General features: G+C 34.4%; 53 protein-coding genes, 3 tRNA genes and 1 riboswitch (1 of these 57 only partly in view). Of the genes, 16 read left to right on the plus strand and 40 right to left on the minus strand.

The features are described from left to right. Positions 1–125 precede the first annotated feature (125 nt). Positions 126–830 (plus strand): Crp/Fnr family transcriptional regulator, encoded by a 705-nt coding sequence (locus ABD859_RS18465; protein WP_345146098.1) that lies wholly within the window; start codon positions 126–128, stop codon positions 828–830. Between the two features lie 17 nt (positions 831–847). On the opposite strand, the gene ABD859_RS18470 is transcribed toward ABD859_RS18465, so the two are convergent. The 12 genes from ABD859_RS18470 to nirB all read right to left on the minus strand — a co-directional run bounded on the left by ABD859_RS18470 (position 848) and on the right by nirB (position 13,359). Beyond that, positions 848–1,165 (minus strand): type II toxin-antitoxin system RelE/ParE family toxin, encoded by a 318-nt coding sequence (locus tag ABD859_RS18470; protein ID WP_345146099.1) that lies wholly within the window; start codon positions 1,163–1,165, stop codon positions 848–850. Further along, positions 1,165–1,401 (minus strand): hypothetical protein, encoded by a 237-nt coding sequence (locus ABD859_RS18475; protein ID WP_345146100.1) that lies wholly within the window; start codon positions 1,399–1,401, stop codon positions 1,165–1,167. Before ABD859_RS18475 ends, ABD859_RS18470 begins: the two co-directional genes overlap by 1 nt. 48 nt (positions 1,402–1,449) lie before the next feature. Further along, positions 1,450–2,073, minus strand: a complete 624-nt coding sequence (locus ABD859_RS18480; RefSeq protein ID WP_345146101.1) for a class I SAM-dependent methyltransferase — start codon at positions 2,071–2,073, stop codon at positions 1,450–1,452. A gap of 6 nt (positions 2,074–2,079) precedes the next feature. After that, positions 2,080–2,847, minus strand: coding sequence for a DUF6896 domain-containing protein (locus ABD859_RS18485; protein ID WP_345146102.1), 768 nt, complete (start codon positions 2,845–2,847; stop codon positions 2,080–2,082). A 124-nt stretch (positions 2,848–2,971) separates the two neighbouring features. Further along, positions 2,972–3,337: a hypothetical protein gene (locus ABD859_RS18490; protein WP_345146103.1), complete on the minus strand. Its 366-nt coding sequence runs from the start codon at positions 3,335–3,337 to the stop codon at positions 2,972–2,974. A gap of 138 nt (positions 3,338–3,475) precedes the next feature. Then, positions 3,476–4,744 carry an alginate export family protein gene (locus ABD859_RS18495; protein WP_345146104.1) on the minus strand — a complete coding sequence of 423 codons (1,269 nt, stop codon included), beginning with the start codon at positions 4,742–4,744 and terminating at the stop codon, positions 3,476–3,478. A gap of 95 nt (positions 4,745–4,839) precedes the next feature. After that, positions 4,840–6,324, minus strand: coding sequence for an MFS transporter (locus ABD859_RS18500; protein ID WP_345146105.1), 1,485 nt, complete (start codon positions 6,322–6,324; stop codon positions 4,840–4,842). A gap of 99 nt (positions 6,325–6,423) precedes the next feature. After that, complete coding sequence (locus tag ABD859_RS18505; protein WP_345146106.1) at positions 6,424–7,083, minus strand: response regulator; 660 nt, start codon at positions 7,081–7,083, stop codon at positions 6,424–6,426. A 443-nt stretch (positions 7,084–7,526) separates the two neighbouring features. Next, a complete protein-coding gene (locus ABD859_RS18510) occupies positions 7,527–9,335 on the minus strand; it encodes a PAS domain-containing sensor histidine kinase (protein ID WP_345146107.1) in 1,809 nt (602 codons plus the stop codon). A 6-nt stretch (positions 9,336–9,341) separates the two neighbouring features. Continuing rightward, positions 9,342–9,926, minus strand: coding sequence for a DUF4202 domain-containing protein (locus tag ABD859_RS18515; RefSeq protein WP_345146108.1), 585 nt, complete (start codon positions 9,924–9,926; stop codon positions 9,342–9,344). A 248-nt stretch (positions 9,927–10,174) separates the two neighbouring features. After that, positions 10,175–10,552 (minus strand): nitrite reductase small subunit NirD, encoded by a 378-nt coding sequence (gene nirD / locus ABD859_RS18520; RefSeq protein WP_345146109.1) that lies wholly within the window; start codon positions 10,550–10,552, stop codon positions 10,175–10,177. A gap of 293 nt (positions 10,553–10,845) precedes the next feature. After that, positions 10,846–13,359: a nitrite reductase large subunit NirB gene (gene nirB / locus ABD859_RS18525; protein ID WP_345146110.1), complete on the minus strand. Its 2,514-nt coding sequence runs from the start codon at positions 13,357–13,359 to the stop codon at positions 10,846–10,848. Positions 13,360–13,627: 268 nt separating this feature from the next. Between nirB and ABD859_RS18530 the strand changes: the two genes are divergently transcribed. Then, a complete protein-coding gene (locus tag ABD859_RS18530; RefSeq protein WP_345146111.1) occupies positions 13,628–14,401 on the plus strand; it encodes an META domain-containing protein in 774 nt (257 codons plus the stop codon). Positions 14,402–14,508: 107 nt separating this feature from the next. On the opposite strand, the gene ABD859_RS18535 is transcribed toward ABD859_RS18530, so the two are convergent. Further along, positions 14,509–15,798: a DUF2130 domain-containing protein gene (locus ABD859_RS18535; RefSeq protein WP_345146112.1), complete on the minus strand. Its 1,290-nt coding sequence runs from the start codon at positions 15,796–15,798 to the stop codon at positions 14,509–14,511. Positions 15,799–16,082: 284 nt separating this feature from the next. Then, positions 16,083–16,964 carry a LysR family transcriptional regulator gene (locus ABD859_RS18540; RefSeq protein ID WP_345146113.1) on the minus strand — a complete coding sequence of 294 codons (882 nt, stop codon included), beginning with the start codon at positions 16,962–16,964 and terminating at the stop codon, positions 16,083–16,085. Between the two features lie 207 nt (positions 16,965–17,171). Here ABD859_RS18540 and ABD859_RS18545 point away from each other — a divergent pair, with 207 nt between their 5' ends. Then, the gene (locus tag ABD859_RS18545) at positions 17,172–17,879 is read left to right on the plus strand and encodes a class I SAM-dependent methyltransferase (RefSeq protein ID WP_345146114.1); all 708 of its coding nucleotides are present in this window, start codon (positions 17,172–17,174) and stop codon (positions 17,877–17,879) included. 99 nt (positions 17,880–17,978) lie between these two features. Here the strand turns inward: ABD859_RS18545 and ABD859_RS18550 are convergent, their stop codons facing one another. The 4 genes from ABD859_RS18550 to ABD859_RS18565 all read right to left on the minus strand — a co-directional run bounded on the left by ABD859_RS18550 (position 17,979) and on the right by ABD859_RS18565 (position 20,890). Further along, the gene (locus tag ABD859_RS18550) at positions 17,979–18,449 is read right to left on the minus strand and encodes a DUF3291 domain-containing protein (protein ID WP_345146115.1); all 471 of its coding nucleotides are present in this window, start codon (positions 18,447–18,449) and stop codon (positions 17,979–17,981) included. Positions 18,450–18,632: 183 nt separating this feature from the next. After that, positions 18,633–18,911 carry a putative quinol monooxygenase gene (locus ABD859_RS18555; RefSeq protein WP_345146116.1) on the minus strand — a complete coding sequence of 93 codons (279 nt, stop codon included), beginning with the start codon at positions 18,909–18,911 and terminating at the stop codon, positions 18,633–18,635. A gap of 2 nt (positions 18,912–18,913) precedes the next feature. Then, positions 18,914–19,519 carry an NAD(P)H-dependent oxidoreductase gene (locus tag ABD859_RS18560; RefSeq protein ID WP_345146117.1) on the minus strand — a complete coding sequence of 202 codons (606 nt, stop codon included), beginning with the start codon at positions 19,517–19,519 and terminating at the stop codon, positions 18,914–18,916. 384 nt (positions 19,520–19,903) lie between these two features. Further along, on the minus strand, positions 19,904–20,890 hold the full coding sequence (locus ABD859_RS18565; protein ID WP_345146118.1) for an aldo/keto reductase: 987 nt from the start codon (positions 20,888–20,890) through the stop codon (positions 19,904–19,906). 115 nt (positions 20,891–21,005) lie between these two features. Between ABD859_RS18565 and ABD859_RS18570 the strand changes: the two genes are divergently transcribed. Next, positions 21,006–21,851, plus strand: a complete 846-nt coding sequence (locus ABD859_RS18570; RefSeq protein WP_345146119.1) for an AraC family transcriptional regulator — start codon at positions 21,006–21,008, stop codon at positions 21,849–21,851. 176 nt (positions 21,852–22,027) lie between these two features. Here ABD859_RS18570 and ABD859_RS18575 read toward each other — a convergent pair whose 3' ends face one another. The 3 genes from ABD859_RS18575 to ABD859_RS18585 all read right to left on the minus strand — a co-directional run bounded on the left by ABD859_RS18575 (position 22,028) and on the right by ABD859_RS18585 (position 25,114). Beyond that, positions 22,028–23,080, minus strand: a complete 1,053-nt coding sequence (locus tag ABD859_RS18575; RefSeq protein ID WP_345146120.1) for an SMI1/KNR4 family protein — start codon at positions 23,078–23,080, stop codon at positions 22,028–22,030. A 25-nt stretch (positions 23,081–23,105) separates the two neighbouring features. Further along, positions 23,106–23,867: a C40 family peptidase gene (locus tag ABD859_RS18580; RefSeq protein WP_345146121.1), complete on the minus strand. Its 762-nt coding sequence runs from the start codon at positions 23,865–23,867 to the stop codon at positions 23,106–23,108. 68 nt (positions 23,868–23,935) lie between these two features. Beyond that, on the minus strand, positions 23,936–25,114 hold the full coding sequence (locus ABD859_RS18585; RefSeq protein WP_345146122.1) for an acetyl-CoA C-acyltransferase: 1,179 nt from the start codon (positions 25,112–25,114) through the stop codon (positions 23,936–23,938). 239 nt (positions 25,115–25,353) lie between these two features. Between ABD859_RS18585 and ABD859_RS18590 the strand changes: the two genes are divergently transcribed. The 6 genes from ABD859_RS18590 (at position 25,354) to ABD859_RS18615 (ending at position 28,956) form a co-directional block, all read left to right on the plus strand. Beyond that, positions 25,354–25,437 (plus strand) — tRNA-Ser (locus tag ABD859_RS18590). A 14-nt stretch (positions 25,438–25,451) separates the two neighbouring features. Beyond that, positions 25,452–25,526, plus strand: a tRNA-Pro gene (locus ABD859_RS18595). A gap of 34 nt (positions 25,527–25,560) precedes the next feature. Further along, a tRNA-Arg gene (locus ABD859_RS18600) sits at positions 25,561–25,634 on the plus strand. A 137-nt stretch (positions 25,635–25,771) separates the two neighbouring features. Then, positions 25,772–26,563 (plus strand): Fic family protein, encoded by a 792-nt coding sequence (locus tag ABD859_RS18605; protein ID WP_345146123.1) that lies wholly within the window; start codon positions 25,772–25,774, stop codon positions 26,561–26,563. Positions 26,564–26,684: 121 nt separating this feature from the next. Then, positions 26,685–27,668 (plus strand): YheT family hydrolase, encoded by a 984-nt coding sequence (locus ABD859_RS18610; RefSeq protein WP_345146125.1) that lies wholly within the window; start codon positions 26,685–26,687, stop codon positions 27,666–27,668. Positions 27,669–27,768: 100 nt separating this feature from the next. Then, the gene (locus tag ABD859_RS18615) at positions 27,769–28,956 is read left to right on the plus strand and encodes an MFS transporter (protein ID WP_345146126.1); all 1,188 of its coding nucleotides are present in this window, start codon (positions 27,769–27,771) and stop codon (positions 28,954–28,956) included. A 9-nt stretch (positions 28,957–28,965) separates the two neighbouring features. On the opposite strand, the gene ABD859_RS18620 is transcribed toward ABD859_RS18615, so the two are convergent. Both ABD859_RS18620 and ABD859_RS18625 read right to left on the minus strand, forming a co-directional pair. Then, complete coding sequence (locus ABD859_RS18620; RefSeq protein ID WP_345146127.1) at positions 28,966–29,391, minus strand: GNAT family N-acetyltransferase; 426 nt, start codon at positions 29,389–29,391, stop codon at positions 28,966–28,968. A gap of 52 nt (positions 29,392–29,443) precedes the next feature. Continuing rightward, the gene (locus ABD859_RS18625; protein ID WP_345146128.1) at positions 29,444–30,223 is read right to left on the minus strand and encodes a ThuA domain-containing protein; all 780 of its coding nucleotides are present in this window, start codon (positions 30,221–30,223) and stop codon (positions 29,444–29,446) included. 147 nt (positions 30,224–30,370) lie between these two features. On the opposite strand from ABD859_RS18625, the gene ABD859_RS18630 reads away from it, so the two are divergent. Further along, positions 30,371–31,192: a phospholipase A gene (locus tag ABD859_RS18630; RefSeq protein WP_345146129.1), complete on the plus strand. Its 822-nt coding sequence runs from the start codon at positions 30,371–30,373 to the stop codon at positions 31,190–31,192. On the opposite strand, the gene ABD859_RS18635 is transcribed toward ABD859_RS18630, so the two are convergent. Both ABD859_RS18635 and ABD859_RS18640 read right to left on the minus strand, forming a co-directional pair. Then, positions 31,189–32,139 (minus strand): alpha/beta fold hydrolase, encoded by a 951-nt coding sequence (locus ABD859_RS18635; protein ID WP_345146130.1) that lies wholly within the window; start codon positions 32,137–32,139, stop codon positions 31,189–31,191. The two genes, ABD859_RS18630 and ABD859_RS18635, sit on opposite strands and share 4 nt — an antisense overlap. 58 nt (positions 32,140–32,197) lie before the next feature. Further along, positions 32,198–32,950 carry a hypothetical protein gene (locus ABD859_RS18640; protein ID WP_345146131.1) on the minus strand — a complete coding sequence of 251 codons (753 nt, stop codon included), beginning with the start codon at positions 32,948–32,950 and terminating at the stop codon, positions 32,198–32,200. A gap of 190 nt (positions 32,951–33,140) precedes the next feature. Here ABD859_RS18640 and ABD859_RS18645 point away from each other — a divergent pair, with 190 nt between their 5' ends. From ABD859_RS18645 to ABD859_RS18660, 4 genes are all read left to right on the plus strand, one after another. Continuing rightward, the gene (locus ABD859_RS18645) at positions 33,141–34,244 is read left to right on the plus strand and encodes a fatty acid desaturase family protein (protein WP_345146133.1); all 1,104 of its coding nucleotides are present in this window, start codon (positions 33,141–33,143) and stop codon (positions 34,242–34,244) included. Positions 34,245–34,624: 380 nt separating this feature from the next. Then, a complete protein-coding gene (locus ABD859_RS18650; protein WP_345146135.1) occupies positions 34,625–36,991 on the plus strand; it encodes a TonB-dependent receptor in 2,367 nt (788 codons plus the stop codon). A gap of 24 nt (positions 36,992–37,015) precedes the next feature. Then, positions 37,016–38,245: a DUF4374 domain-containing protein gene (locus tag ABD859_RS18655; RefSeq protein WP_345146136.1), complete on the plus strand. Its 1,230-nt coding sequence runs from the start codon at positions 37,016–37,018 to the stop codon at positions 38,243–38,245. Between the two features lie 95 nt (positions 38,246–38,340). Next, the gene (locus ABD859_RS18660) at positions 38,341–39,498 is read left to right on the plus strand and encodes a PepSY-associated TM helix domain-containing protein (RefSeq protein ID WP_345146137.1); all 1,158 of its coding nucleotides are present in this window, start codon (positions 38,341–38,343) and stop codon (positions 39,496–39,498) included. A gap of 65 nt (positions 39,499–39,563) precedes the next feature. On the opposite strand, the gene ABD859_RS18665 is transcribed toward ABD859_RS18660, so the two are convergent. The 7 genes from ABD859_RS18665 to ABD859_RS18695 all read right to left on the minus strand — a co-directional run bounded on the left by ABD859_RS18665 (position 39,564) and on the right by ABD859_RS18695 (position 49,723). After that, positions 39,564–40,514, minus strand: a complete 951-nt coding sequence (locus tag ABD859_RS18665; protein ID WP_345146138.1) for a DUF4465 domain-containing protein — start codon at positions 40,512–40,514, stop codon at positions 39,564–39,566. A 68-nt stretch (positions 40,515–40,582) separates the two neighbouring features. Beyond that, positions 40,583–41,797 (minus strand): hypothetical protein, encoded by a 1,215-nt coding sequence (locus ABD859_RS18670; RefSeq protein ID WP_345146139.1) that lies wholly within the window; start codon positions 41,795–41,797, stop codon positions 40,583–40,585. Between the two features lie 4 nt (positions 41,798–41,801). After that, the gene (locus ABD859_RS18675) at positions 41,802–43,043 is read right to left on the minus strand and encodes a PKD domain-containing protein (protein WP_345146141.1); all 1,242 of its coding nucleotides are present in this window, start codon (positions 43,041–43,043) and stop codon (positions 41,802–41,804) included. A gap of 41 nt (positions 43,044–43,084) precedes the next feature. Further along, positions 43,085–44,368, minus strand: a complete 1,284-nt coding sequence (locus ABD859_RS18680; protein ID WP_345146143.1) for a cell surface protein — start codon at positions 44,366–44,368, stop codon at positions 43,085–43,087. Positions 44,369–44,373: 5 nt separating this feature from the next. Continuing rightward, a complete protein-coding gene (locus ABD859_RS18685; protein ID WP_345146144.1) occupies positions 44,374–45,519 on the minus strand; it encodes a DUF5074 domain-containing protein in 1,146 nt (381 codons plus the stop codon). Continuing rightward, positions 45,516–47,561 (minus strand): TonB-dependent receptor, encoded by a 2,046-nt coding sequence (locus ABD859_RS18690; RefSeq protein WP_345146145.1) that lies wholly within the window; start codon positions 47,559–47,561, stop codon positions 45,516–45,518. Before ABD859_RS18690 ends, ABD859_RS18685 begins: the two co-directional genes overlap by 4 nt. 112 nt (positions 47,562–47,673) lie before the next feature. Continuing rightward, positions 47,674–47,875, minus strand: a riboswitch (cobalamin riboswitch). Positions 47,876–47,974: 99 nt separating this feature from the next. Next, positions 47,975–49,723: a CocE/NonD family hydrolase gene (locus ABD859_RS18695; protein ID WP_345146146.1), complete on the minus strand. Its 1,749-nt coding sequence runs from the start codon at positions 49,721–49,723 to the stop codon at positions 47,975–47,977. 126 nt (positions 49,724–49,849) lie between these two features. Here ABD859_RS18695 and ABD859_RS18700 point away from each other — a divergent pair, with 126 nt between their 5' ends. Then, a complete protein-coding gene (locus ABD859_RS18700) occupies positions 49,850–50,455 on the plus strand; it encodes a M15 family metallopeptidase (RefSeq protein WP_345146272.1) in 606 nt (201 codons plus the stop codon). A gap of 1 nt (position 50,456) precedes the next feature. Here ABD859_RS18700 and ABD859_RS18705 read toward each other — a convergent pair whose 3' ends face one another. From ABD859_RS18705 to tsaD, 8 genes are all read right to left on the minus strand, one after another. Further along, positions 50,457–51,023, minus strand: coding sequence for a hypothetical protein (locus ABD859_RS18705; RefSeq protein ID WP_345146147.1), 567 nt, complete (start codon positions 51,021–51,023; stop codon positions 50,457–50,459). Positions 51,024–51,025: 2 nt separating this feature from the next. Continuing rightward, positions 51,026–52,207 carry a THUMP-like domain-containing protein gene (locus tag ABD859_RS18710; protein WP_345146148.1) on the minus strand — a complete coding sequence of 394 codons (1,182 nt, stop codon included), beginning with the start codon at positions 52,205–52,207 and terminating at the stop codon, positions 51,026–51,028. A 2-nt stretch (positions 52,208–52,209) separates the two neighbouring features. Then, a complete protein-coding gene (locus ABD859_RS18715) occupies positions 52,210–53,301 on the minus strand; it encodes an AI-2E family transporter (RefSeq protein WP_345146149.1) in 1,092 nt (363 codons plus the stop codon). A gap of 126 nt (positions 53,302–53,427) precedes the next feature. Beyond that, positions 53,428–54,384 (minus strand): zinc metalloprotease, encoded by a 957-nt coding sequence (locus ABD859_RS18720; protein WP_345146150.1) that lies wholly within the window; start codon positions 54,382–54,384, stop codon positions 53,428–53,430. Between the two features lie 326 nt (positions 54,385–54,710). Next, entirely contained in the window at positions 54,711–55,205 is a 495-nt protein-coding gene (locus ABD859_RS18725) for a TrmH family RNA methyltransferase (RefSeq protein WP_345146151.1), read from the minus strand. 11 nt (positions 55,206–55,216) lie between these two features. Then, the gene (locus ABD859_RS18730) at positions 55,217–55,855 is read right to left on the minus strand and encodes a DUF4159 domain-containing protein (RefSeq protein WP_345146152.1); all 639 of its coding nucleotides are present in this window, start codon (positions 55,853–55,855) and stop codon (positions 55,217–55,219) included. Between the two features lie 177 nt (positions 55,856–56,032). Further along, positions 56,033–56,737: a 16S rRNA (uracil(1498)-N(3))-methyltransferase gene (locus ABD859_RS18735; RefSeq protein ID WP_345146154.1), complete on the minus strand. Its 705-nt coding sequence runs from the start codon at positions 56,735–56,737 to the stop codon at positions 56,033–56,035. A gap of 2 nt (positions 56,738–56,739) precedes the next feature. Beyond that, a protein-coding gene (gene tsaD, locus ABD859_RS18740; RefSeq protein WP_345146156.1) for a tRNA (adenosine(37)-N6)-threonylcarbamoyltransferase complex transferase subunit TsaD crosses the window boundary here: on the minus strand, positions 56,740–57,671 show its 3' portion. Its footprint extends 91 nt past the window's final position; only the last 932 of its 1,023 coding nucleotides appear in the window; its start codon lies off the right edge, out of view; it ends in the stop codon at positions 56,740–56,742.

The following is a 57,671-nucleotide window of genomic DNA, read 5'->3' on the forward strand; positions in this document are numbered from 1 at the left end:
GTACTTACGCAAAAATAAGTATTTTTACGTATTAATACGTATTTTTTAGATTTATTTTTTTATTTTTGATGAAAATAAATGAGGAACAACAACTTAGTTTTTAATCTGCTAAAAATTTAGAACTCATGAAAGAAGAGCAAACCGTTTGTTATTCCTGTATTAATGAAAATTGTTTCATCAAGAAACACTTACATTTAGAACAGATGTCGGCTTATATTTCTAAGAAACAGAATGTAAGCTGTAAAAAATCGGATCAGTTTATTACGGAAGGTGCGCCGTTGCAGGGACTTTATTTTATTTGTAAAGGAAAAGCAAAAACGGTAAAAACCGGAATTAATGGTCGTGAACAAATCGTTCGCTTAACCACAAATGGTGACATTATAGGTTTCCGCGGATTCGGAACCAGTAAACGTTATTTAATTGGAGCGTATGCGTTGGAAGATACTGTTTTGTGTAATTTCAGCAACGAAACCATGATTGAAATTCTACAGCACATTCCTGAATTTACGTATGCTTTGATGCTTTTTTACGCAGAAGAATTAAACAAAAGCGAAAACAACATTCGCAAAATTGCTCATATGAATGTTCGCGAACGTGTGATTGATTTACTGCTTTACATTCATCGTAAATTCGGACAAATAAATGGTTTGATTGATATTGAGCTTTCGCGAAAGGAAATCGCAGACTTCGCCGGAACTACAGAAGAGCAGGCAATCCGAATTTTATCCAGTCTTAAAAAAGAAGCTTTGATTAAAACGGAAGGAAAACGTGTTGGGATTATTTATGCAGAAAAACTTCGTTCAGAAATTATGGAGCATAAGTATTTTTGAAAAGAGGTTCAAAGGTTTTATTTTGTTCGCTTGATTTTTGACGGATCTTGTCGCGTGTCAAAAACATCTGAAATCTTGATTAGTTTATTTTCTTCGTCGATGCAATAAATAATTTTGTAATTATTGCACACAAGGTATCGATATTGGTTTTCTCGATCAATTAAAAGATCTTCAATCTGCGATAAAAAAGTGTCACTTAGGAGTTTGTTAGGTTCAGAGATAATTTCTTTGATAATTTTTTTAGCAGTCCTTATTCCAGTTTTATCAAGATAATATTCGTAAATTTTTTCAATTTCATTTTCTGCAAATTCAGACCATATAATTTTAAACTTCATTACTTATATTTTTCTAAAAGTTGTGAAGTTGTTTTGTATCGTCCATTTTTAAAGTCATCCTCAGATTTATCTATTCTTTTATTAAAATCTTCAATAGAAATCGGAGAGAAAAATTCATTTTCGTCCAAATCTTTTTTGTTTCTTTTTAATAAGTTTTCAAGTTGAGAAATGACTTCTTCACTTTGAATTTTAAGAAATTCTTGCACAAATTCTATTTTTCTTGTTTGTAAATCCATCTCATTAATTTTTTTTTCAAATTTACGAATTTCTTTGAATATAATAACTTATACTTTCCTTCCCACAAATCTAATTACAGAACCTGTCCCATTATGGAATAAACCTTCGTTAAGTTCGATTTCTTTTTCTTCTAATTCGATGATTTCGTAATCCGGAAAATCGGCTTTGATTTCTTCTATGGAAAATAAAGATTCAATGTCTTTTGGTCCGCCTACTTTTTCATTTTTGGTTACATATTCTAAGTGATTTTTGCTGAAAGCTTCAAAAATAATAATACCGTCTTTCTTTAAAAGTTTATCAAGTTGTTTGTGAATTTTAGATTTTATCATTGCTGGAAAATGAGCGTAGATTAAAGCAATCGCATCAAATTGGTTTTCCTCGAAATCTAAAGTTTCTAATTCTCCAACTTGATAATCAATAGAAACATTGTTGTTTTTTGCTAAAAGAAGTGCTTTATTTCTGCCTTCTTCGCTAATATCAAAAGCAGAAACTTGCCAGCCTAATTTTGACGCAAAAATGGCATTTCTTCCTTCGCCTTCTGCAGGGAAAAGAATAGCGCCAGTTTTTAGTTTTTCGATTTGTTCTTTTAGGTAATTGTTGGGTTTTTCACCGTATGCAAATTCTTCGCTTTTGTAACGGTCATCCCATCTTTTTGTCCAAGTGTTGTTCATTATATATTATTTTATGCCGATAAATTTCCAAAAATTAAATTTTGGTTTTATATAATCCTGTTCTGGATCATACACTTTAATTTGTACTTTGTTTCTGTCAGTAACCGCAATTCCAAAGTGATCTTTGATATTAGAATTTATTATTTCAAATTTTCCTAAAGCGAGCATTTTATCATTTATTCTGCACCCATCATGATATTCATCAAAAAAATTAACGGGTAAAGGATTGTATTGAGGATTTGTTTTAATATAATTGATAAAAAAATAAGGATCCAAATCACCGAATTCAAGACCAAAAACTAATGGAACCTCGATTTCTAGTTTTGTTCTAGTATTCTTGAAAAGACAGTGATACCCATGAACAAAATATTTCCATTCATCCACTTTTCGCCATCCAGTTTTGTATTTGTTGAAAGTAGATAGTGGAAACTCGAGATTAATTTCTGTTTTAAGTTTTTTTGCCAGATAAAATATTAATCGTTCGGCCAATTCACGATAATCTTTTGCACAGTTTTCAAAGAAAATCTGATGATCTTCAATCTCCTTGTCTGTTATTAATTTTGAGATATTTATTTCTGGATTAATGGTGTGTATTCCAACAAGAAATCCATCTAATTCTTTTTTTAAATTTTGCCCAATTGATTCTCTAAGACTTTGAACAGAATCTTCAAATACAATTCTTAGTTTTTTAGTTCGGGATATTTGTCTAATTTCTTCTAATGAAGGAATTTGATCGACGGAATTAATTGTTACTATTTCTGTTTTTCTTTCCAATAGATAAATTGTAGTAAATTATTCAATCAAATATATTAAAAAAGAATTGTCGTTATTCAAAAAAAATCCCCTTTCTCAAAACTTGAAAAAGGGATTTATTATATATGATTTTAAATGTAGAATCTTAACCAACAAGAGTTGTTAAACCGCTGTTTACATCAATTTCTGCAAAATGATGTTTTCCCATAACAATAAGCAGCTTGTCTGAATTATAACCTACGTATCGTATTTGAGCTTCTCCTAATTTTGGTTTTCCGCAAACAGAAATTACATTAGTCTGCCATTTTAGTTTCTTTCTTTTGTATGCCGAAATAGTTTGTAAATCATTTTCAACATAATAAATAATGTTGTTTTTCTTGATTCCTCTTTTTTGGGTTTTTGCAAAATTTATTTCTGAGTTTTTTGAAATTAAATCATTATTAATTTTTTGAGCAATACCAGTCTGTGTCACCAAAAAGGTCAACATAGATAATTTTAAAAATGGTTTCATTTGGGGAGAATTTGGGGTTCATAATTTGCTCAAATATAAATAATTAAAGTATATAATATGCGTCTGTTAAATCAAAAAAAAATACCCTTTTCCGAATTGGGAAAAGGGTAAAATATGTCAATTTATTTTGAAGAAAAATTATTTTTTCCAGCTAAAAATTCTTGGATTAACAGAAATCATTAACCAAGCCCAATTGTTGGTATGGCCGGCATCTCCGGTTTTGATGAATTCCATAGTTTTAGAACCAAACATTTGCGAATAACCTCCTGTGACAGTGATATCTTTTTTGAAATTATATCCAAAGGTGGCATCAATTTCAGTTCCTAAATACGAATCTAATTTTTCGTTTAAAGGTGTAACAACATCTGCAGCTGATAAGAATACATGCGGAATCAAAGCAAACTGCCATTTGTTTACATTGTAGTTTAATTTTATAAATGCATCTTGCAAACCAACATTGTTTAAGTGATTTCCAACATAAAAATAATCCATATAACCATTAAAACCGTGGTTGGTACCAAAAATCGGGTTAAATGATTTAATTACAGTGCTTCCATCGTTTGTCGATTTTCCCGATAAAAATTCGTAGCCTAAACCAGCTTTAAAAGTTTCAGTTATGCTGTAATTAAAATTTGCAGCTGCATTCCAGGCGCTTACCTGTAAATCGGCACTTTTTCCGGTTTGCCCGTACAGCCAAAAATTAGTGTCTATTTTACTGCTTTTATATGCTAAGTAAGGTCCAAAAGTTTGTTTGTAATCAACTAATAGTTTGTTATCTGGATTTGGATTAGGAGCGTATTCATAACCTGTATTTAATACTAAAAAGCTCGCGCCAAAATTTTCTGTGAACTGATTATGATACCAAGCATATTGCAATGTTTTATAATTAGCAACCGTATAAGGTGTCTGTACCACATTTTCAGCTGTTGAATTGTAGGCTCCTCCAAAATCTAATTTTTGTTTTTCAGTCTGATAAGTTACCGTAAGTGCATCATGGCTTTGTCCCTGCTGTGCCCAGTCCATTTCGCCAAGAATACGCTGATTGTCATATGAAAGCACTTGACGTCCCATTCTTGCGCTCCAATTTTTAGTGAAATTATATTGTGCCCAAGCCTCAAAAACTGCAACTCCATTTTTATCAGCAGCTGCCGTGGTTGGTACATCACCCCATGTTCTGGTATTTTGAAGGGTTAATTTTACTACTAAATCGTCTTGTTTGTAATTGAAATTTAAGCGGGAACGCTGTGAAATCTGCGAAGTTCCTTTTTGACCTTCTTGTAAGAGCTGTTTGTAGCCGTTTCGATATTCAAAACGTGGTCTTATCTGTAAATTTACATCCAACTCCTGCGCCTGAATTTCTAAACTTAATCCTGCAATAAGTATTAAAATTAGTTTTAGTTTTTTCATAAAATAGTTATGTTTTAATCGGCGGTAAATTTATAAGAAAAAGCCGTCGTTTACTATGACTGAGATCATATTTCTAATTTTTTTTTAATCTGATTTTAATATGCAGGCTCTAATTCTATTTTACTTGTTTTAACTTCTTTTTTCTTAGTTAGTTGTGTTATAGTGTAATGCATCCAAACTAAGCAGACAGTTGAGAATATTAAAATGAAAATCCATGAACTTGACCAGATTCCGGTTGCTGTCAATAAATATCCAAAGATAATTGGACCGAAGAAACCTCCTAAACCGCCAATCATTCCAACCATACCGCCGACAACGCCAATTTCATTTGGAAAATATTCTGGGATATGTTTGTAAACCGCTGCTTTTCCGATTCCCCATGAAATTCCGATTAGAATTACTAAAACTAAGAAAACCCAAATATTAGCGTCAAATTTGATTACTGTAACGCCTTTTGCGATAAGTTCTTTTTTGGCTACACTTTGATTGTGTGCCACTACAACATCCTGCCAGCTTGTAGAAGTTGGAAAAATGGCATTTTCGGCTGTATTAGCAGTTTTTTGCGCAATTGGATATTCTTTATCGCCCACTTTTACGGTTTTGCCGTTTATTTCGTTCACAACACCTTTTTTAGCAGCCAATATTCCCGGACCAGAAGTAGTAATTTCCATTTTCGGAATTGAAAGCAAAGCACTTAAAATTACTGAAGAACCCAAAACCCAATACATCACTTTTCTCGCGCCAAATTTATCCGATAAATAACCGCCAAATGCTCTGATTACGCCAGATGGCAAACTGAACATCGTAGCAAATAATCCGCCCATAACTAAACTGGTTTGATATACGTTCATAAAGTTTGGGAGTAACCATTGTGAATAAGCTACAAAACATCCGAAAACTAAAAAGTAATAGGCTCCAAATCGCCAAACTCTTTCTGATTTTAATGGAGTCAGCATTTGAGAAATTGTTTTTCCGTTGCTTTCCATTTTTTTGTTTTTAGCAAAAATCAAAAAAGCAATTCCGATTACGATTAAAGAAACGGCATAAATTACAGGAAGTATTTTCCATCCATTTTGCGGATCCTCAATAGAAAAATGATTTAATAATGAAGGCGCTAAAAAGGTTGTAATTGCGGCGCCAGCATTTCCCATTCCGAAAATTCCCAAAGCGCGGCCCTGCCATTCTTTTGGGTACCAGATTGAGGTATATCCAATTCCGACTGCAAAACTGGTTCCGACCATTCCGAATAAAAAGCTGAGTAAAGCAAACATAGCAAAACTGTCAGCGTAGGGAAGGAGGAATAGTGGAATTGAACATAATAGTAATAAAAGCGAATAAACATATTTCCCTCCAAATTTATCCGTTAGGATTCCGATTGGAAGACGCATAATTGATCCGGTTAAGATTGGAATTCCTAAAAGCCATCCAACCTGAACAACGCTCCAGTGGAAAATTCCGTTATCGACTAAAAAGGTTACTAAAACCCCGTTTAATGTCCAGCAGGCAAAACACACTGTAAACGCCAATGTGTTTAAAAATAAAATTTTGTGTGATTGCGATAATGAGTTTGTATTTTTCATAGCACTTATATTTTTATGTAAAAATAAGTACTATAACTTAGTTAAAACCTGCTAAAACGCAGTTTTTGAAAAATAATTACGTATTTATACGTAATTTTTTTAAATTAATGAATATTCAGTTGCTTTGTTTGAAAGCTCCATTAAGTTTTTCACTTTCAGCTTTTTCATTAAGTTAAAACGGTGAACTTCAGCAGTTCGTTTGCTGATATCCAAAGCTTCAGCAATTTCTTTGTTTCCTTTTCCAGATAAAAGAAGTGTTAGAATTTCTTTTTCTCTTTTGGTAATCATCATTTCTTCGCCTAAGGTTTGTTTAGGTTCTAATGATGAACTGCCGTTTGTAAGCTGGCTGATTAAGATTGAAGAAATATCACCACTAAAATATTTTCCACCTGCAGAAACGGTATGAAGTGCTTTTAAAAATTCTTCTTTGCTTGAACCTTTTAGTAAATAGCCATCGGCTCCTGCTTTTATTGATTTCAATACATATTCCTCCGATTCATGCATGGAAAGCATGATGATTTTTACGGTGTTTTTTTCGCTTCTAAGTTTTTCTACTACCTCGATACCTGTTAAGTTTGGCATACGAATATCTACTATAAGTAAGTCGGGTTTGGTTTCGGCAACTACTTCGAGTGCATCAGCTCCATCAATCGCTTCGCCTACAACCTCAATGTTTGCTTCGTTTTCCAATAAAGATTTGATTCCGTCTCTAACAAAAACATGATCATCGGCTAAAACAACTCTTATAGTATTACTCATGGCTTACTTACTTTTTAATCTGGTTTTTTACGTATATTCATCTAAAGCGAAGACGCTAATATACGTACTTTTTTAAAAATAAATTCCAATTTTTTTAAGTTCGAAATGGCAACATTAAAAAATCATTAGAAATCATGATGATAAATTCCAATAAATAAATTCCAAATTCCATAATACTTGTGGATTCAACTTTGTCAAAGTTTTTAACTTTCACAAGCTTTGGTATCAATTGCTTCCAGCTTTAGCTGGAGGTTTTTGTTGGTAAAGTAAAAAAGGCTTTAGCAAAATGTGTAAGTTTGGCTAAAGCCTTTTCAGAGAGCATTATTTATATTCCTACAGTTAAAGCTGTAGGTGATTGATAGTGTGGTTTTTAGACATCTATTCCATAATTTACTCGCTTAGTTGTCAAAAATTGGAATTTGGAATTTAAAAATTGGAATTTCCTACTTAAGAATCGGAATATTAAAAGTAATTCTGGTTCCTTCGCCGGGAATTGAATTCATAAAAACTCTGCCGTTGATATATTGGATCCTTTCTTTCATGAATAAAAGTCCCATTCCGGATTCGCTGTTGCGTTTTTTGTCGACTGAATTGACGTCGAAACCTTTTCCGTTGTCGTCTACAATGATGCTTAAAAGTGTTTCGCTATGCGAAAGCTGTACAATAATATGCGACGATTCGGCATATTTTATGGCGTTGTTGATCGCTTCTTGTGTGAGTCGGTAAATGTTGATTTCAATTAGCGAATCTAGACGCTGATCAAAATCGGTTTTGTTGTAGAAAAGGATTTCTTTTCCAGTTAGTTTGGAAAGTTCCTGAGTGAGTTTTGAAAGTGACGAAACGATTCCGTGATCGCTTAATTCCGGTGGCATTAGGTTGAAAGTTGCCGTGCGGACGCCTTTTATAATGTCAAGCGAAAGTTTCTTTAAATACTCAATTTTTTGTTCTGATTTTTCTCTGTCGTCGAGATTAATACTTTCTAAACTGAATTTTAAACCCGTAAGCATTTGACCGATTCCGTCGTGAATTTCTTTGGCGATTCGGTTTTGTTCGTTTTCCTGATTTTCGACGATTTTACTCGAAATAATCTTTTGTTGATTGATTTTTTCGGTTGTGTTTTCAAGGTTTAAACGTTCGACTTCGCGCTGTGCTTTTTTACGCTCTGTAATGTTGAAACAAACGATCAAAAGTTCGAGTTCGTCTTTTTTGATCATTACAGGAACCATGGACAAATCGAGCCAGATTTCTTTTTCGTCTTTGTTTACGATTTTCATTTCGCCCTGCCAGCCACTTCTTTGTTTTTCGAAAATAAGGCGGTCAAAATTGACTTGTTCTTTTTCGTCTTCGGTTAAGACTTCTGAGAATTTTTTGTTGGATGAAAACTTGGTGTAATTTAAAAGTTTGGCGAATTTTTCTCCAATATGAATAATAGAACCGTCTGGTGAAATTCGGCAGTATAATAAAGTATTTTCCATCGCATAATTAAGCGATTTCAATTCTTTTACGGAGTTTTCTTTGATTTCGCTGATAATTTCGGTATCGTATGCGAGTTTTAAGGCTTTCTTTTCTGAGGCTAAAAGCTTTGCAATTAGTCTTTCGATTTTTTTGTTTGTTGGTTTGAAAATGAAGAAGAATTCGAGAAGTAAAACCAACAATGTAAAACCGAAAATCCAATATTCGATTCGGCGTTGTTCGGTTACTTTTTCGTGTGCTTCAAGATCGTATTGGGTTACAATCTCGTTCATTTTGGAAAGGAAAGTGCCTTCGTTATCTAAAATAGTCTGAACTAATTTCTGATTTTCTGTAGCTTGTTTTTTCTGTTTTAAATTCAATAAAAAAGAATCGGTTGATTGTGCAATTTTATTGAAAATCGGATTGATTTCAAGATATAATTTACTGAGTGTTTCGCTTTTTTCTTTTGGAAAAGCCAGACTATCACTTCCGTTTTCGAGTGCGTTTTGATTCTTTTTCCAAAGCGCTAAAACACTTTCCAGATGCAAAATTTGTTGCGATGAAGCAGTATCAGAAACATAATGTAAAATCAGAACTTCTTTGACGATTTTCTGACTCAGCATTCTTTGTTTTCCTGAAAAATTGATGATTTTAGAATCGCTCAATTGCTGATTCAGATTGTACTGAACCAAAAACTGACTAACAATTATGGTTAAGGCAATAGTAAGAAGCGCAAAAAAATACAGTCGTCGTAAATTTTTGAAAGTGATTTTTTCTGCTTCCTGATTGTCTTTTTTCATAGTATTTTACAATCCTAAAGAAGCTTTTATTAGGTTTAAGTTTTCTTCAGAATAATTGATTTTTAGAGCTTCGGCATGTCCTTTCTCCGACATCTTATCCCAGGTTTTTTTGATGATGTTTTTTAGTTTTTCTTCATCATGTTTTACAACGAAAGGCTCTAAGTAATATTCTAAAAATACCAGACAAATTACATCTTCAAGTAATTGTGTCTCTGCATCTTTTTTGAGTAATTTTTTTTCAATTAAAAATGAAACACGGTCGATAAAACCCTGATCGTAACCTGCTTTTTCAAGGATTCCTGCAGTAGTTTTAGCGTGGAATTTTTTCAGTTCTTCTCTCCATTTTAAATAACCCACACGATCCATAGGATACGATTCGCGTGCGACTTTCCAACGGCAGATGTGCTGTGCTTTTGAAGCAATCTGAATTTCTTCTGAAGCATTTGGTTCAAACTGCATCAGTCTTTCGTACATCCTGTTTGAATACAATAATTCTTTTGGATATTCCTGGTTTTGATCGATTTCAATATTCGGATCTTGTGCGTTTTCGGCATCAATCCATTCGCTTGCTTTTTGGAAAGGTGTTGTCATTTTTTGGTTTAGTAATAGATTTCAAAGATACGGAAATAAGTTTTTTTTGCCACGAATTTCACGAATTATCACTAATTATTGTTTATTTTTTGCCACAGATTTCACAGATTAAAAGGATTAAATAATTGGGCGTAATTATTTTAGCCACGAATTTCAGGAATCTACACGAATTAAATTAGTGTAATTTGTGAAATTCGTGGCTAAAAGAAAAAATAATCTTTTTAATCTGTGAAATCTGTGGCTATAAACTAATCTACAAAGCCTACAAAAACTTCATCTTCGACGACTTTTACAGGATACGTTGCAATTTTGAAATCGTCTCCGTTTAGATTTGAACCATCAACTAGTGAAAATGTCTTTTTGTGCATTGGGCAGGCGATTTTAGGAATATCATCTGTTGAGCCTGTCATTCCTCTTGAAAGCACCATTTCCATTTTGTGCGGGCAGGCGTTTTGGCAAGCGTACCATTCGTTGCGACGTGTAAAATTGAAAATGGCAATTTGTTTGTTTTTATATTTTATGCACCCGCCTCGGTTGGTTGGAAAATCTTCTACTTTACCCGCTTTGAACCAAATTGTTGCATCGCTTGCGTGCACTGTTTCGTATAAGTTTAAAATTTCTTCCATGATGTTTTTTGTTTTATTTCCTGTTTCTTAGCCCTCTTTTTACAATCAAGAGAGTTTTGATGGCGCAGTAAAAAAGAGGGTAAGAAGGACAGCAAACGTTTAATTTATTTTTTTTCTTTTTTTTTGGAGCTGATTTTTTTATTTGCCACGAAGGCGCTAAGACGCTAAGTTTTTTTCTATTCTTTGTCTTTTTTAATCTCGCAAAGTCGCAAAGACGCAAAGTTTTTTATTTTTTAATTCTTAGAATAAAACTTTGCGACTTAGCGCCTTTGCGAGCAATTCTAATTAGCTTTTTATGACCAGGCTTTTGGTGCTTTTTGATCTCTTAAGGGTACAAAAGCAATATTGTCGTCTTTCTCGTCTGAGTTTACAAAGTGATTGAAACGTTTTAATAATCTTGGTTTTTCAAGAACTTGTTTCCATTCGCATTCGAAAGTATTTACAAGCGTCTGCATTTCGGCTTCAAGCGTTTCGCAGATTCCTAAACTGTCTTCGATAATGACTTGTTTTAAATACTCTAAACCGCCGTCTAGTTTTTCTAACCAGGTTGAAGTTCGAATAAGCGGACCGGCAGTTCTTATGTAATACATTAAGAAACGGTCCATGTATTTGATTACAGTTTCTTTATCGATTTTTTCGGCTAATAAAACAGCATGTTTCGGATTTGCGCCACCGTTTCCTGCGATGTATAAATTCCATCCGCCTTCAACGGCAATTAAACCGAAATCTTTTCCACGGGCTTCTGCGCATTCGCGAATGCAGGCCGAAACACCACCTTTTAGTTTATGCGGAGAACGGATTCCTTTGTAACGGTTTTCGAGTTCGATGGCAAATCCGGCGCTGTCGTCCATTCCGTAACGACACCAGGCATTTCCAACACAGCTTTTTACGGCACGAAGTGATTTTCCGTAGGCATGACCGCTTTCAAAACCATTTTCAATTAAGATTTTCCAGATTTTTGGTAAATCACTTAAATGTGCTCCGAATAAATCAACTCGTTGTGCTCCAGTGATTTTAGTATACAAATCAAATTGTTTGGCAACTTCACCAATTACGATTAATTTTTCTGCTGTGATTTCTCCTCCGGCAACTCTTGGAACTACTGAATATGTTCCGTTACGTTGAATATTCGCTAAAAATCTATCGTTTGTATCTTGAGTTGTTACATGCTTATTTGCCGTATCGTTGTAAATACTCGAGAAAATAGAAGCGACAACAGGTTTGCAGACTTCGCATCCGTCGCCTTTTCCGTGATGATCAAGTACATCGTAGAAGTTCTCGTATTTGTTGATTTTTACCAAGTCAAATAATTCCTGACGTGTGTAGCTGAAATGCTCGCAAATAACCTCTTTTACTTCTTTCCCTAAAGATTTTTGAGCAGCTTTTACCAAATCCGAAACCATAGGTTTACAGCCTCCACAACCTGAAGTGGCTTTGGTTTCTTTGACGACATCTGAAAATGTTGCACAACTTTCATCTAAAATTTTACAGCAAATTGCGCCTTTTGTAACATTTTCGCAAGAACAAATTACGGCCGTATCTGGCAAATCCATTACGCTTCCTAAAGAAGAACCTTCAGAACCGTCGCGTGAACCCAGAATTAAATCTTCTGGATTTTTAGGTAATGCCATTTCGTTAATGTAAATCTGGAAAAGTGAATTATAATCGCTTGAATCGCCGACTAAAATTCCACCCAAAAGCTTTTTAGAATCTTTAGTAACGTTGATTCTTTTGTAGATACCGCTTAATTTATTTTCATAAATAATTGCCGTTACATCGTTATTTTCAATGAAAGGATCACCAAAACTCGCCACTTCAACGCCAATTAATTTCAATTGGGTTGACATATCGATGGTTTCTCTCATGGTTTTAGAACCATTTAAGATTTGTTCGGCGGCAACATCGGCCATTTCGTAACCTGGAGCAACCAATCCATAAATGTTTTGGTTATAAAGTGCAGCTTCACCAATGGCAAAAATAGAAGGATCTGAAGTTCGCATTTCATTGTTTACCACGATGCCGCCTCTTATACCGACTTCTAATCCTGAAACTCTGGCTAGTTCGTCGCGAGGTTTAATTCCGGCTGAAATTACCAGCATATCGACTTTTAGTAATTCATCATTGGCGAACATCATTCCGGTTATACTTTCTTTTCCGTCAATGTATTGTGTTGCTTTGTTGAGATGAATTCCGATATTTAATTCTTCAATTTTAGATTGAAGCATATCACTCGCGCCTTGATCCAATTGTCTCGGCATTAAACGTGGGGCAAATTCCACCACATGCGGATTCAATCCCAAATCGCGAACGGCTTTGGCTGCTTCGAGTCCTAAAAGTCCTCCGCCTAAAACAGCAGCTTCTGTAGCTCCTTTTTGTTTTATTTTTTTAGCGTAAGCCATAATTGCGTCCAAATCTTCGATGGTTCTGTAAACGAAAACACCTTCTTTTTCTACACCTTCAATTGGTGGAACAAAGGCTGAAGAACCTGTTGCCAGAACTAAGTAGTCATACGTATGTGTTTTGCCTAAATGCGTATGTATGGTTTTGGCATCGCGATTAATATCTGTAATTAATTCTGAGGTATTTAAAGTAATATTATTTTCTGCGTACCATTCGGTTGTAGACAATGATAAATCGTCTGCGGTCTTTCCTCCAAAGTATTCACTTAAGTGAACTCTGTCATAGGCGCGTCTTGGTTCTTCACCAAAAACGGTAACCTGATACTTTTCCTGTCCTGATTTTGCAACAAACTTTTCGCAAAATTTATAACCAACCATGCCGTTTCCAACTACTATTACTTTACTCATGATTTCTTTAATTAAGTATTACTACGCAAATATAAGTATTTATACTTATGCAAATACGTAATAAGTAATTTTTATCTCAATGATTTTTTGAAAATATCTACGTATTATGTCTTAATCTTTTACGTAGAGCGGGTTTTAGGCAAAATAGAAAATTCATAATTTTATCAAATTTGAATAGATTCTAAATAAGGATTTCAGAAAATTGTCGTAAATTCATAAGAATTTTACTTTTGTTTTGATGAAAATGAATATTCTAAATAGAAATCTCATGAAAAATATACTCGCAGTTTTGCTTTTATTAATGATAATAACGAGCTGTAAATCGACAGCAGGCAAAGATTCTAATACAACTTCTTCAGGAACTTCTACAGAAGAAGATTTACAATATTATTTTAAAGCCACAGGAAATGAACCGTTTTGGGGAATTAAAATAGGAAAAGACCAAATTCTTTTTACAACGCTTATTCCTGGAAAAGAAAGTATAACTTTCTCGCATTCAGAACCTATAAAAGCTATGGATGCCAATGTGAAGATGTATAAACTAAGTAACGACAAAACAACGGCAACCGTTTCTATTCAGCAATTAGATTGTCAGGATTCTATGTCGGGCGTGATTTTACCTTATAGTGTAAAAGTCGAAATCAAGAATAATTCAGAATTGGAAACTCAAAAACTCAGCGGATGCGGAAAATATCTCACCGATTATCGTTTGCATGATATTTGGGTTTTGGAAGAATTAAACGGTTATAAAGTTTTTGCAACCGATTTTCAGAAGGAAATGCCTAGGATTGAAATTAATTCTGCCGAAAACAAGTTTATGGGATATGGTGGCTGTAATTCTATAACTGGACAAATCTTTTATGAGAAAGATGTTTTGCGTTTTACTAAAGTTGTTTCAACTTTAATGGCTTGTCCACAAGGGAATAAAGAAGGCGAATTTTTAAAAGCGTTGCAAAGTACAACTGCTTATTCTATAGAAAATAATCAATTGACTTTATCGAATCCTTCCAGTAAATTGGTTGTTTTTAAGAAGGTAGATTAAGGTCATTTGTTCTCTCGCAGATTTAGCAGATTTTGGAGATTTTTTCTGCTCAATCTGCCAAATCTACGAGAGCTTTTAATTATCTTTTGATAAACTTTATATTTAAATTATTCAAACAATTCCTTAGGCTCCTCGTTTTCTTCATTATCGCCTTCAACAAAATCGAGTTCCAAAGCTTTTACACTCTGAACCGCATTTCCGGCAATACCGCGAATCGATCCGTACATTCCTAAAGTATTATGAACTACTTTTTCAATTTGTTTTTCACGCTGTTTCCAGATTCTCTGCATCGCTCTTTTCTCAGAATCCAGATCGCTTTGCATTTGAGTAAAACCTTCTACAATTCCTTCAATTTGCAAACGGAATTCATTGCTTGTTAAGAAATCATATAACATCGACATTTTATCGCCTTTATTTTCCTGCGCCTGTACCGCTTGATTGATCTGAATTAACGACTGACGTAAAACAGCACTTAAACCTTTAAATTCTTCATACGTACAAATCCAGATTCCGTCGCGCATTCCCATTCGTTCCATTCCAGAAGGCATGACTTCGGTTACTAAAACTCCGATATTGGCTCTTTTGGTACGAATATCATTTTTGAATTTCTCAATCCACGAAGGCTGAAATGCTTTTGTTCTTTTACTTTCGTAATAAATCGAACCGCAGTTTTGGTGTTCGCGTGTGTTCACGATTTGAAGACAATCAGCACCGTTTGCACCTTTTTTAACTTCGTCGATACTATCAAGTGGGAAGTTATTGGCAAGCCATTCTTCAATCGCCAATTCCATTACTTCGCCTTGTAATTGCATCGAACCTTGTTCCTGCTTGCGTTTCATTTCTTCGGTCAGCTTTTTTTGTTCTTCAAGCTGTTTCTGAAGTTCTTTGAATTTTAATTCGTTTTTATCGTCTTCTTGTTTTCTGATTTTTTCGCGTTCCAAAGCCAATTGTGCGTTTAACTGTTTTTCAGCTTCGGCTTGAATGGCATCTTTCATTTCCAGTTTTTCGCGCTGTAATTTCGCGATTTCACCTTCCATTTTATTCAGTTCTCTGATTTTTTCTGATTTTTCAGAGAGTTCTTTCTCCATTAAAAGTAAACGGTCTTTGTTTTCTTCTTCGAGTTTGGCTTTAAGTTTTTCGCCAATTTCTTTTTCGGCTGTCTTTTTCTCGCGCTCCAAACGTTCCGCAAAAAGTTCATTTTCCTGTTTTTTCTTGGCTTCAAATTCAGATTTGGCTTTCTCCAATTGTTCGTTTTTAAGCTCTAATTCACGGTTTTGAATAGTTGCTTTCTGTTGAAATTCTTTACGGATGCTGTCTTCCAACTGATGTTTTAAAACATCATTGACATCGATAGGAGTTCCGCAGTTTGGACACTGAATTGAAGATTGCTCAGCCATTTTTTTTTGATTGTATTATTGTAGAATTATAATTTGCTAAGGTATTTAAAAGTTCTGTTTTTCTGCTGTGGATTTCTGTACTAAATTGTAACGAATTTTTGTTATGGCCGCAAAGGCGCTAAGACGCAAAGTTTTATTGTCAAAGTAGCCAATAATGGTATGTCATCCTGAGCGAAGTCGAAGGGTGTACACTGTATGGATTTAGCATGTGTTCCTTCGACTTCGAAATGAGAATAAACTTTGCGACTCTGGGTCTTTGCTAGATTAAAAAAAATCTTTGTGTCTTAGCGACTTTGTGGCAATAAAAATTCAACCGCTGATTGCGTGATTTCAGAATGATCGTCTTTTGAAGTAATTAAAGAAACATTCGTAAACAAATTAACTTTTTTCAATTCGATAAATCCAATTTCTGAATCGGGATTGTTTTTGGCAATGTTGGATGGAACAATCGAAATTCCTAAACCGTTTTTTACCAATTGAACGATTGAATTGATATTGTTCGCTTCATGAATAATTTTCGGTGAAAAACCATAAAATGCACAAAGTTCCAATAAAACTTCATGATAATGCGGGGCATAATCTTTATTAAAGAAAACAAACGTTTCGTCTTTTAGTTTTAAAAGCTCATTTTCTGATTTTATCTGAACCGATTTTTTATTGTAAACCAAAGAAAATCCATCTTTAAACCATAAATGTGATTTTATTTTTGGGGAATGAATAGGCGATCGTATAATTCCCATTTCGATTTTTCCTTTTTCTAAAGCATCGATTTGTTTTGTGGTTGATACTTCAAATAATTTGAAATTTACGTATGGAAATTGCGCTTTCAAATGTTTTATTAAATCTGAAATTATAGACGAATAAATCGAACTGATATATGCGATTCTAAACTCACCCGAAACGTTTTCTGCAATCTTTTTCGTTTTTGTAGAAATGTGTTCTAAGTTTTGAAAAAGTTGTTTTACTTCTTTTTCAAAATATTTTCCGGCTTCGGTAAGTTCTACTTTTTTGTTGTTTCTAATGAAAAGTTTTGCCTGAAGTTCTTCTTCTAATTCTGCTATTTGACGGCTTAATGGCGGTTGCGAAATAAAGAGTTTTTCTGAAGCTTTCGTAAAGTTCAGTTCTTCGGCGACAGCCAGAAAATATTTTAAGTGACGTAATTCCATGATACTTTTAAAGTATTGTTTATTGATAAAAATAGTATTTTTAAAGTATATATTGAAGTTTTAGTTTTGATAAAAAAATATACTCTCGTAGATTGAGCAGATTATTAGTTTTGATAAAATCATTTAACTACAATTTCCAATCTATAATAGCACAAAGATTCGCTTGATCTGCTAAATCTGCGGGAGATTAAACAAAAAACAGACATAATGAAAAAATCAACTATTGAAGAAATCAGAGAACGTTTTGACAATGATGTTGAACGATTTGCCAATTTAGAAACGGGACAAGTTGCGACAATCGATGCAACAATTTCATTAGAATTAATAACAGAAGCTTGTAAAAGAATTGTTCCGAATGCGGAGAATGTTTTGGATATTGGCTGTGGTGCAGGAAATTATACTTTGAAGATGCTTTCGAAAGTACCAAATTTAAATTGCACTTTGGTCGATTTGAGTTTACCAATGTTGAATAAAGCCTTAGAACGAGTTTCTGCTGAAACTTCAGGAAAAGTTGAAGTGAAGCAAGGTGATATTCGTGAAGTAGATTTACCGGAAAATCATTTTGATTATATTTTGGCGGGTGCTGTTTTGCATCATTTAAGAGATGATAACGATTGGGAAACAACTTTTACTAAATTGTTTACATTATTGAAACCTGGAGGTTGCTTAATGATTTCGGACTTGATTACACAAGACACAGATTTGTTAAATGAATATACCTGGCAGCGTTACGGAAATTATTTGGAAGGAATTGGCGGAGCAGAATATCGTCAAAAAGTTTTGGATTATATCGAAAAAGAAGATTCGCCAAGATCAATGAATTACCAATTAGATTTAATGAAAAAAGTTGGTTTTTCTAAAGTCGAAATTTTACACAAGAATATGTGTTTCGGTGCTTTCGGCGGTATAAAATAAGATTTTTTTAATGTCCTGCAAGGTTTCCAAAACCTTGTAGGTCTTTTTCTTAGGACTTTGGAGATACCTACAAGGTTTTGGAAACCTTGCAGGAATTCGCTAGAGTTTAACCTCTTTTGGTTTTGGAAATTTATTTTTTAAATCAAAAACCAATTCTGATGAGCCGTTTTTCTGCAAATAATCTAATTTTTCTACCGCTTCTTCCATAGTTGGAATTTGTCCTTTTGGAATCCACCACATGGCTGTGTGTGCTTTTCCAAATTTTTGAAACCATTCTTTTCTACGTTTTAAGAACTCGCTGTGAAAGGTTTTGTACATATAATGCTCCAGAGTTTCGATACTTTCCCAAACCGAAACATTGATGATAATCTGTTCATCATTATATGGATTGAGACTCGTTGCATTATAATTGTTGTCGTCGTCTTTTAATCTCCAGACAAAACCTTCGCTTTGTTCTGCTAAAGCGTTTACGGTATCTAAGTTATCTACAAATTCTTTCATGATCGGGTCGTTGATGTCGACGCCTTTCATTTTGGCAATATTAATTTCAGCAAGATGATAGTTGCTCATAATTTATATGGTTCTGATTTTGCGGTAAGTTAGCTTTTTTCTGAATAATTATTTTGTAGAAATAAGTTATATCTGTAACAGTTTTTTGTCCTGCAAGGTTTCCAAAACCTTGTAGGTCTTTTGATAGGTAATAGATTAATACCTACAAGGTTTTGAAAACCTTGCAGGAATGCTTAGGATATTTTATAAAATCTGAGCTGTTTTGTAAACCTGAATTGGGCTTGAAACCAAGTTTTCAGTTTTTTGAATGAATTCCTTCAAATACGATTGATTATTATGTAAATCCAAACCAACCTGATCTTTCCATTCTTCCCAAAGAATAAAAACATTATCAGAAGTATGTAAATCGTAACGAATGCAAGCTGGTTCTTTTCTGGTTTCGGTTACCAGATGTGTCAGCATGTTTTGAACTTCAATTAAGTTCTCAGGTTTGCTTTTTAAGATGGCAGTAATTGAAATCATAATTATAAGTTTTTAAAGGTTTCTTCTAAATGTTTGGTGTAATTCTCTTTAAAGATAACGATATTTTCTGGTGTAGCGCCTTTTTCGACATCATGAAAATGAAATCCGTTTACGCGTTCCATTCCGGTGAATTTGTTCATTTTGTGGAAACCAAACATTACGCCGTCGTCTACAGAAGTTTCATCGAAGAATTCGCCTAGAAGCGTAAAAGCGGCTGCAGGAGCATTCCAGCTTGTGGTTAGCATGTATTTACGTCCGTGTAACATTCCGCCAGTTCCGTAATTGATGTCGGGATTTACACGGCTTCTTCCGTCGCTTTTGTAGATTCCGTTGTTGTGACCTTGTGTGAATACGTCGTCGATGTATTTTTTGAAAAGATTCGGTACTTGAAACCACCAAACTGGTGTGTGATAAATGATTAAATCTGCCCAAACGAATTTTTCGACTTCTTTTTGAAAGTCGATTTCGTCTTCGATGTGGGTTGTTTTAATTTCGTAATTGTTGTTTTTAGAAAGAAATTCAACTGTCCAATCCTGAACGGTTTTATTGAATTGTCCTCCTGAATGGGCAAATTTCTGCCCGCCGTTTATTATAAATATCTTTTTCATTTTTAATTGTTACTTCTTTTGAAAACGGATGTGTGAGGGATAGAAGTGGAAATCCTTTTGTCTCGTTTTTTAACGAGATAAAAGATTGCAACAGATAGCCCGACCCGCTTTTTTTGCGGGGCACACCCAAATTATTTTTAATGTTTAAGATTTTTTTAAACACATAGAAACAAAAGGTGATAAAATACTAGTTTTCTAATCTATTTGTCTCAAAGTTTGTCATTTCGACGAAGGAGAAATCTCCGCAAGTAGCTCCGCAACGAGAATCCAATCTTTGTCGAGTTTCTCGCGGAGATTTGCTTCGCCTATTCGCTATCGCTCGGGTCTCCTTCGTCGAAATGACAATATTGTGTGAACTATGTGTTTAAATATTTAAGCAAAGTATTATTTCACTTTTGAAATTGCCTGATTGATAAAATCTAATTCTGAAGCTGAAAGATTAAAATCCATTGCTTTGGCATTTGAAATGGCTTGTTCTGCGTTTCTGGCTCCGGCTAAAACAATTGAAATTCCTTTTTGCAAAGTTGTCCAGCGAAGAACTAACTGCGAAATTGAAATGTGTTTGTCATTTGCCAATGAACTCAATTCTTCGATTAAAGTTTTTACTTGTTGTAAATCGAATTTTCCGAAATAACCGTTTCTGTGATCGTTTTCCTTTAGTTTGCTGTCTGTGAAATATTTTCCAGTCAATAAACCTCTTTCCATTGGACTGTAAGCGATGATTCCGATATTTTCTGCAACTGTAAACGGAATTAAATCGGCTTCGATTGAACGGTTTAGCATGCTGTACGCCACTTGGTTTGAAGCAATCTGAACTGTTTTTTGTGCTTCTTTAATTTGATCAACATTGTAATTGCTAACTCCGAAAGCTTTGATTTTTCCTTGTTGGATTAGTTTTTCTACCGCTTCCATTGTTTCGGAAATTGGAGTTGTTGAGTCTGGCCAGTGAATTTGCAGTAAGTCGATATAATCGGTTTGAAGGCGTTTTAAGCTGTCTTCGATTTCTTTGATTACGTTTTCTTTTGATGAATATTTGTAAATCGGTACTTTTTTACCGTTATCGTCGGCGTCGAAAAAGAAATCACCTTTTCCGTTGTTGCTTCCGTCCCAAACCAAACCAAATTTAGTCAATAACTGAACTTTAGAACGATCTACGCTTTTTACGGCTTCGCCAATCATTTCTTCGCTTAAACCAAATCCGTAAAAAGGAGCGGTGTCGATTGTGGTAACGCCATTGTCGATAGAAGCGTGAATGGAGTCGATTGAATCTTTCTTTTCTGTTCCGCCCCACATGGTTCCGCCAATCGCAAAAGCGCCGTATGTTATGGCTGATAATTCAAGTTCTGAGTTGCCTAATTTTCTATATTCCATGATAATGATTTTTTTCGTTTAAAATTGATGAGGCAAAATTATACCGTTTTTACGAGTTGTATTTGGTATATATTTGTCTTTTTTAGGTATATTTGCATCTTCAAATAATTTCGACATGAAAAAAGAAAATTTATATGAGCCTTTTACGGTTTCGTTTGAAACGCTGAGTGAATATCCAGATGTGGGTGATCGTCATAATTTTTTCGAACTGGTTTATATTCTTGAAGGAACTGGTTCTCAATGTATCAATAAGAATATTTTTAGTTATGATCCAGGGCATTTGTTTTTATTGACGCCTGAGGATTGTCACAATTTTACGATTGAAACGGAAACGAAATTTTTCTTTTTAAGATTTAATGATATTTATTTGAAAAATTCGAGTCTGCAGAATGAAAATATTCAGCGATTGGAATATATTCTTCAAAATGCGAATCATCAACCTGGCTGTATTTTAAAAAATGATCCTGACAAATGTTTGGTAAAAGTGATGATTGAAGCGATCTGTCGTGAACATCAGGATAAAGATGTGTATAATCAGGAATTGATTCAGCAGTTAGTCAATACGCTGATTATTATTGTGGCGCGAAATATTGCGAAATATCTTCCGGAGCAGGTTTCTATTAGTACTGAGGCGAAAGCTATGGATATTCTGCAGTACATTCAGAACAATATTTATTATCCTGAAAAGATTAAAGCGGAATCGATAAGTGATTATTTCGGGATTTCGAATACTTATTTAGGTCGTTATTTTAAGAAACATGCCAGCGAAACTATGCAGCAATATATCAGTAATTATAAAACAAAACTGATTGAACACAGATTACAGTTCAGCGATAAGCGTATAAACGAAATTGCGTATGAATTTGGCTTTACGGATGAAAGCCATTTTAATAAATTCTTTAGAAAGCAAAAGGGGTATAGTCCTTCTGAATTTAGAAAGACGATTCGATTAAGTGCGTGATTTTTTTTGGCTACAAATTGTACGAATTTTTTTACTATTGAGGAGATTTTTATTTCACGCAGATTTTAATGATTAAGCTGATTTAAAATGTTTTTTTATAAATCTGCGAGAAACAAATAAAAAAATCTGTGAAAATCCGCGTCTTCGCGAAAGCGAATCCGTTTTATCCGCGTACTTTAATTTTCTTTCCCAATAATAAAATCAAAATGTTCGGTTTTACCAGTTTTGAGATTATTGATTTCGTTTTGAATTAATTCTTCCAGAGAATCAGCAACAATATCTCGAGACCACGATTCATTTTGAAGTTCAATGATTTGCCCGTATTTTCCTTTTGAAGCGGGATCGGTATCAAAAAGTAAATAATCGCCGTTTCTTCCTGTAGCAAACGGAATCCATTTTGGATTGGCGTAATTGTCTGTGTTGATTTTTTCGAAGTCAATTTCCTGTTCTGGAAGATCATCTTCGTCAAATTGTAAATCTTGAATTGAAATCCATTCTTCTGCAATGTCTTGAAACGGAATTAATTCGTAAGGCCAGTTATTTATTAAAATCTGAAAAGCAGAAGTTACACCGTCATAATCTACATTCTGAACTTTGTAGAAATTTACTAGAGCATGAGGGATGGTTATTTCGTCTTCAATAACCGAATGATTATTGATGTCTTCTTCTGAAATTCCTTCTGCAAGATTGTAATAATCATTGTTTTCAGAAACAATTTTGTTGATTTCAGAAATCCATTCTTTCCAAAGCGGTTCAAAGAATTTGAATTCGGGATCAACGGGCGCTGAAACTTTTTTCTCTTCTTCTTCGCGTGGAGAAATGCTTAAGCTTGTAATTTTGCCGTCTTCTTTATCAAACCAAACACTGATTCCGTTTAGGATAAAAGCACCGCTTCTGTCGCCTTTAAAAAGTTTTACAAGCTGTTTTTTATTGTTTTCGTAGTAGTGAAACAATTCTTCTCCATCGAAAATAAATTCTCCGGTAAAAATGCTTTTTGCACAATAATCATATTCTCTAACTTCAAACTCAATCGCTAGACTTTCTACTTGGTCTCCTTCTTTAGAAAAAGCCATAATTCCTTGATCGTCCCAAGTGTAAATATGATTGTACTTTTTTTTCGTGTATCTGGAATCTCCTAAAGCCTGTTTTAAAACTGTGATATCAATTGGGAATTCGATGTTTACGTTGTTGATCTGAAAGCCGTTTTTGGATAATTCAAGTTTTGCCATTGCTTCTTTTTTTAAGGAGTTTTTACTAGATAATTTTCTTGATTACACGAAGTTTATGAGTATGTTTGTTTAATTCTGGATTGTAAATTCCGGTATGATCCAAACGGTCAATACGTACTTTTCCACTTGCGTGAATAATGTAATTGTTTTCCATAATAATTCCGACATGGGTAATGTTTCCTTCGTCATTATCAAAGAAAGCCAAATCGCCTGCTTCACATTCTTCAATAAAACTCAACGGATCGCCTTCAAGTGCCTGCTGTGAAGCGTCACGGTGAATTTTATATCCGTTTAATTTGTAAACCATTTGGGTAAAACCAGAACAATCGATTCCGAAAGGTGTTTTTCCGCCCCATAAATACGGAGCATTCAAATACATAAAAGCGGTTTTGATTAAAGCGCTTTTTGGTTTGATACCGCTTGTTTTGGTTCCTTCAAAATCAAAATTAGAAACGTTGATTTCGCTGTTATTCAAAAATGATAATGAAGCGCCCAGCGGAATTGGAAGCAAAAGATTATTTGGAGCTGTGATATAATCAATTAAATCGGCATTTAAGATAATGGCCTCTTTGCTCAATAGATCAAACTGCTCTTTTGAAATTTCCTGATATTGCTTAGAATCTACCCAGCCTATGTAGTCATCAAACTGAATCCGAATTTTAGCCCATTGATTATGGCGTTCTAAAATTTCGATGTGTTCGCCAAACAAAAGCTGTGTTACGATTTCACTTCTGTCACTAGCTTCAGCTCGAACGGGTACTATGGCAAGATTGCAGATTCCGAACATGTATGGAAATTTATAAGTTGAAAATCAGGAATTATATACTATAACTCCTGATTTTTATTGATATTGTTTTAAGCTCTTTCGATAACAATTGCTGATGCTCCACCGCCACCGTTGCAAATTGCAGCAGCTCCGGTTTTTGCATTGTTTTGTTCTAAAACGTTTAGCAAAGTTACAATGATACGCGCTCCAGAAGCTCCAAGAGGATGTCCAAGAGAAACGGCGCCACCGTTTACGTTTACTTTATCGTTATCAAGATTTAAGATTTTTGCATTGGCTAATCCCACAACAGAGAAAGCTTCGTTGAATTCGAAGAAATCAACATCTGAAATTGAAATTCCAGCTTTGTCTAATGCTTTTGGTAATGCTTTTGCAGGACTTGTTGTAAACCATTTTGGTTCTTGTGCAGCATCTGCGTAGCCTTTTATGTAAGCTAGAGGTTTTAATCCTAAAGCGTTTGCTTTTTCTTCAGACATTAAAACTAAAGCAGCGGCTCCGTCATTGATTGTTGAAGCGTTTGCAGCAGTTACAGTTCCATCTTTAGTGAAAACTGCACTTAAAGAAGGGATTTTATCTAATTTTACGTTAGTGTATTCTTCGTCTTTTGAAAAAATTAGGGGTTCACCGCGTCTTTGTGGTACTTCTACAGGAACCACTTCGTTGTCAAATTTCCCGGCATCCCAAGCTTTTGCACTTCTTTCGTAAGACTGAATGGCGAAAGCATCTTGTTCTTCACGGCTGATTTTGTATTCAGATGCACATAAGTCAGCGCAAACTCCCATTGCGTTGTTATCGTAAGCATCTGTCAAACCATCTTTTTGCATTCCGTCCAACATTGTGGCTGGGCCAAATTTGTTTCCGGCACGCATTTGCACGTAATGCGGAATCAAACTCATGCTTTCCATTCCTCCGGCAACGACAATTTCTGCGTCACCGCATGCAATTGCCTGAGCAGCGAACATTACAGCTTTCATTCCAGATGCACATACTTTGTTTACTGTTGTAGCAGCAACTTCTTCAGACAATCCGGCAAATAATGCAGCCTGACGCGCCGGAGCTTGTCCAACACCTGCCTGAATTACATTACCCATAAAAACTTCATCAACAAGTTTTGGGTCAAGATTAATTTTTGAAAGTGCTCCTTTTATGGCAGCAGCTCCTAATTTTGGTGCAGGTACAGTAGATAACCCGCCCATGAAACTTCCGATAGGTGTTCTAACGGCAGAAACGATAACAACTCTTTTGTTCATGTTCTGTTTAATAATAGTTATCTAGCAAATTTACTGTTTAGTTTGAATAAATTCAAATTTTGTGTTGAATGGGGATATTTTTAATTTAAGATGAAATTTTTGTTAATTCTATTTGTTTGATTGTGAAGTCTTTTGAAAAAAAGATGAAAAAAAAATCAAAAAAAGCGAAAAAATACTTGTGAGATATGGAATGTTGTCATACCTTTGCCACCGCAAAACAGAACACGTTTCTTGAGCTTGGAGAGGTGCCAGAGCGGTAATGGAGCAGATTGCTAATCTGTCGACGGGTAACCGTCGCCAGGGTTCGAGTCCCTGTCTCTCCGCTTAAATTTTGCCTCGGGGTGTAGCGTAGCCCGGTTATCGCGCCTGCTTTGGGAGCAGGAGGCCGCAGGTTCGAATCCTGCCACCCCGACTAAAACTTTAAGCGATAAAGTTTTAAAAATAATGGTCGCATAGCTCAGCTGGATAGAGCACCTGCCTTCTAAGCAGGCGGTCGAAGGTTCGAATCCTTCTGCGATCACAAAAAGCCACTCAATCGAGTGGCTTTTTTGTTTTAAACAATCTAATTCGATTTTACTAATGATTTTTGAGAAGTTGTTTATTTAATTGATTTTAGAATTGTATTTTTATATTAAACTTTTCTAATACTATGAATCAATGGAATCTCTTATATTAAAATATAAAAGTTTAGGAATTGCTGATGTATTGCATTACGAGAAATTCAATTTGATTTCGATAAGCCACCATTCAACTAAAATTGAAGGTTCTACATTAACAGAACTTGAAACCCAGATTCTTCTGGATGACGGCCTTACACCAAAAGGGAAACCTGTTAATGATACATTAATGGTTACGGATCATTTTAAAGCTTTGCATTTTATTATAGATAAAGCCAAAAATAAAGTGCCGGTTTCAACCAATTTAATTAAAGAAATTAATTCGTACGTGATGAAGAGTACCGGTGGTATTTATAATACGATGCTGAGAGAGGTTGATGCAAGCAAAGGAATGTTTAGAAAAGGGAATGTTACTGCAGGAGTTTCTTATTTTCCTAATTATGATAAGGTTGAAAGGTTGACAAATGAGCTTGTTAAATTCATTAACTCTAAAATGAATGGTAATTTAACTATTGATGAAAAGTTGAATTTGTCTTTTGATGCACATTTTAATCTTGTCAGTATTCATCCGTTTTATGACGGAAATGGAAGAACTTCACGTTTACTTATGAATTATATTCAAGCTTTTTATGATATTCCAATGGCAATTGTTAACAGCGAAGATAAACAGGAATATATACAAGCTTTGATAGACACTAGAAATGAAGATAATATTGATATTTTTAGAAACTTCATGAAAAATCAATATGAAGAATATCTTGAAAGAGAAATCAAAAAGTTCGAAGATGGTTTTTCATCTAAATCGAATAAAGGGTTTAGTTTTTTGTTTTGAATTAATATCATTAGAGGTTTTAAAATTACTTTTTGTTTTTCAAAAGAAATAAAAAGACAGTTTTTAGTTACATATTGATTGATTTCTTAGATTTGTAGTACGCACCATAAAATTTTTTGTTATGCCGCTAATTGATCATTCAGAATATAATTTTCCTTCGATTATTCATCGCAACAGACATGTTTCGACTATTTATGCTGCTTTGTTTAAAAGATTTGAAGTTCCTGGATATACAAGAGAAAAACTTGAGTTAAACGACGGGGATTTTATCAATATCGATTTTATTATAAACGATTCTAAAAAGGCAGTTATTTTATGTCATGGTTTAGAAGGCGATTCTCGCAGGACTTATAATAATAGCTGTGCAGCTTATTTTCAGGATAAAGGGTTTTCGGTTTTTGCATGGAATAACCGCACTTGCGGAGGAGAAATGAATCGCCTGCCAAGACTTTACCATCATGGCGCGGTAGATGATTTAGATGAGGTGGTTCAATTTGTTTTTAAAAAAGGATTTGAAGATGTGTACCTGATTGGGTATTCGATGGGCGGTGTACAGCTTTTAAATTATTTTGGGTGGACAAAAATTGATAAACGTATTAAGGCTGGGGTTTCTATTTCTGTTCCTACTCATATTGCGACTAGTGCAGAAATCCTTAAGCAAGGGTTTAACAGGGTTTATTTAAAGAATTTTACAATTGACATTAAAAGAAAACTCAAATACAAAGCGGCACAATTTCCTGATTTTATAAATCGTGACCAGATTGATAAAATTACATCTTTTGATGAGGTCGATCATTATTTTACGGCACCGCTGCATGGTTATGCAAGTCGTGAGGATTATTACCAGCGTGTTTCTCCGGAATTTTATCTTAAAGATATTACTACTCCGGTTTTAATTATTAATTCTCTCGACGATCCGTTTTTGGGCGAAAGGTGTTATCCCAGAGCAATAGCACAAGACAGTGCTTATGTTTATCTGGAAACGCCAAAATATGGCGGACATTGTGCTTTTCCGCTTCGTGATTCTACATATTCTTATGCAGAGAAAAGAGCTTATGATTTTTTTAATTCTTTTACTGCATCGGCAGAGATTAATAAAGCTTAATATGCAAAACTCTTGAGATTTATTTAAATAGAAGCTTATATTTGCACTCTTAATTTTATTCCTTTTTCTCTTTGTAGAAATTATTCTAAGAGTTTAAATAATGCTGCCAAAAAATAAATCAATTTATAGCCTTCAGTTCATTTTACTTTGTTTGAGCTCTCTTTTGTTCTCGTCTAGTTTTAATATGATTATACCAGAACTCCCAAGTTATTTAAGCAGTTTGGGCGGGGCAGAATACAAAGGTTTGATTATTTCTTTGTTTACTCTTACGGCGGCAATATCGAGACCTTTCAGTGGTAAGCTTACAGATAAATGGGGACGTGTTCCTGTAATGGCCGTTGGGTCTGTGGTATGTCTTATCTGTGGTTTTTTGTATCCGGTATTAAGCTCAGTTTCGGGATTTTTATTTCTGCGTTTGGTTCATGGTTTTTCTACAGGATTTAAACCAACAGCAACTTCGGCTTATGTTGCTGATATTATTCCGCAGGAACGATGGGGTGAAGCTTTAGGTATGCACGGTTTATGTTTTAGTATTGGCGGTGCTTTAGGGCCGGCATTAGGAGGAATGGTTGTAAATGCTTACGGAATTGATGTTATGTTTTACAGTTCGTCATTTCTTGCTTTCATGTCGATTGTGATCGTTATGAATATGAAAGAAACTTTAGCCACAAAAGAAAAACTTCATAAATCAATGTTTTACATAGGCCGAAAAGATATTATAGATCTTGGAGCACTTCCTGCCGGAGTTATCACTTTCTTTTCGTACACAGCTTATGGTTTAATACTTACTTTGATTCCGGATTGGAGCGAGCATCTTGGAGCAGAAAATAAAGGAGTGTTTTTTACTGCTTTTACAATTGCTTCTGTTTTGGTAAGATTTGGTGCCGGAAAGGTTTCTGACCGACACGGACGCACAAATGTAATATTGGCCGGTTTAGTAGTTACTTCAATTGCTTTATTTGTAATTAGCACAGGAAATAGTATTCCGGTACTTTTAGCGGGCGCAGCTCTTTACGGAATGGGTACTGGGATTTTATCGCCGGCCATTAATGCGTGGACGATTGATTTAAGCAATCCGCAGCATAGAGGCAAAGCGATTGCGACCATGTATATTTCTATGGAAATAGGAATTGGACTTGGGGCACTGCTGGGCGGTACTTATTATAATGACCAGATTGGGCGCATACCACAAATAATGAAAATAGATATTCTGGTTTTATTTTTAGGAATTCTGTATCTTTTATATTGGAAAAGGAAACGTGCAGATAGAAAAATAATTAAAGATTAAGCTCTTTATTTATAGCTCTAAATGCAGAATTGGATAAGGTTTTCCGCACCCGTCTAAATCTGAAGTTGATTTAAGCTTGAATCCGAAATGATAATAAAATGCAGCAGCTTGTAAATTGTCTTTATTTACATCGACTTTTGTTATGTTTAATTTCTCCAGAGCAAATAGTAAAAGTTTTTTGCCAATGCCTTTTCCAATTTCACTGGCAGTTACAAAGAGCATTTCTAAACTTTTTTCATTTGTACCTATAAATCCAATAATTTCTTCATTTTCGTTTTTTATGCAATGTAATGTAACGCTGTCAAAAAAGTTTGGAATAAGTTCTTTGTAGAATATAAAATCCTCGGGTTTTAAAAAATCATGCGTTGCTTTTACAGATGATTCCCAAACAGAAATCAAATGTTTGTATTCGCTTTTGTCTACTTTTAAGATCATTATTATTTTTTATTATCCTTCAAATATAATATAACTCAAGGTTTTTTCGAGGTTAATTATTTTTATTGGCTGCCCAAAGAATAGCATTTTTAAGCAGTGTCGTATAATCTTTGTTTTGAAATAATTCAGGAGAATGTCCCATAAAAATATATATATTTCGCGATGCAAAATGATCGTTTGTCCAAACTACAGGATGATCTCCCATTTTTATTTTTGAAGCAGGTTCGTAAGTAGATTCGTCTACCGAAGCCAGTACATGAACATTATTTCGCGGACTTTTATTATAAACGTACCATTCTTCTTTTTTTACCAAAAATTGAGGAGAAACTCCTTTTGTAACTGGATGTGAACGATCTTCAATATTTACTTTTCCGTTGGCAAATGTTGAAATATAATCTACAAATTTTATTCCTCCCATAAAATCAGAAAACCAATTCCACATTGGATATCCGTCAAATTCACCTAATAGTGTTGCATGATGAAGACCAATCCATCCGCCTCGGCCTTCATTTATATATTTTTCAAAAGCTTTCATTGATTCTTCACTCCATGTATAAGGCGGATAATCGAGTTGTATGAAAAGCTTATACTGACTTAAAAGATATTCATTGATTGTTTTTGTGTTTTCGATATAATCAATTGTAAAATTGTTTTGAGCAGCAAGTTCGTTAAGCCATGGTTTAGCAGCTTTGGTAAAATCCAGATGATGTCCGCCGTTTTCGAACAAAACCAAAACTTTAAATTTAGATTTTTCTAATGACTGACTCAGACTATTTTCGCTTATTAATAAAACGGCAAACAGTAATACAAATGTTATAATTGATTTTTTCATTTGGTTCTTAAAAAGGTTAGTCTTTAAATTCAAATTTACAATATGCATTTTAGGTATTAAAATCGAATGAAAGAAGTTTTTAAATTCACAGAAATAATGTATATTAGTACAAAAGCTTCAATATAAGCCCTGATTTAAACTAAAAAAATGCATTTAAAATATATAATACTAAGTTTTGTTTTGTTTACAATTACAGCAAATTCACAAATTGTAGAAGATAAAAAAAATTTCCGAGCGGCTGATTCGCTTCTTAAAGAACATAGTTTTTCTGTTCACAGAGATAATTATTTTTTAACGGGAGTTCCGCTGGATCAAGATATAACCCGAAATACTGCTGATGTTAAATATCAGGTCAGCTTTAAACTCCGATTAAATTCTAAACCTTTGTGGGGCGGTTTTTTTCCGTATTTAATGTATACACAAAAAGCATTTTGGGATATTTATGCGAATTCAAAACCGTTTTCTGAAATTAATTTTAATCCCGGAGTAGCGCTTGTCCGTCCGTTTTATCTAAAAGGAGGAAGGCTTACATACGGAACAGTTTCATTGGAACACGAATCAAACGGAAGAGATTCAATTTATTCCAGAACCTGGAATATGCTGGCTTTTTCTTTAAAATCACAGGTTTCGCCTCGATGGACTGTTGGGCTTAGAGGCTGGATTCCGCTTGTAGATAAAGAAGATAATCCCGGACTTACCAAATATGTTGGCTATGGTGAAGCGAGTGCAACTTATCAAATAAAACCCGGAAGATGGAGCGCTGATGTTCTTTTTAGAAAAGGCAGTGGTTTAATTAATTATGGTTCTTTGCAGACACAGCTAAACTGGCGTCCTTATAAAGATGAAAACTATTATCTCACTTTGCAATGGTTTGTAGGATATACCGAAAGTTTAATTGATTATCAGGAACATAAAAGTATGATTCGTTTAGGATTTACTATTAAACCTGAAAATATGGGGATTTTTTAATCCCCATTTAAAATTTGCTCAATAATTATTTTTTGCACCTCTTCTGATTTTTCGATAAGAACAGAATGTCCTGCATCTTCAAATTCAAAAATATTCTTTTTGGGCGCTTTTAGCCTTGCATAATATTTCTCGGCAATTGTAAAATTGGTTTGAAGATCTTTTTTGCCAATGAAAAAATATACAGGACATTTGACTTTAGGAAGTTCTTTAAAAAGATTTTGCTGTATGGCTTGGTTCCAGGTTGGCATCCAGGTATCTGACCATGTTTTTAAGTATTCTTTTATGGCAAGGGTATCTTTATCCGGCAAAGGCTGTCCGTCGTAATCAAACATCCATTTTCTGGAATAATAAATCTGATCTGAATTTTCAAAAGGAATTTTAACTGTATTTAATTCTTTTTCGGCGGTTATATTTCCTTTTTCTTTGAAATAAGCTTTGAGTTTATCCAGCAGTATTTTTTCGCTTTCTGTTTGATTGATTACGGAGCTAAATGTAAGATAAGCGTTTAGAATTTCGGGGTGTTTTTGGGCCATTTTAAATCCTAAAACAGTTCCCCAGGATTCGCCCGCAAGATAGATTTTCTTTTTGTTGAATTTTTTTTGAAGAAGTTTGATTACTTCATAAGTATCACTTTCCATTAGTTCGAGAGTAATAGGGACATCAGATTTATTTAAAGCCAGTGTTTTTCCGGCATCTCTTTGATCCCATTGCACGACTAAAAAGTGATCTTTAAGTTTATTTGTAAAACTTTCTGCCTGCCTCATTCTCGAACTGCCAGGGCCTCCATGTAAAAAAAGTATAAGAGGTGAATTTTGATTTCCGGTATAAGAAATAATTTGTTTTATTTTATTAACTGATAAAGTATCATAATTGGTCTGGATTTGTGCAAACATCTGACCCATGAATAACATAATAAGCAGGAGCGTAAAATTAAATCTGTTTTTCATTTTAATTCAGTTAATTATGAGGTTTAAATTTGATTTTATTAGGTCAATTAATATTTTTTTAAAGATTTGAGTTTATAGTAAATAGTAAATCTTCTCTCGTGCCTTTTTTTAAATTGATAACGTCAAATCTTTTTGTTGAGGTAAAAGAACCAATATCGCTGTCGCTGTTTATTAAAATGGCTCCCACAAGAACAAGATATTTACAATTGTATTTTGTACCGTCGATTAATTCCTGAATGCGTTTGTCTATCGACTCGTAAATAATTTCGGTGGCTTCAAAAAGAGGGATTTCTGCTTTAAGAATTCGGTCTTTTTGGTTGTAAAGAATCTGCTCGATTGTATTCATTTGATAATCTATTTCGGTTATATGGCCGGGCTCAATAGCATTATCTAATAATTTATGAAGTGCGCCGTGGGCCGCGCCGCAACAGCTAGACGGTTTGTGCTGTCCAAAACGATTAATTTCGCCAACTGTTCCTTCTTTTGAAATACCAATATGAGGTCCGTAATAAATAAAAACTGCACCGTCATCAGGAACATGACTTGCAAAAGCCTGCATGCCGGTTAGTCCCGTAAATGGAAAACCATCTAATCCACCCATTTTAAAAGGTCCCAGAAACTCATTTGCTCTTACAGGATACTGAATACTGTTTACATCATCGCTGCAAATGCTGTCTGCAAACATAATTTCGGCAGGTTCAAGATCCAGTTTTTCTTCGATATAATCGATAATCTTGTTTATAAAATCAATTGTGGTTAGTGCATTAGGGTAGTATTTTCTAATGGTTTGCAGTTTTTCTCTTTTTTTCATTCTTAGAAAATTTGAATGTAAATATCAGTTATGTGATAAATTGGAAAATGGCATTTCTGACTTTAGTAAAATTATAAAATTTAGAACAGGTTTTATAAGATTATTTTTTTGAGAGTGTAAAAACTTGTAAATCAAATATTTTAACTTTTTTTTATTAAATTTGATAGTACAATTTCTAGCAGCATTAATTATGGAAAAATTAAAACGCCCGGTTTATGTTAAAGCTGGTACCGATGATTTTTTTAAAAAGTTACGCACAGAAGTGAACGAAACTGTTTTGCAAAATTCATCTTTGTACCGTTTAAATATTCTCAAGTCTCTAGGTCTTTTGTTTTTGTATTTTTTGTTTTATGGCTGTATTTTAATATTTGGCAGCAACACACTTTTACTTTTTCTTTTTTACATTTTGTGTGGTTTTACCATGATTGTGCTTTTTATAAATGCATTTCATGATGCGGCACATGGTGCTTTATTTAAAAAAGCAAAACACAATGAATGGTTTTTATATGTTTTAGAACTTTTTGGAAGTAATCACTGGCTCTGGATGCGGCGTCATATAAACCTGCATCATGCTTATCCTAATGTACCGGATTGGGATATAGATATCAAACAAAGCGATATTATCAGGATTTTTCCAAACAGCCCGCTTTTTAGTTACCATAAATATCAGCATATTTATATGTGGTTTATTTATCCGTTATATAGCTTAAACTGGATTTATATCCGTGATTTTAAAGATTTTTTTGGAACCAGAAATAACTATGTAAAAAAGGTTGTAGATAAAATTCCTTTAAAACAGGTTTTTTTATTATTTGGTGCAAAAGTTATAAATCTGGTGTATATTCTTTTTGTTCCAATGATAGTTTTAAATCAGCCTTGGTATTTGGTTTTGACTGCCTGGCTTTCAATGCATTTATTTGGAAGTGTTTTGGGAGTTGTGGCACTGGTTTCTACTCATGTTGATGAAGATGCAAATTTTCCGGGAACTGATGAAGATGGAAATCTTTCTGCTACCTGGGCTGTACACCAAATGATTGTTACAAAGGATTTCAGCACCAACAGTAAACTTGCTAATTTTTTATACGGCGGTTTTACTCATCATGTTGCACATCATCTTTTTCCGGGTGTTGGGCATACTTATTACCCTTACATTACGCCAATTATAATGCGTTATGCTCAGGAATATGATCTTCCTTATACTTCCTATCCTTTTTATCATGCCATTCGATCGCATTTTAGAATGCTGAGGGATAAAGGAATTAGAGAAAACATTTTAACGACAGGAGAAATTTAAGATTTTAAAATTGTTGTTTGTTATTAGTTTTATATATTTTCTTTAACCGTTTCACACATCAAACCGGACTATATAATCTACACCATCTTTTTACTTAGATGTGTGTCACAATTTGCCATTTCCGCAAATCAAGCCTTTTACTTCATTTTTTAATAAGTTTTTTTATAATAAATATTTCTTTTTAATAAAATCGCATTACATTTTTTTAATGTTATTTTAATTTTAAATTAAGATAATCTTAAGAAAAGGAGTTTTTTTTATTAATCTATTATTTTTAAAGTAGGATATAAAATTTATTTAGAATAGTTAAAAATAATTTGTAAAAAAGTAACTCAGTATTTACTTTTGGCTCAAATTTTAATTTAAACTCATTCTACATAATGCGAATTCAAAGAGTTGTAATCTTGATGTTTGCTTTGCTGACAGCGGTTCAAGGTTTTTCACAAAATGGCAAAGTAAATTTAAAAGGAGTAATAGTAGCAGAAAACGGCCAGCCTGCAGAAGGTGTTTCTGTAGCACTAAAAGGAACAAAATATTCGGCTTTAACAAATGAAAAAGGTGAATATGAATTTAATGCTGAACCAGGAGACTACACTCTGGTTGCTACTTCGGTAGGTTTTAAATCAAAACAAACTAAGATCAAATTAGATCAATCCCCAAAAATAATTCCAACTATTACCATTCAGGAAGATATGGCTGCTTTAGAGGAAGTTCAGGTAACTGGAAAATCTAAAGTAGAGCGTGTTCGTGAACAGCCTTTTAATATTGCTGCAATCGATTTAAAGAAGACATATAATTCATCTGCTGATTTAAATCAGGTTTTAAGTACCACTACAGGAGTTCGTGTAAGAGAAACAGGAGGAATGGGATCTGATTTTAAATTCTCTTTGAATGGATTTTCGGGAAATCAGGTTAAATTTTTTATGGATGGCATTCCAATTGACAGTTATGGTTCTTCATTTACATTGAATAATATTCCGGTAAATATGGCCGAACGTATTGAGGTCTACAAAGGAGTTGTGCCGGTTGAGTTAGGAAGTGACGCTTTGGGTGGTGCGGTAAATATTATTACCAATCAGTCAGTAAAAAGATACGTTGATGCCTCTTACAGCTTTGGTTCATTTAATACCCATAGAGCTGCAGTAAATACAAGATTTACCAGTAAAAAAGGTTTTGTAACTAATATTAATGCTTTTGGAAACTATACAGACAATAGTTATAAAGTAACTGCTACAACATCTAATCCAGATGGGACTTTTAATCCGGAACGTGAATACAAGCATTTTCACGATGGTTATAAATCGGGAGCTATTATTGCTGAGTTTGGTGTGAAAGGAAAAAAATATGCCGATTATTTATTAATTGGTATGATGGCTTCGGCAAATAAAAAAGAAATACAAACGGGATCAACCATGCAAAGAGTAATTGGTCTTGCTTTTAACGATAGTAAAGCTTTTGTTCCTTCTTTAAAATTTAAAAAAGACAGTCTTTTTACTAAAAACTTGTCTGTTAATTTAATTGCTTCTTATAATGTTGTTCAAAGCCGTTCTGTAGATACATCTTCTTACAGATACAGCTGGGACGGAAGCCGTACCTGGAGTAAAGTAAGTAATGCCGGAGGAGAACTTAATGATGAAAAAACAATTTATGTATATGACGATAATTCATTTCAGGCCAATACTAATTTTAAATATGATCTGAATGAGCAGCAGTATTTTGCTTTCAACTATTCTGTTAATACTTTAAAAAGAAAAGAAGACGACGAAGTTAGAACCATTACTAAACCAGGATCTCCGGTTGTAAATAAAAACATTTTAGGGCTTTCTTATAATCTGGCAGCGTTTGACAGAAAACTATCGGTTATAGCATTTGGGAAGAAATATTTCTTAAATACCAGTATGAACGTTTTGGAGTATGTAAATGGTAAAAATGTTTATACGCCAATCAAAAGTTCGTTTGATGATATTGGCTACGGAACTGCTTTGGCTTATTTTTTAACAAGCGATATACAATTGAAAACATCTTTTGAGCACGCTTATCGTTTGCCAACTGGAGATGAAATGTTAGGAGATGGTTTAAATCTTAGACCAGCACCGACTTTGAAACCGGAATCAAGCGACAATTTCAATGCTGGAATCGCTTATAAAAAAGGATTAGAAAATCATTCTTTTGGTATTCAGGGAAATTTTATTTACAGAGATGCAAAAGATTTTATCCGCATTCAAACGCAGGGATTTCAGTCTATTTATGAAAATGAGTACAGTGTAAGAGTTACAGGTTTTGATGCTTCGCTGCATTATGCTTTCAAAAACTGGCTGTCAGTTGAAGTAAATGCTACACAGCAAAAAACAATCGATACCAACAAATTTGATCCGCCGGGATCTAATATTCCAAATTACGATAATGGTTCTCAATTAGCCAACGTGCCTATATTTTATGCTAATGCAAGTGTTAGTTTAAATTTTAGAAAGATAAGAACAACTGATGATAACTTGATGATTAATTTATTTACAAACTATGTAGACGAATATTATTTAGTATCAACAAGAAATGGTGCTCCAAGTACCAGAAATACAATTCCATCACAACTCACACAAAACATTGCGGCATCTTATGCTTTTCAAAATGGTAAATATAATATTGGCTTAGAGTGCAACAACATTGCTGATACAAAAGTCTACGACTATTTTAAAGTGCAAAAACCGGGAAGAGCTTTTGCTGTTAAACTTAGATATTTTTTAAACTAATTATATAATTTTAAATTCAATACAATGATAACAAGAATTAAAAACCTTTTAGCTTTAGCAGTTCTGCCAGCTGTATTTTTTTCATGCAGCAGCGACAACGATAACTCAGAGGTAAGAAACCCAGCAGATGAAACTTATGTTCTTTCTTACCAAACTACAGATTACGATACATACGTTTGGCAGTTTGAATCTGTTGACGAATTGATGACAGGATCAATCAACATGGTTGGTAAAGGAATCGAGCAGGCGGGAGGTCTTGTACCGGTTGCAAATACATTTTTTGCTTTAACAGGAAATGCTGAAGGATCTATTGGATATTACCTTAATATGGAAGGTAAATTAAGCACTACTGCTAATTTATTTACAGGAGACAGCTACGCTTACGGAACTACAGATGATAACAAATTAGTTATGGTTAATTCTCCATGGGATGCAAGTTCTACTCAAAATGAAATATTAATTTACGATCCTGCTACGGTTAAAATTTCAAATCGTATCTATGATGATTTCGCAATTCCAAACGGACACTTTTTATGGCCTACAAGTGTAAATGTTTCGGGAAACAAACTTTTCATTTCTACATTTGAGCGTGACAAAGACTGGAAATTGTACCAAGACAAAGCAGTTATAAAAGTTTACGAATATCCTTCTTTGAAATACTTAAAAACTATTGAGGATTCTCGTACAACAGCTATTGGTCAGTACTATACAAATACGGGTATGGTTCAGACAGAATCTGGAGATATCTATACATTCTCATCTAACTCTGTTTTATGCGGTTATACGCCAACGGCTTCTCACTCAGCAATTCTTAGAATCAAAAAAGGAGAGTCAGAATTTGATGCTAATTATTTCTTAGATATCGAAACAAGTATTCTTAAAGGAAAAGTATTATCTGCTTACCCAGCTGGAGGCGAAAAAGTATTAGTTAACTATATCCCTTCAGATATTGATGCTGCACAGCCAAACTGGGGATTCTTGAATTATAAATCATTCAGCTTAAAATGTGCTATTATCGATCTTGGTTCAAAAGCAATTACACAAGTTACAGGATTACCAGACCACTCTGGTGATAACTATTTTGGTTTTGGAAGTGCTTTAATTGAAAGCGGTAAAATCTACAAAAGCTTCGTTACAAATACAGAAGGACGTGTTTACCAAATTGATATTGCAACTGGTGTAGCAAAAGCAGGAGCTGTAATTACTGGTGGTGTTGACTTACCGGCAATGACAAGACTGACTAAAAAACAATAAGCAGTACAATTTAAATTTTGCATATTAAGCCATATAATCATTGTATTCAATGCAATGATTATGTGGTTTTGTTATGTTGTTAAACAACGAATAAAATGAGTGTTATCAAAAAACAATCATCAAAACCAAAATCGAAAGGAAAGTCTCTTTTTAGCAGAATAAATGCCTGGCTGCATCTTTGGTTAGGGCTTGCTTCGGGAATAGTAGTTTTTATAATGGGAATTACAGGCTGTATTTTGGTTTTTGAACACGAAATTAAAGAACTGACTTCACCTTGGTTAAAGGTTGAAGCACAAAGTCCGGAAAAAGTTTTACCGCCTTCTAAAATATATGCAGCAGTAAAGAAAGCGCTTCCTGAAAAAGAAATTCACGGTGTATGGTATAATGGTTTAGATAAAACAATAAAAGTTGATATTGAATCAGATTCTTTGATTTATGTAAATCCGTATAATGGTAAAATAACCGGAATAGTTGATCATGAAGATTTTTTTCATGAAATAGATGAAGGGCATCGTTATGTATGGCTGGGCAGAGAGGTAGGAACTGCGGTTACTTCCTGGGCTACATTAATTTTCTTTTTTCTGTTAATAAGCGGTATGATTTTGTGGTTTCCAAAAAAATGGAACAAAACAACTGTAAACAGCAGTTTTAAAATTAAATGGAATGCCAAATTCAAAAGACTTAATTATGACCTGCATAATGTTTTAGGGTTTTATTCGCTTCTTTTGGCATTTTTAATTGCGCTGACGGGACTAATAATGAGTTTTCACTGGGTTCGCGAAAGTACCTATTGGATAACAGGAGGCTTTACAAACGAAAAGAAAAAGAAAGAAGTTGCAGTAATAAAAACAGATACACTTTCTAAATCAAAATATGATGTATTAACTGCTTCGGATATAATTTTTAATAAAGTCCGAAAAGAAATCGCAAAACATAATAAAGAAGCCGTAATTATTCATTTTCCGGATGAACCCAAAGATAATTTTTATGCTTGCACCGATATGCATAACGGAAATTGGAGAGATCTTTACTTTGACCAGAAAACCTTAGAATTGCTCCCAAATTCACGAAAATATATTGGAGACGAAAAATTTCACGACTGGATGAGCCGTTCTAATTACAGCCTTCACGTTGGTGCAATTGGCGGATTAACAACTAAAATTATTTATTTTATAGCGAGTTTGATTTGTGCCAGTTTACCTATTACGGGTTTTTATATCTGGTGGGGCAGAAAGAAAAAGAAAAAAAATTAAAATATATTAAAAACAAAAGCCTGAGAATCTAAATCCTCAGGCTTTTTACTATTCAAAATATTCGCCTAGAAAGAACGTTTTACAGAAAGTTTATCCAAGCAGAAATAAGCTGCTGTATTCATGCCATACATTGGATCAGAATCTGTAGAAGCCATTTGGAAAACAATATATTGTACATCGCCTAATTTTGCCAGTTCAGATGCAGAAACATCAACCCATCCTGTCGGCATAACTAAAGATGATCCAGTATAGTCAGCTAAAGTATGTGTGATTGGGTTTGTAATTAAACCATTATCATCAACACCATAAATTAAAAGTTCAAAATGATCTCCTGATGCAAAAGGCTGTGTAAATCCATCTCCATATAAACAACCATAATAAGGCCATGGATGGATATTGATTTTTAACCCTAAAACTTCATATGATCCTGTATTTCCAACTTTAATCCAGTTAGAAAAAGAAGATTCGCTAAAAGTAGTTCCTTGTGGAGAAGCAGGATCTAAATAACTTGACCAATATGCCACGATGTAAGGATCTCCTGTTGTTCCCGGCGTTCCCGGTGTAATAGTCGAAGCAGTTCCTGCACCGCTTCCAGCCATAGTTCCCCATTGATGAGGCACCCAGCCGTCTGATCCGCCCGGACCTGCACCAGAACCGTAATTTGTAATATCGTTTACATTAGAAACAATAAAACCGTCCCAGTAATTATAACCAACAGAAGTTGCAGTATGCGAAAAAGTAAAAATGTCAACACTTAAATTCGTATTAGATACATAAGTGTTTTCCCAATACTTCCCGCCCGTTGTTGTAGTACCGCTGCTTAATAATGAACTTGTAAGATTAAGCGTTGTAGTGGTTCCAATTGAAGGATCTGTAACCGCTGTTTTTGAAGTGATTGATTTTGAGTTTTTTAATGCCGAATTTGCATTGTCAACCGTTAAAACATCATCGTCGTTGCTGCAGGAAGAAAATCCCAATGCCAGTCCCAATGTCAAAAAATAAAGTACTTTTTTCATGATTTATAAAAATTAAGGTTAATAATTAATGGTTAGAATTCAATTGCATTATGGTCTAAAGCTTATAATTACTTTGGAAAATTTAAATCTGAAACCTCCTCAAAAGAACCTGTCAGTAAATCAAGCGATCCTAAGGCAGTAAATGTGGGTACATATACCTTTACAAAATCAACTCCCGGCAAGTGCACTTTTTTTCCGTCTTTGTCTACTGCCCAGCTTATATCGATTGAAGGATCTTTTATACCTCCGTAACCCCATTCAAAAGTGCCGACATTAAAACTTGTACCGGCCCCATCGCTTACATCTTTTGCAGGTATTGCGATTTTTGTTCCTTTTACAGTGTAGCTGTCGGCTGCCCAAGCCGGATAATAATTATTTCTTCTTCTGGTATTAGTTCTTGTAATTGTTCCTGAACCGTTTTTATTATCTGTCCACGGAAGATAGGCTGTATCATATTGCCAGCTTAATGCTCCTGTAACGGGAGTTGCCGCAGCATTTGGTCTTTGATATGTAATTTCATAATTCTTAACCGTTGTCGATTTATGATATTCGCTTCCTGCAATTTCATACCATTCATTTTCATCTGCGATCCCATTCTTGTTAGCGTCGTATGCAACAGAAATACTTACAGGAGAATATTTTATTGAAGCATTTCCTGCGGTCGTCTTAACTGTAAAATCACGTTTTCCGTAAGCATTAACAACAGTGTGATCAAAAGCTGTTACGATATAACCTCCAAACGTTCCTAAAGAAACCGCACCGCCAGTTTTTACAATCTGCTGTGTTTTCTGCAACGATTCCTCTTTTGTAGTATAAGCCGCAACACTGTAACTTGGCGCTGGTAAAAAATCAACAAGCGTTAAAGCTTTTGCAGTGTAAGTTTTTCCAGTTTCAGTAACTGTAACTTTGGTAGACGTTTCTTTAACCAATTTATCCAGTGTAACCTTAAGATTTACATCATAAGTTGCCGCTTTTGGAGTAATAAATAATAAAGTTTTACTGTCGCCAATAATAGAATCTTTAACAACACCGTCTTTTCCGGTAACTTTAGTCGACCATTGGTATAATGGCGTTTTTTCTGCAGCATTTTCGATGGTTACTTCTGGAGCAATTTCTACCACATCATATTGTGATACGGAAAATTCTGAAGTCAGTTTCAGCGCGATTGCAGGTTCTGGAGCCGGTGGTTCAACTATAACTTCTGGTTTAGAATCGTCATTGCTGCACGAGTTAAAAGAAGCAAAAGCGATTAGAAATAAACTATATTTTAAATACTTTTTCATGTTCTTAGTTTTTTGCTTTTTTTAAATTGTATTTTTTTAATAAATGAAGATCTCCTGCACCTGCAAAAGTTGCTGCCATTGAAGATTGCTGCTGGCAAAGCCCCATTGGTTCGCTCACACAATTGACCACTTTAATGAAATCGATTCCTGGAAGATTAGCTTTGTTTCCGTTTTTATCAACCGCCCAATCAATATCAATATCTGGATTTACGGCATTTACATAGCCCCATTCTGGCAGAGTAGAATTCCATAAAGTAGTTTGTCCCGGACGTGCAGTTTCAAAATCAACATCGAGTCTGGTTCCTTCATAACTCACTTCGGTTTGTGTTTTCCATAAAGGATAAAATTCTTTCTTAGCTCTTGGTCTTGCCAGATAAAAACTTTCTCCCTGATTATTTTCACAATAAACATGTTCGTAATCCAGAAAAAGTGCACTTGCTGTAACCAAAGGTTCGTTTGCACCTTTTTTACGATACGTTACTTTAAAATTCTTTACGGTATTTGATTTGGCATGCTGACTTCCTATAATTTCATACCATTCATCTTCGTCTGGTTTTCCGTTTTTATTTTTGTCATAAGCCACAAAAATTAATCCCGGTGCCGACGGATTTGCTTTAGGAACTGTTGGGTTCGAAATATCTCCTCCATATACTCTAAAATCGCTTGCTCCCGGAATATTTACAACCGTATGATCAAAACCTACGATAATTGAACCTCCAAAACCGCCTAAATCTAACGGATATCCAACACTTGTTTTGTCAATTCTTCCTAAAACGGTTTTCATTAAATCTTCTTTAGAATTTCCGTCTTTAAATAAATCGTTGGCAAACATTCCCGGAGCAGGATCAAAATCGAAAATTTTTGTGATGTACGGATTGTAATCAGCAGTTTCGTTGATAACTGTTACAGTCGTATTTTTTGTTCCTTTTTTTTCACCAGAAGTCACATTCAAGGTAAACTCATACGAACCCGCATAAATCGCTGTAAATCGTAAGTCTTTTGTATTTCCAACAATAGAATCGGTAACCTGATCTACAGGGTTTTTAGTCATAATCCATTCGTAAACAGCATTAGTGCCAGCATCTGAAGCTGTAATGTCTAAAACCGTAAAAGTGGGCGTTTCATACTTTTCCTGAAGCGTAACTTCAATTTTGTTGGCATTTTCGTCTGGTTTGTCGTCACTGCTGCAGCCAACAAAGGCAAACGCAAAGGCAAACAACAAAAAATGGGTAACATTTTTTTTCATAATTTGGATATAATATATTTGATTTGATACTAGTTTAAAAATTATCGGGTTGGAATATTTTCTCCCAAAAGATGCAAATCTGTCGCACCAGAAATCTCTGTAGAAGTTTCTCCAAGCCATCCCGCCTGCTGATTCAATCCGTTATAAACTTTTACAAAATCTATTGCAGGAAGCTGGACTTTATTACCATTATTATCTATTGCCCAATCAATATCAATTGCCGAATCATCGTCGTTGTTTGGCGCATTATCGGCATAGCCGTATAAAAAGGCATATTGCACAAAATAGCTTCCGTTGCCACTTTCGTCCACCGCATTATCGGGTAGTCTTGTTCCTTTAAAAGTAATCGTAGCCTGATCTTTAAGCCATTTTGGCCAATAATCCAAAGAATGATTGTAAGCGTTATTTTGCACTATATAACCTTCTTTTCCTTGATTGTCTTTCCAATAGATATATTCTGTATCGGTAAAAAGAACCGATCCTGTTCCACCGCCTGGAACTGGAACTTTATTTGGATCTGGTCTGTGATAGGTGATTTCGTAATTGCGAATTGTTTTTGCCATTTTATGACCACCGCCTTCAATTTCAAACCATTCATCATCTGGAAGTCCGTTTTTGTTTTTATCGTACGAAACCATAATTACACCTGCTTCACTGCTTCCGCCTCGAAATTCTGCATTCGGATTCGGATTGGCTTCTGCCCAAAAAGCATTTCCTAAAACCCTGAAATCACGTTTTCCTTTTACGTTTACAATACTGTGATCAAAACCAAAAACAACATAACCGCCAAAAGCTCCAAGTGAAATAAGATCTCCGTTTTTCTTTGCCAGATACGAATTGGCTCTTCCTAAAACTCTATCCGCAGTATCGCCGTCATTGGCTACCGGAAGATCATTTACGAATTGTCCCGGCGCAGGTTTAAATTCAAATACTTTAGCAATAAAACTTTTTAGTTCTTTAGCTTCTGCACTTACTGTAACGGTTACTTTTTGGGTCTGAGTCGTTCCTTTATCTGTAATAACAACATTAAACGCATATGTTCCTTCTGCAGCAGCGGCAAACAAAGCTTCTTTTGAACTGAGATTAGTTAATGAATAATTTTCTGATGAAACATTTGCAACCGACCAACTGTAAGTCGCATCTGAACTTGCCGTTGTTTTCGGACTTAAAGTCACAATCGTAAAACGTTGTGTTTTAACTTCATTAGTCTGCGATTCTCCTCCCGTTTCAGGATTGTCATCGCCACCGCCTGAACAGTTTGCAAGCATGATCGACAAAATGGCCAATACTGCTATTCGAAAATGTTTAAGTACTCTTGAATTCATGTTTTTTATTTTTTGGTTATAAAGGCAATATGTGCAGGAATATTTCCCGCTGTAGTTTTCCATTTTAATTTTCCTTCTGGCGTAAAACAATAGATGTAACCCGTTACAACATAGTTTTGCGCATCGGTAATATAGATTTCCTTAGTTTCTGGATTGACCTGAAGTCCGTACGGAATCATGATTTGTTTATCGGTTCCGTCGGTAATAATTTTATCACTTATGACTTTTTTGGTTCTGGTATCGAGAATTCCGTACGTAATTTTATTGCTGTTGGTGAGATAACTCCACGAAACACTGTAATAATACAGCAGATCATCGACCAGACACATTCCCAAAGCAGGAATATCGAGTTGTATTTTTTTCTCGTCGGTTTTCGTATCAATCACAAACAGATTTGATGGCGTGTTGTAGTAATCACCGCGCGAACTCACATAAATATCGCCTCGGCTGTCGATCTGCATTCCGTAGAGATTAATCCCGACATCAATTTTTTTGGTTTCTGTAAAAGTTTCCAGATCAATAACCGAAACAGTACGATCGTAATTCGGAACGCGATAACCACCAGAATTGGCTACATATAATTTTCCGTTATGAACCACCATTTGTTCCGGCTGATAACCAACGGTTACTTTTCTTTTTATTTCTAAAGAAGTCGTATCAATTTCGGCAACAAAACCAATTTCGGCATTCGGGTCAATTGCAACGGGTCCGGCATACGAACTTACATACGCTTTGTCTTTGTAAAAAGTCACATAACGGCAGTTGGGAATATCGATTTTTTTGATGCGTTTTGCCGTCCATTTTTCGAGAACTTCAACTTTATTGGAAACATTAATTACGGCATACACTTTATTGCCATAGATTTGAATATCGTTTCCAACATCGCCCAGTTCTTTTACGACATTCGGGTTTCGTTCCGAATAAACATCGGTTGTATAATTTCCTGTTCGGTAATTAAAAACGTCGATACTGGCTCTGTTCATTCCCATATTACCTTCGTTAAGAAGATAAAATCCTTCAATATTTCCGTCACTTCTCGGCGCAGCAACGCTTACATCTGAGGAAAGAAATATCGTTTCGTCTTCACGGCATGAAACCAGCGAAATGGCAATGTTTAAACCAAATAGTATTTTTATAATGCTCTTTTTCATATCTCAAAACTGACTATAAATTTGAATGTTCGCCCAGGCATCGGATAATTGTAAATCACTTCATACTGCTGATTAAAAGCATTGTTGACTTCTATCGTTCCGTTCAATTTGCATTTATTAAAAGTGAAAGCCTTTTGAACCGCCAAATCGTGTGTGTACCACGGCTGTACCTCATTTACTTTTATATTATTGACGTTTCCGTTGTAGCGTTTTCCAACGTAGATAAAACTGTAATTGAAGTTCCATGATTCGTAACCTGCATTCAAAATTCCAGAACCGCTGTGCCAAGGCGTATACGGAATCTGATCGCCGTAAGAAGACAATTCTAAACCTGAAAATTTGGTGAAATCCTGACTTTGAGAATACGTATAAGTTAAGTTTGCAGTTAGATTAACTTTGTCGATATGAGTTCCCAGATTGACAACCGTTTCAATTCCTTTTCCTTTTACCTGACCAATATTCGTCATCATCCAGCGGAATAAATTTCCTGTCGGCGCCGCCACAATTTTGTCTTTGGTATTGGTATAATAAGCGTCTGCCTGAATGGAGAATTTGTCTATAAAACTTTCTTTAAGAGAAAAATTATAGGTAAAACCAACATCGTATTGGTTCATATATTCAGGTCTCAAAGTACTTGAACCGACCATTGTGTAATATAAATCGTTGAAAGTCGGCATTCTGAAAATGCGTTTAGCGAAGGCTCTTAAATTGAAATCGTACTTTTTAAATGGCGTATAACCAAGGAATAAAGCGGGGGTAAATTCGGTTTTGTTTGGCGCTTTGGCGTTGAATTTCACTTCTTCGATTACGCGGGTTGCCAAAACGTTTCCTAAAACTTTAAAACCTTCATATCGATAAGAAGTCGCAAGCGAAACCAATGCGGTATAACGCTGTGGGAAAGAAAACTGCGTTTGAATACCGCGTCTTGTTGCGTTTAATTTATTGTATTGAAAATCGGTTGACAGCGAAACATCCCAAGTAGGTAAAATGCTGTATAAATTTACGGCCGAGAAATAAGCTTCCTGCTGAAAGTAACTGTCGTCTGATTGTGCGCCTTCGGTTACTACTTCACCTAAAACACTGGTGGTATCCCGCGCAATATAATGTGTATAATCGTAAGCGAATTTCCCTTTTGCCTGAAATTTATATTTCTCTGAAACATCTTTGGTGAAAAAACTCTGCGCAAAAAAGTTCTTATCAAACTGCCTGAATCCGTCTCTGAATTTATTTTCGACAATCGCTCCCGGCGCGCCTCTTTCAGAATCATAATAATAGACTTTGGCGTCCCAAGAACCGTTGTTTATTTTTCCGTAAACTCCAGATTCAAATCGAAATGCTTCAATATCGCTGTTGTATCTTGTTGCTGTGGTATCGTAGGCAATACTACCATCCTGATTTTTTCTTTTATATCTAAATTTATATTCTCCGTTAGATTTGATGTATTCAGAACTGACACTCAAACTGACTTTATCGCTGAGTTTTTGTTCCCATCTAAAAGAAGGATCGTGATAATCAATCGACATGGTTTTGTAACGAACAAGCAGATTTGTTTTTTTATTCCCCGAAAAAACAGGACGTTTTGTTCGTAAATAAATGGCTGAAGCTGAAGCAAAATCTTTAGCTGACTGAAAAATTTCACTTTTCTGACCATTGTACATTGTTAATGATTCCATGTCGTCAAGCGAATATTTACCAAGATCGGTTACACCGTTTTGAGCATTTCCAAGCTGAATTCCGTCATAAAATACGCCAACGTGATGTGTTCCCATATTGCGGACATCGACTGTTTTAAGTCCGCCGACACCGCCGTAATCTTTGATTTGTGTGCCAGCAAAATACCGAAGTGCGTCTGCCACATTATGACTTGCCAGTTTTTCGAGCAGTACGCCAGAAAGACTTTGCACGGGAATAACTTCCTGATAGGGTTTTCCTTTTAAAATAACTTCTTTTAAAACGCGCGAACTATCTGTGACTGCCTGCGAGTGAAGCCAAAAAGGAAAAAATAAAATAAAAGCTAAAAGTGTTTTTCTAAAATTATACATCACGATTGATTTAAAAAAACTTTCGGTGATGTACTTACAAAAAGACAGATATAGGCCTGCTGTCCTATAACAGGTTACCATCTTGTGTCGTCAACTTCATACCACGAAAGTTTTAAACTATGTGATCGTGGCAGGTCTCCTGACTTGTTCCATCTTTAAACGGCCTTCTCACCCCGAAATTCGGGACAATGGCATAAGTAATGTTTAAAGACTTCTATAGAACTTACAGTAGCGGGTCTGTTCAGGATTTACACCTGATTCCCTTTTAACTATTTTTTCCTAAGAAAAAACAGACCAAAATCGGGTGTAAAGATATAATTGTTAGGTCGTGTCTGCAAGATAATATTGCTTTATTGTAAAATTTGTGTAGTTATGTTCTCAAAAAATACTGTTTACAAGCCTTGTAATCAGGATTATTTTAAAACAGGAATTTTTACAAAACTGTCATTATACCATTTTATCTGCAAAGGTTCTTTTGCATCTAGAATCGTTTCATCGCTTACGTCTTTTCCGGTTCCGTAATTTAGTTGTGAGAAAGCATTTTTATTTACGTTAACGGCAATTAATAAACGGCTTCCTTTATGGAGTTTTTTACTCACAAAATGCGTGTTGGAAAATGTAATAGCTTCTATTTTATCAGGCTGAAGCAATTGTCGTTTTTCGATATCCTTTGCATAACTGGCGCGTCCAATGTAGTAGGAAAGATGAAAATATTCTCCGTTTGGCGTGACTTCATAAAGAGTTACGCCTAAATCAAAATCTTTTTTGTTGATACTGCATTTGATTTCTCCCAAAAAAGAACCATTTACAATTAAAGGCTGGGTTAAAGGTTCGCTGATAAAAAAGTAACCATCATTTTTGTTGACTTCTTTTTGAATAATCGGACTTGGATAATAATTATTATTGCTGATTTCTCTGTTTGCAAAATCAACTTCCTGAATTAGAAATTCTTCTTTTTTAGGCTTTTTATTATCGGCTTTATGGAAATCATCTGATTTAGGTGTAGTTAAATATAAAGTCAGGAAATCATTGTGCATTTTTTCAAATGAAGAAGCACTTTTCCATTCGTTGGCACCCATGACTTCGTAATTGATTTTATCTTTTAGAATTTCCGGTTTGGGGCCGTTTTTCAAAATATAATCAAACCATTCGTAAGTAATTTTCTTTATGTCGATTAAAGAAACGGGATCGACTTTGTAATCATTCAGAACAGCTTCACCGCCAACTTGAGTTCCAAAATGCCCGTAAGGACCAATTATAAGGTAAAAAGGCGTTTTTGGACTGTATTTTTGAAGTTCTTTTAAGTAATATAAACCCGAATTCTGCGAATCGTTATAATATCCGTCAAACGCTAAAACCGGAATATTTATTTGTGCAAAATCAGTTTTATAAGGCGCCATTTTCTGCCAGTATTCGTCAAACGACGGGTGGTTTATCCATTTTTGAAACCATCTGTTGGGCTCACCGTCAATACTGTCTAGTTTTCTGTAGGCCGTTCCGGATTCCCACCATCTAAATTTTAAACCTCTAAAACGGGGTCTGTTATTATTCGTTACGGTATCGAGATATTTATTGTTTCCTACATAAAAAGCCCATTCGTAATTTGGGTTTATAAAAATGTTGTTTTCCATAGGAAGTCCCATTCCGGGTCTGTTTGCTACCGCAGGTACAATTGTTTTAAGAGCCGGATGCATTTTTTTGCACGCTGCCCATTGTGTAAAACCATTATAACTGCCGCCGTACATAGCCACTTTTCCATTACACCATTTTTGTTTGCTAATCCAGTCTATGGCATCGTAAACATCATTTACTTCGTTTTCATACGGATTTATTTCGTCAGGGCTGAAACGTTTTCCTCTCGAATATACTATAATTCCGGTGTAGCCTTTGTCTACAGATTCTTTTATACTTTTTAGATCTCTTCCTTTGTCACGAACGTAAATTGTATATTGAAGAATTACGGGTTTTGTATTGTTGTCATTTTTTTTGTGTGCGATCATTGCAGATAAAATGCCGCCGTCGCGTGTGGTTATAGAAACGCTGTCCTGAATGTCGTAATCGGTTTCTGTATTGGCTGATTTTAAAGCTTTTGTCTGCTGTGCGAAGAGTTGTGAAACAGCAAAAAATAAACTCAGAAGTAAAAACAATGATTTGTTATTCATATTCGTAAGTTTTTAAGTTGAACGAATTTAATTATAATTTATATATTTACTTTCAGTAAAGACTCAAATTATAACTTCATGTTACATTTTATTAAATCTTCCGTTTTTTTAACTGCATTTTTTTGGATGACTTCTGTACAGGCACAACACGAAGCGTATGCAGAACCTGTAGAACATAAAATTGCCGATACTGCTTTTGTAAACTTAAAAGATTATAGTAAAGATTTTGTGTATGACATGAAATATGCCACAGAAGATAATTTCTTAAAAGCGAAAGTATATGATTGTGCCGAATGTTTACTGCGTTTAAAAACGGTTAAAGCATTGGTTGCGGCGAATAAAGAATTTATTAAAAAAGGATATAAAATAAAGCTTTACGATTGTTACAGACCTTTGTCGATCCAGAAGAAAATGTGGGAAATTGTATCGAACCCTAAGTATGTTGCCGATCCAAAAAAAGGCTCCATCCATAATAGAGGAGGAGCCGTTGATATTTCGCTGGTTGACAATAACGGAAAAGAATTGGATATGGGAACTGCTTTTGATTTTTTTGGACCCGAAGCAGGTCATAATTATACCAATTTCTCTAAAAAAGTTTTATCAAACCGAAAATTCTTAAAAAAGATAATGATAGAAAATGGTTTCAATTCATTTGATTCAGAATGGTGGCATTATAATTTAAAAGCAGGTTTAAAAGATGCCGTTTCGAATCAAAAGTGGAATTGTAACTAATTTATTCTACACATCTGATATTTTCCATAAAGTAAGTATTGGGATGCGTTACTTTACCCGTTAATTCAGAAGTAAGATCAGCTTTTACGATATAGTCTTCTGTATTGGTAAGATATTTAATTCGCATAATAGATACAGGCGATTTTTTCAATTCTTCAAAATTATCTTTCATAAACATAAAAATACCAGTATTGATTCGGTTGTCAAAACCTTTATCATCGCGAACAAGCGTTCCGCAGTTTTCCTGATTAATATGCATTAATGTTACAATTTTTCCGTTTTCTAACTGTAAAAAGATTTTAGAGTTTTTATCAAAACAATTCGCTTTTATAAAATCTTTACTTTTTTGAATATTTTGTAAATTTAAAGTCGGCAGACCGTCAGTTTGCGCCAGTGAGAAAAAAATGTAGTTAAACGAACCTCCAAAATACTTTTCGCTCATTAAGTATTCGTTAGTTATTTTGTACGTACCAATAGAGTCAGTTACATTGGCGCTGTATTCACATGGTTTTTGAGCAAATGCTGTAAAGGCTAATAAAAAAAGAGTTAGTGTAATTAGTTGTTTCATTTCTAGTTTATTTTTCTGCAAATTAAAACTATTTTGTTATCATTTTTATCAGTTGTAAAAAAACTATACAGATTTCCTCCATTTTTTATTTTCCATTTTTTTCGAATATTTTCTACTGTTTCAGGAAAATTACGTGTCGTAACATTTGCCTGCTGATTTAAAAGCGTGTTTTTCATTTCATTTTTATTGTACAAAACGGCTTTTTCGATTTCAAAACTTCTGCCCGGAAAATCGATTAAATGATCTGAAGTGTACAAATGCGAATGTTTATGCAGTTTGTTTATTTTGAAGAAAGAACTTACCTGATCAAATCCGCCTGATTTCATTATTGCCGAATTGGGCTCATAAAGATATTTCTGCGGAAGATGATAGGATGTAAAATCATTTTCTGAACCAAGAACAAAATCAAAAGTTTCAGTTTTGTCTTTTAAAATGTTTGCTGTTTTTAAAGTTATTTCGCCGGAATAATGGTTATGAATTTCAAAAAGCAATTCTTTAACTTCATTTTCAAGGGCAATAATATGAATGTTTTTTACAAATTTAAGTTCAGATAGAGCAGCCGAAATATCCAGTAAAGGTGCTGTTTTTATTAAAATAGAATCACTTTTTTCAAAATAAAAATCCAGAGATTCCGGTACATTCGGCAGACAGTCTTTAAGCATAAAAACTTTGCCTTTGGCATCATTTCGTCTCGAAGGATCTATATAAATCCAATTCCATTTTTGTTTTAAATCGTGTAAAACATTAGTAGAATCATCCGCATAAAAACTACAGTTTTGCACATTTAACTGCTCATAATTATGTTTTACAACGGCAGATAAATCTTCGTTTATTTCGCAGTGTGCAATTGTTTTAAACTTTTTAGAGAAATAATAATCATCTACGCCAAAACCTCCTGTAAGATCAATTAAACTTTCACCATTTATTAAAGAAGCTTTGTAGACAGCCGTTTTTTCTGATGAGGTTTGTTCTATAGAAATTTTACTTGGATACATAATATTTTCTGCTGCAAACCAAGTTGGGAGTTTTTCTCTGGCTTTTGTTCGGGCTTCAATCTGGTTTAAAATTAAAATCCATTCCACATCTGGGAACGGATTTTTTTGAAGCGCTAATTTTGTGATATCAGCACCGGTATTTTTAATAATAAACTCCTGAATATCTTTTCTTAAAATGTTGTTGTTCAATGCTAAATTCTTTCGGTTAATACGGAGACAATTTTATTGTCTGGAAAAAATTCTTTTAAAATTACTTTAATCATTGTAAACACAGGAACAGCGATTATCATGCCTACAATTCCAAATGTAATACCGCTGATTAAAATAATCAGGAATATTTCTAAAGGATGCGAATTTACACTTTTTGACGAGATTATTGGCTGGCTGATGTTATTGTCAATGGCCTGAACTACTAAGAAACCTATAATTACATAAATTGTCTTAGGAAGAATTTCTGACTGAAAATCCTGTCCTATCATACTAATCATGGTTAAAATACCGGCTAAAGTAGTTCCAATAATAGGTCCTAAATAAGGTATAACATTTAAAATGGCACATAAAAAGGCAATTACAAATGCATTTTTATTACCAAAAATAATTAATACGATGAGGTATAAAATAAATACAACAATTAACTGCAGTAATAAACCAACAAAATAGCGGGTTAAAAGATGGTTTATTTTAGTTATAGAATTTAATATTTTGTCTTCATTTGAGTCTGGAAGTATTCTTCTGGCCTGATCTTTAAAAATAGCCTGATCTTTTATAAAGAAGAAAGTAATAAAAAATACAGATACAAGTCCCATTCCCATATCTGCCAGAAAATTAATTATCGAATTGATAAAACGGGTAAAGTAGCTGAAATCTAATACTGATGTCAATTTAGAATCTTTTATGACTTTATTTAAGTCAATATGCTGAATATTAAAGTATTCTTCCAGATGTTTTTCTGTTTCCATAAATTTTTCCTGAAGATGTGCCGTATCCAGTAAAGCTAAATTATTGGCCTGCGAAATAATTAATGGTACAAATAATAATATAAAGCCCACAATTAGAAATATAAAAAGAATAATTGTTGTTGTGGCTGCCATTGAGTTGCTGAATTTGAGCCTGTTTTTTAAAAACAATACAAGCGGATTTGCTATTAAGCACAAAATCAACGATATGCATAAGTAAACAATTACAGTTTGTATTTCATATAGAAAGTATAAAACAATACCAATTATCAAGATAGTTGCTAAAGCTCTTAAGATCCCGTTAGAGATAGTTTTTGACGTTATCATATTTAAAATTTAAGATTATAAATATAGGAAAAAGCTTTTATAATTCTAAAGTTTTGGGCGTTCTAAAATGATAGTCAAAAAAAAGGCGAGATGATTTCATCTCGCCTTTAATTGGATTTTTTTTATTTATGGTTGTGCAAAAGAATTTCTTGCGCCTCCGCTTGTAAAGATCGCTGCAATTCTGTTTTTCTGACCTGTTGAGAACATATACATCGCTGCATCATCAACATAATCCATGTAGTTCATTGTCATTTCTACAGGAGTACCAGAGCAAGTGCTGTAGTGTGGGTAAGAAGGAACACCATAGTTTGCTGTGTTGTGAGTTGGAGTATCAGACACTAAATCACTTCCGCAAGTTGCATCTCCCCAAATGTGACGTAAATTCATCCAGTGTCCTACTTCGTGAGTAGCAGTTCTTCCTAAATTATAAGGAGCATTTGCTGCACCAGATAATCCGAAATATTTTGGATCAATTACAACTCCGTCTGTAGAAGATGCTCCACCAGGAAATTGTGCATAACCTAAAATTCCGCCTCCAATTGTGCAAGACCACATATTAAGTTTTGTTGTTGGAGAAGTTGGTGCAAGACCGCCCTGAGCTGTTTTTTTCATAGCGTCGTTAGTTCCCCAAGAGGTTTTTGTTGTTGATTTTCTGATAATCTGATCTAATACAAATGTAATTCCAACGTTTGCTTTTACACCAGCGAATAATGCAGGAACACTATTATAGTCTGAGTTTAAAGCGTTAAAATCTTTGTTTAAAACATCAATTTGAGATTGAATTTGTGCTGCTGAAATATTTTCTGCAGTTGTTCTGTATAGAACATTTACTACAACTGGAATTTCAATTTTTCCATTTACAAGTTTACCAGAAAGTAAAGCTTTGTTTGTATAAGCTTCAATTTCGTTCATTCTAATTGCTAATGTAGGATCAGCTTTTAATTGAGCTTCTAAAACATCCTGACTTGCGCAGGTACGAAGAGTTGCTTTTGCAGCTGCTTCAGAATTTGTTCCTTCAGCTTGATCATTTTGACATGAAAACAGCACTAATGCTGTAATTGCGGTAATAATAACTTTTTTCATAAATCTAGGGGGTTTTTGTTATAAATTAATAGTTTTGGTTAACCAGATCGCAATTTTATAACAAATTCATTTTGTAGCCAAATTTTTATATAGATTTATTTGTCAGAATTTTACAAACCCTTGTAAATGCTGATTCCTACAAAATTAATATTTTAAATATTATGATGTTTTTTCTTACTTAATGTTTTTTTAGGTGTATTTTAACGTTATTATTTGCTTTTTATCGGATTTTATAAAAATAAGATAATAATTTCTTAAAACTTAAGTTTTAGTTTTTAGTAAGAAATGTAGTTTGCCTTTATGTTTTTGCAAGGAATTTTCGAGACTTAAGAAGTAATCTCGTATAAAGCGATACTCGCAGCTTGTACAACATTCATGCTTGAGTTTTGGCCAAACATATTGATGTGTACAACTTGATTGCAGATTTGTAAAAGTTCATCAGATATTCCATTAATCTCGCTTCCTATTACAAGAGCTGTTTTTTTGTTTTCAGGAATTACAACTTCTTTTAGAGGTTTACTGTTGCTTGTAATCTCTAAAGCAATGATTTCGAAGTTATTTTGCTGCAGATATCCAATTAATTCTGAAGTGTCTTCAACTATTTGATGAGGTACGTGTAGGTGTGTGCTTCGCGAAGTTTTATTAATTTTTCTGGGGGTAAGCGGAATATCTTTTCCTAAAAATATAATATTTTCTACACCAAAAGCCTCGGAAATTCTAAATAGCGAACCAATATTCTGCTGAAAATAAATATGATCACAAACTAAAGTAATTGGAAATGTTTTTCGCTCAAATTGATTTTCTTCGTGAGTAAGCTGCACTTTTTAAAATTTTAGTTGGTAAAGATATAGTTTATAATATTCGCACCCATTTTTAAGGCTTTATCGCGAACATTTGCCGGATCGTTATGCACTTCGGCATCTTCCCAGCCGTCGCCAAGATCGCATTCGTAGGTGTACAGTAAAACGAGTTTATTTTCTACAAAAATGCCAAATGCCTGCGGACGTGTTCCGTCGTGTTCATGAATTTTAGGCAGTCCGTTAGGAAAAGGAAAAGGTTTTTGAAAAATAGGATGACTTGCCGGAATTTCTACCAGATTATTGTTTGGAAATATCTTTTTGATTTCTTTTCGAATGTATTGATCCATTCCGTAATTATCATCAATATGAAGAAAACCGCCTCCGTTTAAATAATTTCTAAGATTTGCAATGTCTGAGTCACTAAAAACTACATTTCCGTGTCCTGTCATATGTACAAACGGATACGAAAGCAAATCAGGATTTCCCGGCTCAACAGTCGAAGGTTTTGTTTTTATGCGTGTATTAATATTCGAATTACAAAAACGAATTAAATTAGGCAGAGAAGTAGGATTAGCATACCAATCGCCGCCGCCGCTGTATTTTAGCAATGCAATTTCCTGAGAAAAGGAAGAAAATGAAATTAGTAAAAACAAAAAGAATATTTTTTTCATGTAATTATGATGTCTTATAATTTTTTAGTTTTATACACATTCTTGTCATTTCGACGAAGGAGAAATCTCCGCAAACAGCTCGACAAAGATTGGTGATTTTTCTGGATGGAGTTTCTAACGGAGATTTCTCCTTCGTCGAAATGACAAAACTACCTTAATTATGTAACAAAACGTTATTTATTCATTAAAAAACACTACACTATGGCAGGCTACAACGGCAGCGGTTTCTGTACGCAGGCGTGTGTTTCCTAAAGTTACCGGCTGATAGTTGTTTTCAATCGCCAATGCAATTTCTTTTTCAGAAAAATCACCTTCGGGACCAATTAATAAAGTTACATTTTCATTTGGTTTTAAGGCTTCTTTCAAAGATTTTTTATCGGTTTCTTCGCAGTGCGCAATAAACTGCAGTCCTTGATTTTTTTGTTTAATGAATTCTTTAAACGAAACAGCATCATTTAATTTTGGCAGAAACATTTCATTTGATTGTTTCATGGCCGATAATATGATTTTTTCAAAACGTTCTAAATTAATCACTTTTCTTTCAGAACGATCACAGATTACTGGTGTAATTTCCTGAATGCCAATTTCTGTTGCTTTTTCTAAAAACCACTCAAAACGATCATTCATTTTAGTAGGCGCAACGGCTAAATGCAGTTTGAATTTTGGTTCAGGTGATTTTGTTACAGAACGCACATTTACAATACATTTATTGTCTGAAGCCAGTGTAATTTCGGTTTCAAACAAAAAACCTAAACCGTTTGTAACATATAAAATGTCTGAATCTTTTTTGCGAAGAACTTTAATAATGTGTCTGCTTTCTTCTTTATCAAAAGAAAAACTTTCGGTTGTTTCGTCTATATCAGGATTATAAAATAACTGCATAATTAAAATTGAATTCTGGCTTTAGAAACTACAGAAGAGTCTTCAAAACGTTTAGATAAATATTTTTGATAGCCCACAATTCCAATCATGGCTGCGTTATCAGTAGTATATTCAAATTTTGGAATAAAAGTTTTCCAGCCGTATTTGGTTTCAGTTTCTTTTAAAGTTGTTCTGATACCTGAATTTGCCGAAACGCCGCCACCAATAGCAATTTGTTTAATTCCGGTTTCTTTTACAGCCAGTTTTAACTTATCCATTAAAATTTCAATAATGGTATGCTGAATCGAAGCGCAGATATCATTTAAATTTTCGTCTACAAAATTTGGATTTTCCTGCTTGTTTTTCTGAATGAAATACAAGATTGCTGTTTTTAATCCTGAAAAACTGAAATCTAATCCCGGAACTTTTGGTTTAGTAAACGCAAAAGCTTTTGGATTTCCTTCTTTGGCATATTTATCGATCAAAGGGCCGCCCGGATAAGGAAGTCCAAGTATTTTGGCACTTTTATCAAAAGCTTCTCCAACAGCATCATCAGTAGTTTCGCCAATGATTTCCATATTAAAAAAGCTGTTAACTTTTACAATCTGAGTGTGTCCGCCGCTAATTGTTAAAGCTAAAAAAGGAAATTCAGGTTTATCATATCCTTCTTCGTCAATAAAATGCGCAAGAATATGAGCATGCATGTGATTTACAGCAATTAACGGAACGTTTAATGCCAATGATAATGATTTGCCAAAAGAACTTCCTACTAAAAGCGATCCCATTAAGCCGGGACCTTGTGTAAAGGCGATTGCGCTTAGCTGTTCTTTTTGTACATTTGCTTTGCGAAGCGCCGCATCGATTACCGGAACAATGTTTTGTTGGTGTGCTCTCGAAGCTAATTCAGGAACTACACCGCCATATTGATTGTGAATTAACTGATTGGCTACAACAT

The sequence above is a fragment of the Flavobacterium ginsengiterrae genome (assembly GCF_039539785.1).
GTDB classification, from domain to species: domain Bacteria; phylum Bacteroidota; class Bacteroidia; order Flavobacteriales; family Flavobacteriaceae; genus Flavobacterium; species Flavobacterium ginsengiterrae.

Bases quoted from the DNA above. Each gene is read 5' to 3' on its own strand.
- ABD859_RS18500 (WP_345146105.1), bottom strand. From the start codon at position 6,324: ATGAAAAATACAAACTCATTATCGCAATCACACAAAATTTTATTTTTA.
- ABD859_RS18715 (WP_345146149.1), bottom strand. From the start codon at position 53,301: ATGATAACGTCAAAAACTATCTCTAACGGGATCTTAAGAGCTTTAGCA.
- ABD859_RS18700 (WP_345146272.1), top strand. From the start codon at position 49,850: ATGACTTCTGTACAGGCACAACACGAAGCGTATGCAGAACCTGTAGAA.
- ABD859_RS18540 (WP_345146113.1), bottom strand. From the start codon at position 16,964: ATGGAATTACGTCACTTAAAATATTTTCTGGCTGTCGCCGAAGAACTG.
- ABD859_RS18705 (WP_345146147.1), bottom strand. From the start codon at position 51,023: ATGAAACAACTAATTACACTAACTCTTTTTTTATTAGCCTTTACAGCA.
- ABD859_RS18685 (WP_345146144.1), bottom strand. From the start codon at position 45,519: ATGAAAAAGAGCATTATAAAAATACTATTTGGTTTAAACATTGCCATT.
- ABD859_RS18615 (WP_345146126.1), top strand. From the start codon at position 27,769: ATGCTGCCAAAAAATAAATCAATTTATAGCCTTCAGTTCATTTTACTT.
- ABD859_RS18585 (WP_345146122.1), bottom strand. From the start codon at position 25,114: ATGAACAAAAGAGTTGTTATCGTTTCTGCCGTTAGAACACCTATCGGA.
- ABD859_RS18625 (WP_345146128.1), bottom strand. From the start codon at position 30,223: ATGAAAAAATCAATTATAACATTTGTATTACTGTTTGCCGTTTTATTA.
- ABD859_RS18555 (WP_345146116.1), bottom strand. From the start codon at position 18,911: ATGATTTCAATTACTGCCATCTTAAAAAGCAAACCTGAGAACTTAATT.
- ABD859_RS18670 (WP_345146139.1), bottom strand. From the start codon at position 41,797: ATGAAAAAGTATTTAAAATATAGTTTATTTCTAATCGCTTTTGCTTCT.
- ABD859_RS18650 (WP_345146135.1), top strand. From the start codon at position 34,625: ATGCGAATTCAAAGAGTTGTAATCTTGATGTTTGCTTTGCTGACAGCG.
- nirD (WP_345146109.1), bottom strand. From the start codon at position 10,552: ATGGAAGAAATTTTAAACTTATACGAAACAGTGCACGCAAGCGATGCA.
- ABD859_RS18480 (WP_345146101.1), bottom strand. From the start codon at position 2,073: ATGAACAACACTTGGACAAAAAGATGGGATGACCGTTACAAAAGCGAA.
- ABD859_RS18620 (WP_345146127.1), bottom strand. From the start codon at position 29,391: ATGATCTTAAAAGTAGACAAAAGCGAATACAAACATTTGATTTCTGTT.
- ABD859_RS18515 (WP_345146108.1), bottom strand. From the start codon at position 9,926: ATGACAACACCTTTCCAAAAAGCAAGCGAATGGATTGATGCCGAAAAC.
- ABD859_RS18565 (WP_345146118.1), bottom strand. From the start codon at position 20,890: ATGGAATATAGAAAATTAGGCAACTCAGAACTTGAATTATCAGCCATA.
- ABD859_RS18735 (WP_345146154.1), bottom strand. From the start codon at position 56,737: ATGCAGTTATTTTATAATCCTGATATAGACGAAACAACCGAAAGTTTT.
- ABD859_RS18610 (WP_345146125.1), top strand. From the start codon at position 26,685: ATGCCGCTAATTGATCATTCAGAATATAATTTTCCTTCGATTATTCAT.
- ABD859_RS18730 (WP_345146152.1), bottom strand. From the start codon at position 55,855: ATGAAAAAAATATTCTTTTTGTTTTTACTAATTTCATTTTCTTCCTTT.
- ABD859_RS18695 (WP_345146146.1), bottom strand. From the start codon at position 49,723: ATGAATAACAAATCATTGTTTTTACTTCTGAGTTTATTTTTTGCTGTT.
- ABD859_RS18680 (WP_345146143.1), bottom strand. From the start codon at position 44,368: ATGAATTCAAGAGTACTTAAACATTTTCGAATAGCAGTATTGGCCATT.
- ABD859_RS18465 (WP_345146098.1), top strand. From the start codon at position 126: ATGAAAGAAGAGCAAACCGTTTGTTATTCCTGTATTAATGAAAATTGT.
- ABD859_RS18645 (WP_345146133.1), top strand. From the start codon at position 33,141: ATGGAAAAATTAAAACGCCCGGTTTATGTTAAAGCTGGTACCGATGAT.
- ABD859_RS18655 (WP_345146136.1), top strand. From the start codon at position 37,016: ATGATAACAAGAATTAAAAACCTTTTAGCTTTAGCAGTTCTGCCAGCT.
- ABD859_RS18550 (WP_345146115.1), bottom strand. From the start codon at position 18,449: ATGAGCAACTATCATCTTGCTGAAATTAATATTGCCAAAATGAAAGGC.
- ABD859_RS18605 (WP_345146123.1), top strand. From the start codon at position 25,772: ATGGAATCTCTTATATTAAAATATAAAAGTTTAGGAATTGCTGATGTA.
- ABD859_RS18530 (WP_345146111.1), top strand. From the start codon at position 13,628: ATGAAAAATATACTCGCAGTTTTGCTTTTATTAATGATAATAACGAGC.
- ABD859_RS18690 (WP_345146145.1), bottom strand. From the start codon at position 47,561: ATGTATAATTTTAGAAAAACACTTTTAGCTTTTATTTTATTTTTTCCT.
- ABD859_RS18660 (WP_345146137.1), top strand. From the start codon at position 38,341: ATGAGTGTTATCAAAAAACAATCATCAAAACCAAAATCGAAAGGAAAG.
- ABD859_RS18635 (WP_345146130.1), bottom strand. From the start codon at position 32,139: ATGAAAAACAGATTTAATTTTACGCTCCTGCTTATTATGTTATTCATG.
- ABD859_RS18535 (WP_345146112.1), bottom strand. From the start codon at position 15,798: ATGGCTGAGCAATCTTCAATTCAGTGTCCAAACTGCGGAACTCCTATC.
- ABD859_RS18665 (WP_345146138.1), bottom strand. From the start codon at position 40,514: ATGAAAAAAGTACTTTATTTTTTGACATTGGGACTGGCATTGGGATTT.
- ABD859_RS18470 (WP_345146099.1), bottom strand. From the start codon at position 1,165: ATGAAGTTTAAAATTATATGGTCTGAATTTGCAGAAAATGAAATTGAA.
- ABD859_RS18560 (WP_345146117.1), bottom strand. From the start codon at position 19,519: ATGAAAAAGATATTTATAATAAACGGCGGGCAGAAATTTGCCCATTCA.
- ABD859_RS18490 (WP_345146103.1), bottom strand. From the start codon at position 3,337: ATGAAACCATTTTTAAAATTATCTATGTTGACCTTTTTGGTGACACAG.
- ABD859_RS18675 (WP_345146141.1), bottom strand. From the start codon at position 43,043: ATGAAAAAAAATGTTACCCATTTTTTGTTGTTTGCCTTTGCGTTTGCC.
- ABD859_RS18570 (WP_345146119.1), top strand. From the start codon at position 21,006: ATGAAAAAAGAAAATTTATATGAGCCTTTTACGGTTTCGTTTGAAACG.
- ABD859_RS18475 (WP_345146100.1), bottom strand. From the start codon at position 1,401: ATGGATTTACAAACAAGAAAAATAGAATTTGTGCAAGAATTTCTTAAA.
- ABD859_RS18640 (WP_345146131.1), bottom strand. From the start codon at position 32,950: ATGAAAAAAAGAGAAAAACTGCAAACCATTAGAAAATACTACCCTAAT.
- ABD859_RS18720 (WP_345146150.1), bottom strand. From the start codon at position 54,384: ATGAAAAAAGTTATTATTACCGCAATTACAGCATTAGTGCTGTTTTCA.
- ABD859_RS18505 (WP_345146106.1), bottom strand. From the start codon at position 7,083: ATGAGTAATACTATAAGAGTTGTTTTAGCCGATGATCATGTTTTTGTT.
- ABD859_RS18510 (WP_345146107.1), bottom strand. From the start codon at position 9,335: ATGAAAAAAGACAATCAGGAAGCAGAAAAAATCACTTTCAAAAATTTA.
- ABD859_RS18495 (WP_345146104.1), bottom strand. From the start codon at position 4,744: ATGAAAAAACTAAAACTAATTTTAATACTTATTGCAGGATTAAGTTTA.
- ABD859_RS18575 (WP_345146120.1), bottom strand. From the start codon at position 23,080: ATGGCAAAACTTGAATTATCCAAAAACGGCTTTCAGATCAACAACGTA.
- ABD859_RS18630 (WP_345146129.1), top strand. From the start codon at position 30,371: ATGCATTTAAAATATATAATACTAAGTTTTGTTTTGTTTACAATTACA.
- ABD859_RS18580 (WP_345146121.1), bottom strand. From the start codon at position 23,867: ATGTTCGGAATCTGCAATCTTGCCATAGTACCCGTTCGAGCTGAAGCT.
- ABD859_RS18545 (WP_345146114.1), top strand. From the start codon at position 17,172: ATGAAAAAATCAACTATTGAAGAAATCAGAGAACGTTTTGACAATGAT.
- nirB (WP_345146110.1), bottom strand. From the start codon at position 13,359: ATGAGTAAAGTAATAGTAGTTGGAAACGGCATGGTTGGTTATAAATTT.